The following is a 54672-nucleotide window of genomic DNA, read 5'->3' on the forward strand; positions in this document are numbered from 1 at the left end:
ACGAGAGACCTCCGTTGGCACGAGCCGGGTTCCTAGACAGCTCCCACTCGACACGGAGGTCTCTCGCTACGTCAATAACGCTCCTGGTCAGTACACCTAGCGCGGCAGCCCGCGCAGGCGGCGCCGAGCGACGACGATCGTCACGCCGCCCGCCACGAGCACGATCGCGAGCCCGACGAGCGCGCCGACGTACGACCCGGTCGTGGCGAGCCCGTCCGGCCGGGCCGACGCGGCGCCGTCGGACCCGCCGGTCGCGGCGTCCGTCGCGAGCACCTCGAGCTCCGTCCACAGCACGCGGCCGTCCACCTGGCCGACGAGCGCGAACCGGTGCTCGCCCACCGCCGTGTCGGCGGGGACGGTGACGGTCGCCGTGAGCCGGCCCGACGCGTCGGCCCGGACCATGCCGAGGTCCGCCGGCGTCGAGAAGAGGGTCGCGGAGACCCACTCGCCGGGTGCGAAGCCGTCGGCCGTCGCGGTGACCTGCTCGCCCGCACGCACGTGCGTCGGGGAGAGGCTGACGCCGCCGTGGTTCGCCGCGGTGAGGTCGTCCACCCCCACGGCGTGCCGGGGGGCCGACGGCGGCTGCTCCCCCGCGCCGGGCGTCTCGCCGGGCTCATCGGGGCCCGGCGCCTCCTCGTCGAGGTGGCCGTCGAACACGTCGGACGCCGCGCCGAGGCTCAGCAGCACCGTCTCGCCGGTCGCGTCGGCCAGGCCGTCGTTGTCCGTGATCGCCCAGACCGTGCCGTCGCCGCCGACCGTGAGGCCCTCGAGCTTCTCCTGCGTCCAGCCGTTCGTGGCACGCAGGTCGGGCAGCACGTCGTGCGCGAGCGTCTTCGTCACGGGGACCGGGGTGGTCGACGCCGCGCCGACGGCGACGTCCGGGACGTCGACCGCGTACACGCGCTTCACCGCGGCGGCGGGGCCGTTGAGCTTGTCGCGCTCGATCACGGCGAGCGTGTCGTGGTCGACGACGGTCACCTCGCTCAGCCCCAGCCAGTCGCCGTCCGTCGTGGTGCGCTCGAGCGGGTAGGCGAACCAGTCCCACGTGCGCGTCGCGACGTCGTAGCGCCCGATCCGCGCGGTGCCCGCCGTGCCGCCCGCGTCCGTCGTCAGGCCGCGCTGGAGGGCGACCCACACCTGCTCGCCCGCGGCCTGGGCCCCGGGCCCGCGTGCGCCCGCACCGGCCGGCGCACCGACCGCGACACCCTCGATGCCCTGCTTCCCGAGGCCCGCGACGACGGCGTCGGGAAGCGCGACGGACTCGACGACCGCGCCCGCGGCGTCGACGTGCACGATCGCGTTCTCCGCGCCCTTCGCGCCCTCGACACCGAGCCAGAACCCGCCCCCGGGGCGCGCCGCGACCCCCTCGACGTCGAGACCCACGGGTGCGCCGTCGCGCGTGACCGTGACCGTGCGGTCGATCACCGCGGGCGAGCCCTCGCCGTCGCCGCGCACGTCGAGCGACAGGAGCTGCGTCGGGGAGTACGCGGCGTCGGTCGCCGTCCACAGGCGCTGGGGATCGGTCGGGTCGGCGCTCAGCGCCCCGAGCGCGCCCCAGCCGATCGGCGCACCGGCCTGCGGGCCCGTGGTCGCGTCCGCGGAGACGACGCTCGGGAACCGGGGCGACCCCGCGGCGTCGGCCCACGCGTCCCCGCGCCCGAACACCGTGACGGCCGAGCGCACGCCCGCCGCGGCGTCGTCCTCCTCGCTCGACACCACGAGCAGGTCGCGCTGCGGCACGACGAGCAGCCCCTCGGGACCGTTCGTCGTCGCGAGGACCTGGACGAACCGCGGGGCGGCCGCGTCGGTCACGTCGTAGACGGCGACGAAGTTCGAGCGCTCGGAGCCGACGAACGCGTACCGCGTCCCGCCGAGCGTCGCGACGGCCAGGCCCTCGGGCTCGACGCCCTTCTTGGCCGCGCGGTCCTCGGTGTGCAGGCCGACGCGGACGGCGAGGCGCTCCAGCTCCGCGCCCGCGTCCCACACGACCTCGCCCGTGACGGCGTCGAGCACCGACCAGCCGCGGGAGCCACCCTTCCAGTCGCCCTCGTTGGCGGTCGCGACGTGCGCGTCGTCGACCCAGCCGACGGCGTCCGGCTCGCGGGGCGTCGCGGGGATCGACCCGGTCTGGTCGATCGTGCCGTCCTTCTTCACGTCGATCCCCGAGACGGCGACCGCACCCGCGGAGAAGACGCTCTCGACCTCGCCCGAGGCGACGTCGACGACGGCGACGCCGTTGTTCTCCTGGAGCGTCACCGCGGCCTTGGTGCCCGCGGGGTTGATCGCGACGTACTCCGGCTCCGGGTCCTCGGGCGTGTCGAGGCCAGCGGCCGCGACGACGGGCAGCGGCGCGCCCGCCTCGTCCACGAAGGGGACGGCGCGCGTCGACCAGGCGGCCGGGTCGCGGCCGGGCAGGTCGAGGATCTGCACGAACCCTGCGGGGAGCTGCGGGAGGTCGCCCTCGTCGCCGCCCTCCGGCGTCGCGTCCTCGTCGCGCTGGTTCTCGATCGCGACGACGGCGTGCGCGCCGTCGGGCGTGACGGCGATCGAGTCCGGCTGGCCGCCGAGGTCCAGCGACCGCACGCGCTCACGCGTCGCGAGGTCGACGACGTCGAGGCGGCCGCTCGGCTCGGTGAAGCTCACGGACGTGTCCACGACGACGAGGACGTACCCGCCGACGACCGCGACCGACGTCGGCTCGTCGTGCTCCGACCCGAGCTCGGCGAGGCTCAGCGTGCCGAGACCCTGCGGCGCGCCGGGGTCGGTGAGGTCGAGGAAGCCGATGCGGCGCGCGAGGGCGTCGGTGTGGACGAGGGTCCGCCCGTCCTCGCTGACCGCCGAGATCTCCGCGACCGTCTCCGCGGCGGCGTCCTCGCCGGCCGGGCGGTTGTCGAAGACGGGGTACGTCGCGAGCCGGTGGAACGTCTCGGCCGGCGCCGGGGTCGGCCAGGCGTCGGCGACCGTCGGGGCGGCGGCGGTGCCGCTCGGGGCGTGGGCGGGCACGGCCGCGAGCGCGGGCAGCGCGCCCAGGCCCAGGGTGAGCGTCGTGCCGGTGGCGACGAGCGCGGCGAGGCGCGGACGGCGGGCCAGTGCGGCGCGCTCCGGCGCCCCCGCGGGCGTCCGCTCGGTGATCGGTGGCATGTCTCTCCTTCGACGAGGGTCGAGCAGAGGGTGGTGCGACGCCGTGGCGGGACGACGACGGGTCGCGGGCGGGGGGATGGCCGCTGGGTGAACACTCGGCAGGCGCGTGCGGGCTCGTCTGCGAAGGCCCGGACGGCCGTCCGTTGCTCCGAGCGACGGACTCGCGTGCGGAGTACCTGATACTTCGGGCCCGTGACCGAATCGTGACGGCGAAAGTACCTAGTACTCGCTGTCCGTGGTGTCCGGGGCGTTGCTAGCGTCGCTGGGGATCTACCTGCTACTCCACGTCCCGCCAACGGTGGTGGGCGCACCGGCGCACTCCCGCGCCGAGCAGACCGGTACCCGCCTCTCCCGCACCTCTCCCCTCGTGCCGAACGCCCCGCGACGACGCCGGGCGTGAGGAAGGACGACAGATGACGCAGCACGCTCTCCGACCGTCGCGCACGCACACGGTCCTCACCTCCGTCGCGCTCGCCGTGCTCGCCCTCGCGGTCGCCGGCCTGGTCGCGTTCCTCCTCGTGTACAACGGCAAGGTCGCCGACGGCGCGACCCGCCTCGACGACGGCGCCGCCGAGCTCGACGCCGGCGCCGCGACCCTCGCTGACGGCACGACCGAGGCCCAGGCCGGCGCGCGGCGCCTCGCCGACGGTGCCGGCGACCTCGAGGCTGGTGCGAACGACCTCTCCGCCGGTGCGCGGAAGGCGTCCGACGGCGCCACCCAGCTCGCCACGGGCGGCACCACCGCGCTCGACGGCGCGACCGAGCTCGCCGCCGGTGCCGACGAGCTGAACGCCGGTGCGGCACGCCTCGCCGCCGGGACGGGCGACGCGGCGAGCGGCGCGGCCCGTCTCGCGGCGGGCAGCAAGGACCTCGACTCCGGGGCGGCACGCCTCGCCGCGGGCAACGCCCGGGCGGCCGACGGCGCGTCCCAGATCGCGACGGGCGCGGGCACCCTGAAGGACGGCGCGGCCGAGCTCTCCGCCGGGAACGCGACGGCCGCGCAGGGTGCCGGTCTGCTCGCCGACGGCACCTCGGCGCTGGCCACCGGCGCGTCCGACCTGGCCGACGGCACGGCGCGGCTCGCCGTCGGGGCGAGCACCGTCGCGGACGGCGCGTCGACGGTCACCACGGGCCTCTCCGGCGCCGCGTCCGGCGCGCGCGACCTGGCGACCGGGGCGAGCAGCGTCTCGGCGGGCGCCTCGACCCTGCGCGACGGCGTCGCCGCCACCGCCCGGGGCGCCGGCTCGCTCGCACCGGGCGCGGCGACGGTCGCGGCGGGCGCCGAGCAGCTGTCCGCCGGCGCGAGCTCGCTGCGGGACGGCACGGCGCTCCTGGCGCCGGGCGCGCAGCAGGTCGCGGCGGCGTCCGCCCAGCTCCGGGACGGCGCGTCCGGACTCGCCGCGGGTCTCTCCACGGCCCGCGACGGCGCCGTCCGCCTGGCCGACGGGACGCGTTCGGTGGCCGAAGGCGCGGACCAGGTCCACGCGGGAGCGGACTCCCTCGCGGCACAGCTTGCGGGGCTGGCCGCGGCGACCGACGACCCGGCCCTCAAGGCGAGGCTCGACGCCCTCGCGGGTGCCGCGGGCTCGGTGCGCGACGGCGCGGCGAGGGTCGACGCCGGGGCCGGAGGGCTCGTCACCGGCGCGTCCGCCCTGCGCGACGGGCTCGCGGGCGACTCGGGCGCCGCGGCGGGCGCGGCCCGGCTCGAGGCGGGTCTTCGGGACCTCAGCACCGGAGCCGCACGGGTGTCCACCGGCGCCCAGGAGGCGGACGCGGGCGCGACGCGGCTCGCGGAGGGTGCGGCCGGGCTCGCCTCCGGCGCCGCCGCGGTCTCCGGCGGGGCACAGAGCCTCGCCGCCGGGACGGCGCAGCTCTCCGGAGGGGCCGACGCCCTCGCCGCCGGTGCGAGCACGGTCTCGGCCGGCAACGCCTCGCTCGCCGGGGCGACCCGCGCCCTCGCCGACGGCGCCGCCAAGGTGTCGGGCGGCGCGACGACCCTGGCCGCCGGGAACGCGGCGTCGGCAGACGGCGCCGCCCGTCTCGCCGCCGGGAACACCGACGCGGCCGCCGCCTCGGCAGCGCTCGCCGAGGGCACGGCTCGCCTGGCCGACGGCGCCGCCCGGGTCGCGGGCGGCAACGCCCAGCTCGCCACCAAGACCTCCGAGCTCGCCGCAGGCGCGTCGGAGCTCGCGTCCGGCGCCGCCGACCTCAAGGCGGGGACGGCGAAGGCCGCGACGGGCGCGGGCGACCTCTCTGCCGGCACGGTGCGGCTGCGCACGGGCGCGGGCGACCTGTTCGCCGGGACCACGCGGTTGGAGGACGGGACGCTGCGCCTGCAGAACGGGCTCACGACCCTCTCGACGGGCGCGACGACCCTCGCCGCGGGCAACGCGGCGCTGGCCGAGGGCTCCGCGTCGCTGCACGCCGGCACGACGACCCTCGCCGACGGCGCGTCCGACCTGCACGACGGCAGCACCCGCATCGCCGAGGGCGCGGCCACGCTCGCGGACGGCACGGGCACCCTCTCCGACGGCACGACGGAGCTCAAGGACAGCGTCGAGAACAGCCCCGTCGGACGGGTGTCGCTCGGCATGTCGGCGCTGGTCGGCGGGTCCGTGCTCGCGGGCGTCGCGGGCGTCGGGCTCGGGCTGCGCCGTCGGCTCGCGGCGGTCTGACGGACCGGCGCGCACGGCCGGGCGGCGCTCCCGCCGCCCGGCCCTCGACTCGGGGGCGGCCTCACGTCGACGGTGCCGCCCCCGCGGGCGGCGGTCCCGGTGGACAGGACTCCGGGGCCGCCGCCCTTCTTCGTGCCTCCGGCGCCGCCACTCACCGGGCGGGTCGACCGGCACGCACCGCGGCGGCAGCGGTCACGACGCGACGTCCCGGGCGTGGCTCATCGTGACGTACGCCGAGAACCCTGCCCGCCGGGCGAACCGCAGCGGGCGGCGCCCCGTCTCCGTGAACCCGAGCTTGCGGTAGAGCCCCAGCGCGGGGGCGTTGGTGTCCTTGATGTCGCGCAGCACGAGCTCGTCGTACGGCAGCTCCATCAGGTGACGCATGAGCGCGGTGCCCACCCCCCGGCCCTGGTGCTCCGGCGCCGTCGTGACGAACCCGATCTCCGCGAGGCCGTCCCGCGCACCGTCGTCTGCGCCGAGGAACTGGCTCCGGACGATCCGGTAGCTGATCGCGCCGTGGACACGACCCAACGCGTCCCGGAAGGTGCGCCGCGCGGGGGCGAAGCACTCCTGCTCGCCCTCGGTGACCGAGGCGACGGCGGCGGGCTCGCCGTCGACGACCGCGACGTAGAACCGTTCGAGCACGAGCATGTGCGCGAACGCGTCCGTCAGCACGCGCGGGTCCTTCGAGAAGTACGCGAAGTCCTCCGCGAAGCCGCGCACGAGAACCTCGGTGATCCGCCGCCGACTGCTCTCGCCGAGCTCGTCGCCGCGCCTGATCTCGATCATGGGGTCCCTGCTTCCTGGGTGAGGCGTGACCGCGTCGGCACGAAACTGTTTATTGCATCTACTATTCTTCTGACCGTAGACACCGCCGTGCAGGCGGTCAAGGTCCGCTGGGAGGATGACGAGATGACCGGGACCGACGGCGACGACCGCCCCAGCACCGACCGTCCAGGCGCCCGGGAGGAGCTCCCGCCCGTCGTCGCGCGGTTGTGGGGGCACGGCACCGCCCCGCGGCGCGGCCCCAAGCCCGCACTGTCCGTCGAGCAGGTCGTGCGCGCCGCCGTCGACCTCGCCGACGCCGAAGGCCTGCCCGCGGTGTCCATGGCGCGCGTCGCCGAGGCGCTCGGCTACTCACCGATGGCGCTCTACCGCTACGTCGAGAGCAAGGACGAGCTCCTCGTCCTCATGGCCGACGCGGCCGCGGACCTGCTCGAGCTACCCCCGGACGACGGGGACTGGCGCGCCGGGCTCACGGCCTGGACCCGTGCGCAGATCGAGGGCGTCCTCGCTCGGCCCTGGTTCCTCGACCTGCCGCTGACGACGGCGCAGGTCGGCCCGAACCGGTTGCGCTGGATCGACCGCGCGTTCGCGATCCTCGCTCCGCTCGACCTGACGACGGACGAGAAGCTCCAGATCGTCGGGCTCCTCGCGCAGCACGTGCTCGGCGAGGGGCGCGTCCAGGTCGAGACCCGGCGCGCCGCCGCCGACCCGTACGCGGACTACGAGCTCGTGCTCACCCGGCTCGCCGACCCCGAGACGTACCCCGCGCTCACCGAGGCGCTCGCCGCGTGGACGCCGCCCGAGGCCCGGCCCGACGCCTCGGAGAGCGGCGTCGGCTCCGGGCTCGACATCCTCCTCGACGGGATCGAGGCGTTCGTCGCGCAGCGCGCCGTGGCCCGCGGGGCCGTCGACCGCGGCTGACGGTCGTTCGGTCCGGCCTCCCACCAGGTCAGGAGTTCGGCGAGACCGGGGCGTCGGGAACCTGGACGTCGGGCAGGTCCGGCACGTCGAACGTGGGGACGTCGATCGTGGGGACGTCGAGGTCACCCAGCCGTTCCTGGAGCTCTTCCTGGCGGACGCGGTTGTTCTCCTGGATGCAGGCGAGACGCGTGGCGGGCCGGCCGGTGCACTCCTGCACGGCCGAGTCCGGGTCGCGCGGGGCGCGCTCCTCCTGGACGTAGCGGCCGTCGGCGTCGTGCTCGTCGGGGCCGACGGGCAGCGCGGCGAGCGCTGCCGCCTCGGCGAGCAGCAGCAGGACCGTGGCGAGGAGGAGGACGGCGCCACCCAGCCCCGCGCGGACCGCGGCGGCCGTGCTCACGGGCGGGCGCTCGTCGGACGCCGCGCGCTGCCGGGCCGCGACGCGCCACGCGGCCCACATCCCGACGACGAGCGGCAGCACGTACGCGACCGCGGCGAGCGCCGCGACGGGGCGGGCGTCCTCGCGCGCGAGCGCGCCCGACCCGACGCCCGCGACCACGACCGCGACGACCCCGAGGACGACCACCCGGCGCACGGCGGCGCGGCGCAGGTTCGCGCGCAGCGCCGCGACGCGCGCCGCTCCGGTCACGCCGGGCGGCAGGTAGCCGAGCTCGCGCGCCTGCGTGAACATCGCCGCGTGCAGGACGGCCGAGGTGACGGTCACCAGGGCGAGCACCGCCCCGAGCCCGACGAGGAACCACCGGACGGCGGCGGCGTCGCGCACGAGGTAGAGCAGGGCGAGCCCCGCGAGGACGCCCGCCCACCCGACGGCGATCGCCACGACGGTGCCGCTGCGGAACGGCGTCCGGCGCAGGGTGCGGCGCAGCAGCCCGCGCGGGACCTGGAGGAGGACGGGCACGACGCGCAGCGCGGTCACGCCCGTCCACAGCAGCACGACGATCCCCCAGACCGGCACGCTGCCCACGTGGGCGTCGCTCATCGCGAAGCCGACGACGAGCGCGACGGCCCCGACGAGGAGGACCGGCATCTCGACGAGCCGGAGCACCTGCTGCCACACGCTGAGGTGCAGCAGGTACCCGGCCTCGGCGTGCTCGGGGTTCATCGCGAGGACGCCGCTGTACCCCTGGGCGCTGCGGCTCGCGTCGAGCGCGAGCGCCGCGTCGAGGTAGAGGAGGTCCTCGTGCTCCGGCGCGACGGCGAGGCCCTGCCGCACCAGGGCGCGAGCCCGGTCGTCGTCCCCGAGGCGCGACCAGAGCCGGGCCGCCTGCGCGAGGCGGTCCGGCACCTCGGGGGCGAGCTCGAGCGCCGCGGCGATGCGCTCGCGCGCGAGCCGCCGGTCGGCGCCGCGCACGCGCCCCGAGAGGTGGGCGTCGGCGAGCTGGAGGTGATAGCGCGCGTCGTCGGGGTCCAGCTCGAGGGCGCGCCGCGCGGCGTCGCGCGCACCGGGGACGTCGCCGGTGTTCTGCCGCGCGACCGACAGCAGGTAGAGCGCGCCGTCGGCGGTGGGCTGGGCCGCGACCACCTGCTCCAGGAGGGGCAGCGCGTCGGCGGAGCGCTGGAGGTGCAGCCGCACCCACGCGGCGGCGAGGAGCAGCCGCGCGTCGTCGGGCACGGCGGCGAGCGCCTCGTCGACCTCGTCGAGGGCGCGCTCGGGCCGCCCCATCTGGACGAGCAGCTCGACGCGCGCGCCGACGGCGCGCGGGTCGATGGTCGTGGTCACCGTCGGCAGCCTCGCCGTCTCAGAGCATGCGCCGCGCGCGCAGGTACGCGGCGAGCTCGTCGTAGCGGCCGTCGTCGTTCGCGAACGTCACGACGTTGCGCGCGGACTGGAGCCACGCCGTCGTGGACGGCCGCACGTCCGCGAGCGCCGACTCCATGTCGGCCATCGTGACGGGCCGCACCTGGCCGGACGCGATCGAGTCCATCATCGCCTTCTCGGCTGCCGTGGCCGCCAGGTGCTCCAGGTCCGCGCCGGAGAACCCGTCGGTGCGCTGCACGACGGAGCGCAGGTCGATCCCGGCGACGGGTCGCCCCGCGAGGTGGTGGCGCAGGATGGCCTCGCGCGCGGGCTCGTCGGGCGGCAGGACGAGCACGACGCGGTCGAACCGGCCCGGGCGCAGGAGCGCGGTGTCGACGTCCCACGGGTGGTTGGTCGCGCCGAGCACGAACAGGCCGTCGTTGTCGGAGCCGATGCCGTCCATCTCCTGGAGGAGCTGGTTGACGACCGTCCGCATGCCCGACGACCCGGAGTACTGCGCGCGCTTGCCGCCGATCGCGTCGACCTCGTCGAGGAACAGCACGGCCGGCGCGAGCTGCCGCGCACGCTGGAACAGGGCGTGGAGGTTCTGCTCGCTCTCCCCGATGTACTTGTCGAGGATGTCCGCGAGCGTCACCGTGAGGAACCGCGCGCCGAGCTCGCCCGCGACCGCGCGTGCCATGTACGTCTTGCCGGTGCCGGGCGGCCCGTAGAGCAGCAGGCCGCCGCGCAGCGACTTGCCGAACGCCTGCGCGATGGCCTGGTTGCGCATCGGCTCCAGGAACGCCTCGCGGATGCGCTTCTTCACCGGCTCCAGGCCGCCGACGTCCGCCAGCGTCACCGTCTCGCGCGAGACCTCGAGCAGGCCCGACCCGTCGTCGGGGGCGTCGTCGCGCGCGGGCACGAGGAACGGCTGCCCGCCCCCGGGCGCCGGGTCGGCGTGGGCCTGCCCGGGTGCCGGGCTCGGGTCGGCGGGAGCGGGGCCCGTGGTGCCGACCGCAGGCTCCTCGACGAAGGGCGGCGGGACGCGCACGTCGAGCTCGTCCTCCAGCCGGTCCCAGTCGATGCCCGACGCCGGGCTCCCCGGCCCGGCGGGAGCGGCCTGCCCCGCGTGGTCGGACGGCGCGGCAGGGTCGTGCGGCGCGGCGACGTCGGTTGGCCCGGCAGGGTCGTGGGGCGCGGGGGCGCCCGGCGCCTGCCCGGGAGCGGCGTCCGCCGGTCGCGACGCCGCGGCGGCGGACGCGGCCGCCTCCTGGACGAGCCGCAGCGCCTCGCCGTCCGCGGGGTCGATCCGGAGCCCGGCGCTGGCCTGCTCGAGCGCCTCGACGGGACGCCCCGCGGCGAGCAGGAGGCTCGCGTAGTGCACGCGCAGCGGCGCGCTCGCGGGCGCTGCCGCGACGGCGGCGGCGAGCGCGGCCAGGGCGTCGGACATGGGGCTCCTCAGGGACGGCGGTCGGGACGACGGCGTCGTGCGGCCCAGGACGGGGCACGGCCGGGACCAGTGTGCACGGGACCGCCGACGCGCACGATAGGGAGAGGTCCCCATGGCAAATACTTGCCATGATGGAAAGTAGATGCTTCGATGGCATCCATGAGCACCGACGACACGACCTGCACCGCACCCCTCGACGCGGCAGCCGCGCTCGACCGTGCCGATCGCCTCGCCACCGCCACCCGGGCGCGCGGGTGGCGGTGGGTCCGGCTCTACCTCACGGGGTGGGCCGTCGCGAGCGTCGGGCTGGTGCTCGCGATCGGGCTCGGCGGCCGCGTCGGCTTCGTCGCCGGGATGGCCGCCTGGGTCGCGATCGTCACCGTCGGCGCCACGTGGGCCGCACGGCAGGGCGCCCTGGCCGTCGGCACGCGACGCCGGATCGCCGTCGGTGCGGTGTCCTGGGCCGTGGTCTACGGGGCGGTGCTCGTCACCGGGATGGTGGTGTGGCCCGGCTCCGTCGCGTACTGGGTGCCCGCGGCGCTCGTGAGCGCCGTCCCGCTGCTCGTCGCGGCCTGGCGGCCCGCCCCGCGGGACGCGGCGGTGACGGCGTGACGACGAACCGGCCCCCGGCAGGTGACGGGGCGGCCGTCGACCACCACCCGCGCCACACGCTCGACGAGGTGATCCACTCCCCCGTCCGCCTGTCCGTCGTCGCCGCGCTCTCGGGCGTCGAGAAGGCCGACTTCCGGACCTTGCGCGACACGATCGAGCTGTCCGACTCGACGCTGTCGAAGCAGCTCACGGTGCTCGAGGACGCCGGGTACGTCGACATCAGCAAGGAGCGCGCCGGACGACGCACGCGCACCTGGGTGCGCCTCACGCCCGCCGGTGCCGCCGCCCTGCGCGCGCACCTCGACGCGCTGCGCGCGATCGCGGAGGTCGCGCTGCCCCCGGCCGACGCCTGACCACAGGCGCCTCGGCGCACGCGTCCGGGCGCGCGCCGTCCACAGGGACCTCGTGGGTGTCGGCGGGAGGCGGCAGAGTGGGGCGCATGACGACCGAGACCGACGCGTCCACCCCGCTCGCCGTGCCCGACGACGCGCCGCCCGCGCCGCGCCCCGGCGCCCGCTGCTTCGGCGACGGCGACCAGCTCTACGAGGAGTACCACGACACCGAGTGGGGGGTGCCGGTGCACGGGGACACCGCGCTGTTCGAGCGCCTGGCCCTCGAGGGCTTCCAGTCCGGCCTGTCCTGGATCACGGTGCTGCGCAAGCGCCCGGCGTTCCGCGAGGTGTTCGCCGGGTTCGACCCGGAGGCGGTCGCGGCGTTCGACGAGCCCGACGTCGAGCGGCTCCTCACCGACGCCCGCATCATCCGCAACCGCCAGAAGATCACCGCGACGATCGACAACGCGCGGGCGCTCCTCACGCTGCAGGCAGGTGGCGGCTCGCTCGACGAGCTGGTGTGGTCGTTCGCGCCGCCCCCGCGCTCCCAGCAGCCCGCCACGTGGGGCGACGTCCCCAGCACGAGCCCCGAGTCGGTCGCCCTGTCGAAGGCGCTCAAGAAGCACGGCTTCCGGTTCGTCGGGCCCACGACGGCGTACGCGGCCATGCAGGCGTGCGGCCTCGTGGACGACCACCTCGCGACGTGCCCCGTCGTGCTGGGCAGGTCCGCCTCCGCACCGTCGTGACCGATCCGCTATAGCAAAATCCGCCCGCATCGTGGACGAGGTGCGACCATGGTGGGCATGAGCGCCTACGTCTCGGTCCTCGACCTGTTCTCCGTCGGCGTCGGACCGTCGAGCTCGCACACCGTCGGGCCGATGCGCGCGGCGAAGGCGTTCGTCACGACCCTGGCCGCGGGCGACGCGCTCGACGCCGTGGCGGGGCTGCGGGTCGTGCTGTGCGGCTCGCTCGGCGCGACGGGCGTCGGCCACGGCACGCCGGACGCCGTCGTCGCGGGCCTGCTCGGCCTGGACCCCGAGACGTGCGACCCGGCTCGGGTGCCCGGGTCGTGGGAGAAGCTCGGTGACGGCGCACCCGTCGCGCTCCTCGGCCGCCACCGCATCACCATGACTCGCGACGACGTGCGCCTCGCGCCGCTGACGCGCATGCCCGGTCACCCCAACGGGATGCGCTTCACCGCGCTCGACGCCGACGGCGCGACGCTCGCCGAGGAGGCCTACTACTCCGTCGGCGGCGGGTTCGTCCTCACCGCGGCCGAGCTCGAGGCAGCCGCCGCGAACGAGGCGGCCCAGGTCGGCGCCGAGCTCGCGGGCGAGACGATCGACCCGCGGACCGAGCCGGCCGGCGTGCCGTACCCGTTCGCCAACGCGGCCGAGCTCCTCGCCGTGTGCGAGCGCGAGCGGACGTCGATCGCCGCGGTCGCGTGGGCCAACGAGACCGCCCTGCGCCCGGTGGCCGACGTCGAGGCGGGCGTCGACCGGATCTGGGACACGATGAGCGCGTGCGTCGACGCCGGGCTGGAGCGCGACGGCGTCCTGCCCGGCCGGCTCAAGGTCCGGCGTCGGGCGCGTGCGCAGCGCGAACGCCTCGAGCTGGCCGACGAGCGCGGCGCCGACACGACGATCGAGTGGCTCCAGGCCTTCGCGATGGCCGTCAACGAGGAGAACGCCGACGGGCGGCGCGTCGTGACCGCCCCGACGAACGGCGCGGCCGGGATCATCCCGGCCGTCGGGCGGCACTTCCTGCGCACGCACCCGGACGTCGCCGCCGACCCGGCGCGCCGTCGTCGGGCGATGCGCACGTACCTGCTCACCGCCGCCGCCATCGGCGCGCTGTACAAGCGCAACGCGTCCATCTCCGGCGCGGAGGCCGGGTGCCAGGGCGAGGTCGGGTCGGCGTGCTCCATGGCGGCCGGCGCCATCTGCGCGGTGCTCGGCGGTACGCCCGCCCAGGTCGAGAACGCGGCCGAGATCGCGATGGAGCACAACCTCGGCCTCACGTGCGACCCGGTCGGAGGGCTCGTCCAGGTCCCGTGCATCGAGCGCAACGCCATCGCCGCGTGCACCGCCGTGTCCGCCGCGCGCCTCGCGCTCCAGGGCGACGGCTCGCACGTCGTCTCGCTGGACACCGTCATCGAGACCATGCGCCAGACGGGCGTCGACATGTCGACCAAGTACAAGGAGACCTCGACGGGCGGCCTCGCGGTCAACGTCGTCGAGTGCTGAGCCGGAGCGCAGCGGAGCAAGCGCAGGCTCCAGCACGACCGAGGGCGCCGGGCATCCCCCGATCCTCCTCCCCCGTCAGCGTGCGGCACGGGGAGCGGCGCGCCGGGCGACGACCTCCTCCACGACCGCGACGACGCCGTCCTCCCCCGGCGCGGCGGCGATGCGCTCGCCGAGGAGCGCGGCGGCCCGGGTGTGCGACGGGTCGTCGAGCAGGCGGCGCACCGCACGTCGCACCTGGGCGGGCCGCGGCGTGCTGGTCCGCAGCCGCACGCCCGTCCCGGTCCACGCGACGCGGGCCGCGACCTCCGCCTTGTCCTCCGTCTTCCCGGCGACGACGACGGGCACGCCGTGTCGCAGCGCGTGGTGCACGCCGCCGTAGCCGCCGTTCGTCACGAGGACCGACGTGCGCGGGAGCAGCGCGTCGTACGGGAGATACTCGGCCGCGCGCGCGTTCGGGGGCAGCGTGCCGAGCGTCTCGACGGGCCGCCCGCCGGTCGCGGCGACGACGAGCACGTCCTCGTCCGCGAGCGCGCGCAGGGTCGGGACGAGGAGCTGGTGCGGGTCCTCGTTCGCGACGGTGCCCTGGGTGACGTGGACGACAGGACGACGCGTGCCGAGGTCGTCCCACCAGGCGGGGAGATCGCCGTGCGCGGCGACGGGCCGCGGCGGGCCGACGAACCGGACGGGCGTGACGACGTCGGGCCGCGGGTACTCGAGCTCGGGGACGGTGAGCTGCACGACGGCGTCCGCGTCGGCGGGCCAGCCCAGGAAGAACGTGTCGCTCGGGGTGGCGCCGGTCGCGCGCACCATGTCCTGCGCGGCGCGCTGCGGCGCGGCGAACGCGACGCCCTCGACGAACCGGTGCAGCGCCCGGTTGCGCAGCACCCCGAGCGGCCCGCGCGCGGGAAGCACGCCGAGGCCGAACGGTGCGGTGAGGTCGCTCTTCAGCCCGAGCGGGAAGATGCCCAGCGCGAGCACGGGAGGGCGCCGGTCGGCCGGGGTGGCGACGAGCGCCATCGCGCCGAGGAACAGGGGCTCGACGAGCACGACGTCGGCCGGGCGCGCGGCGAGGGCGTCGACGACGGCGCGGTGCTGCGCGGCGCCCGGCCGGACGAAGATCTCGAGCATGTCGTGGCGGATCGCGTCGAGACCGGTGCGCCCCGCGCGGCCCGGGAACGCGGCCGCGAGGTCGCGGTCGTCGAAGTCGGCGGCGGCGGGCAGCGGCACGTGCTCGGCACCGGCTGCCTCCGCGGCCGCGGCGAAGCGCGCGCCGGTGAGGAACCGGACCTCGTGGCCGTGGGCGACGAGCGCGCGCGTGACCGCGAGCAGCGGGGTGACGTGGGCGTGCACGGGGGTGGAGCAGAGCAGGACGGTGGCCATCGGTGTGCCTCTCTCGGGCGGCGCGGGACGCGCCGGTCGGACGGGAAGGGCGCGGGACCGGGCCGTCCGCGCGAGGACGCCGAGGGGGAGGCGGCGTGTGAGAAGATCGGTAACCGTCAGGAGTATTCATCACCCTAGAGGGGTAGTCAATAGTGGTCCCCCGCGCCTACACGTCCGACCTCCGCGCCGAGCAGGCCGCGCGCACCCGCGAGCGCGTCGTGCGCGCAGCGGCCGAGGAGCTCACCGAGCGTGGCTACGAGCGCACGACCCTCGCGCGCGTCGCCGAACGGGCGGGCGTGTCGCTCGAGACCGTCAAGGTGCACGGGCCCAAGCGCGCCCTGCTCCTCGCGGCCTTCGAGGTGACGTTCGCAGGGTCCGAGGGCCAGGAGTCGCTCGCCGCCCGGCCCGAGGGCCGCGCCGTCGCCGGGACCACCGACCCCGAGGCCTTCCTCGACGGGCTCGTCGCGCTCGTGGCGGCGGCGAACGAACGCGTCGCGGCCCTGTGGTCGGCGTTCACGTCGGCGGCCCGCTCCGACGAGGCCGTCGCCGCCGAGCTCGCGGCGCTCCTCGACCGCCGTCGCGCGGACCTGCGCGCGAGCGTCGACGTGCTCGCGGACCACGGGTTCCGGCTGCGCGCACCGCGGGACGAGTCCGCCGAGACCCTGTCCTACCTCCTCGCGCCGGAGGGCTGGACGCACTTCGCGGCCGGTGCGGGCTGGTCGCGCGAGCGGTACCGCGCGTGGCTGCGCGACGCCGTCGTGCGCCTCGTCGCCGCACCGCCCCGGGGTGACGCGGACGCCTGACCCCTGGCGCGGCCTGGCGGGCCGCGCCTACCGTGAGCCATGAGCACCCTCACCCCCGGCTTCCAGGGCCGGCCCCGCCCGCAGGGCGTGGCGCTCCCGCCGGGCCAGTACGTCGAGACCGGGTTCCCCGTGCTCTCGGCAGGGCCCACACCGCGCGTCGACACCGCGACCTGGCGCTTCGACGTCACCACCGAGACCGGCGCGACCCGATCCTGGTCGTGGGCCGAGCTCCTGGCGCTCCCCCAGGACGAGCCGACCGTCGACATCCACTGCGTCACCCGCTGGTCGAAGTTCGGCACGTCCTGGCGCGGCGTCTCGCTCGACACGCTCCTCGGCGAGGTCGAGTCCACGGCCGACTTCGCGATGATCGGCTGCTACGGCGGCTACACGACGAACCTCCCGGTCGCCGAGCTGCTCGGTGGCAAGGCGTGGGTCGTGCACACCTTCGACGGCGCCCCGCTGCACCCCGTGCACGGCGGCCCCGCGCGGCTCCTCGTGCCGCACCTGTACTTCTGGAAGTCGGCGAAGTGGGTCAACAGCATCACCCTCATGCCCATGGACCGGCAGGGCTTCTGGGAGCGGCTCGGCTACCACGACCTCGGCGACCCGTGGCGCGAGCAGAGGTACCAGGGTGACTGAGGCGCCCGTCCGCCTCGGCGCGCGGTACGCGACGCCGTCGCGCTGGCAGGTCGCGACGCTCGTCGGCGCGTGGGCGGAGAGCCCGTCCGCGCGGACGCTCGTCCTCGAGGTCCCCGCGTGGCCCGGCCACCTCGCCGGCCAGCACGTCGACCTGCGCCTCACCGCGCCCGACGGCTACACCGCCGAGCGCAGCTACTCGATCGGCAGCGCCGCGACGCGCACCCCCCTGCCCGACGACGCCCCCTCCCCGGGCAGCCCGCCCGCCGTCCGGCAGGACGGCGCGGTGCCCGACGGCGTCGCCCCCGCGCGCGTCGAGGTCACGGTCCAGCGGGTCCCCGGCGGCGAGGTCTCGACCTACCTCACCGACGTGTTCGCCGTGGGTGACGCGATCGAGCTGCGCGGGCCCGTCGGCGGGTGGTTCGTCTGGTCGCCGGAGCGCGACGCCGGGACGTCCGTGCTGCTCGCGGCGGGCGGCTCGGGCCTCGTCCCGCTCATGGCGATGCTCCGCACCCGGCGCGACGCCGGCGACCGCACGCCGTTCCGGCTCGTGTACTCGGTGCGGCGCCCCGAGGACATGCTGTACGTCGACGACCTCGACCGCCTCGCGGCCGCGCACGACGGGCTCGACGTCCACGTCGTCCACACCCGTTCGACCCCGCTCGGCTCGATGCGCGGGCCCGGCCGCGTCGAGCGGCGCGAGCTCGCCGCGTGGGGCTGGCCGCCCGAGATCGAGCCCGCGTGCTTCGTGTGCGGGCCGACGGGCTTCGTCGAGGCCGTCGCGCGACAGCTCGTGGCGCTCGGCCACGACCCGGCGCGCATCAAGACCGAGCGCTTCGGGCCCGCGGTCGACTGACCGCGGCGCAGGAGTCAGACCGGAGGCGCCGGCGGCCCGCCCGCGGGTCCGCGCCCGCGCGCTCCGCGGAGCAAGGATCGCGCTCCCGCCGACACAGTCGGAGAGAGGGCGGCGAGCGCGCCGGCCCCGACCGCCGGGGGGATCGATGACGACGACCGCAGCACCGCACCAGGAGCCGAGTCTGCGTCGGCGCGGGCTGGCCACCCTGACGACGACGGCTGCGCTGGCCGCGCTCACGGCGTGCGCCACCGGCGTGACCTCCAGTCCGGACCTGCCCCTCGCCACCGCGGACGCCGCGCGGGACGTCGTGAGCGTGGCCGACGCCGGCGCGACGCCCGGCGTCGTCGACGCGACCGAGCGGCTCGGCCTGACGATGCTCGCCGCGGCACCCCGTGAGGGCAACGTCGTGGTCTCGCCGGCGAGCGCCGTCGTCGCGCTCTCGATGCTGGCCGAGGGCGCGCGGGGAGACACGGCGCTGGCCCTCGACGACGCGCTCGGCGCGTCCGGCCAGGACCGGACGGACGCGGTCAACGCCCTCCTCGCGTCGCTCGCCGCCTACGATGGCGACCCGGCGCAGGTCCGGGCGGAGGAGCTCCCGGAGAAGCCGCTCGTGCACGTCGCGAACCAGGTCGTGCTCGACGACGAGGCCGAGGTCCACGAGCCCTACCTCGAGACGCTCGCGACCGGGTACGGCGCCGGGGTGCTGCACACGGACCTCGGGACGTCGTCGGGCATCGCGCCGCTCAGCGAGTGGGTCCGGTTCCACACCGGCGGGCTGGTCGAGGAGAGCGCCGTCGAGCCCGACGCCGACCTGCGCCTCGTGCTCCAGAACGCGGTCCTGTTCGCCGCCCGGTGGGAGGCGCCGTTCGACGAGGGCGACACGGCGCCCTCGCCCTTCACCCTCGCGGGCGGCGAGGTGGCGGACGTGGAGTCGCTGCGGCTCACGGAGTCGTGGGCGTACGCCGAGGACGACGGGTGGCGCGCGGTCCGGCTGCCGTACGTCGAGGGGTTCCACGCCGACGTCGTGCTGCCGCCCGAGGGAGCCGACCCGGCGTCCGTCGCGCCGGGTCGGCTCGCCGCGCTGCGGGAGGCGCTGGACACGGCACCCCGGCAGACGGTCGCGCTGACCCTGCCGACGCTCGACGTCCCCGCCGAGGACCCGCTGGAACTCCGGCCCGCCCTCTCCGCGGCCGGGCTCGGCGGACTCCTCGACCCGGTCGAGCCGCCCGACCTCGGCGGCATCAGCGACCAGGACCTCTACGTCTCGCAGGCCTGGCAGCAGGCGCTCCTCCAGGTCGACGCCGAGGGCACCGTCGCGGCGGCCGTCACCGAGATCGTCGAGGTCGAAACTGCGGCGGAGATCGCGGCCGAGAGCATCACCTTCCGCGTGGACCGGCCCTACGTCTTCTCGGTGTCCTCCGACGACACCGGCTGGCCGCTCTTCACTGCCGCGATCAGAGACCCACGGCACTGAGGGCGCGCGGGCCCGGACCGAACCGCCACCGCATCGCCGCGTGCTCGGCCGTGCGCTCGTACGCGAACACGACCTCGGGCCGCACGGAGAAGACGAGCGCCGGGTCGCCGTCGTGCACGAACGCGCCGTCCTGGACGTCGAACGTCCAGTCGTCGCCGTACTTGCAGCGCCACCGCTCGGCGAGGCGGCGGAGCGCCGCGTCCTCGGTGACGCGCGCGGCGGTGCCCTCGACGACGACGTCGAGCGCGTCCTCGTAGTCGTTCTTCCCGGTCGTGAGCACGACGTGCGCGTTCTCGGCCAGGTTGCGGGCCTTGCGCTCGTCCGGCCCGGTGGTCACGTGGAGGCAGCCGTCGGCGACGACCGTCATGAGCGGCGTGACGTGCGGGCGCCCGTCGGGGCGCACGGTCGAGATCCACGAGATCTCGGCCCGTTCGAGCGCGTCGCGCACCGTCTCCCACGGGACGGGACGCGCGCCGGGAGAGCTGAACCCGGGGACGAGCGTCCCCTCCGGTGCGTCGGGGGCGGCGGGTCGGGCGGCAGGCTGCTCGGCCGTGGTCATGGAGGTTCCTCTCGTCGGTCCTGCCCCTGGGACCGGCGAGCGCGCCCGGACTCATCGGTCGCGGCGCCATCGACGAGTCACCCGAGACCTGGGCGCGATCATCACCGCCGCGAGGGCAAGGATCACCACCCCCGCGTTGGCAGCGAGGGTGCCTGCCCAGGTCGTCGGCGGGATGCCGAGAGTGAAGCTGGCGGCGTTGAACACCGTGTGGCTGAGGATGCACAGGAGCACCCCGTTCGGGCCGGCCATCCTGAAGATCGCGCCGTAGAGGAAGCGGAACGCCATGATCTGGACCGCGAACATCCAGAAGTCGATCAGACCGGACTCGTGGTTCGTGCCAGGGATGAAGAAGAGCGGCACGTGCCAGAGCAGCCAGATGATCCCGACCACCAGCGACGAGGTGACGAACCCCCACCGCCGATCGAGCCCGGGCTGCAGCGCGGTCATCCAGCCGGCCTCCTCCATGCCGCCGATGACGAGGTTGCCCGGCAACGACAGGAAGAACATGAACCACGGGACCGCGTGCGCGGAGGGGCCGGAGACCAGCAGGTGGAGCGCGAAGTACGCGGCGAGCGCGACGAGGGCGAGCAGCCACCCCGCAGGACGGCCCCGGATGACGAAGACGAGGCGCAGCCATTCCCGGAGACCCGAGACCCTGCGGTTCGCTCGCAGGACGACGTAGGAGGCGATCGCGGGCGAGAGGATGTAGAGCGCGAACGGCACGTTCGCCAGGAGCTCGGGAACCGTGGTGACGACGTTGTGCACCTCGTAGCCGGAGCGGGCCGCCACGATCAGCCCACCGGAGAGCCCGTAGGCGATCAGGAAGGTGAGCGCCACGAACTGGCGGGCGATCCGGGCGTCCGTCACCCCGCAACGATACGGCCCGGCCCGGCGGTGGCTGGGCACGATGGACGGGGTCGGTTGCCTCTCGACACACCGACCAGACGTCACCGCACGTCGTCGGGCCCGGCCTCGTGTCCGGGACGCCCCGCCGTGCGCCGGTCCTGCTTCATCCGGGCCTCGAACAGGTGCCGGGCGCCGCCTGCGAGCTCGTCGCGCACGGTGCGCTCATGCTCGCGGAACGCCGACCAGTAGCCGTCGTCGTACTCCTCGACGAGCTGGAACGTCCAGCGGCCGGGGACGACGTTGCGTCCCACGAGCTCCGCCTCGATCCGGTCCGCGACCTCCGCGTGCCCCGCGGCGCGCAGCTTCTCGACCGCCTCGCCGAGCGCGAGGTCCGCCTCCCCGGTGAGCTGGTGGAACGTGTACAGGTGCCCGCGCGCGCGTTCCGTCGTCTCCAGCGCCTCGCTCAGGGCCCCGAGCGCGTCGACGGTCGCGTCGCTCACGCCCTCGGGCACGGGGCGGCCGGGCAGGTCGGCAGGGTTCCGGGAGGTCTCGTCGCTCACGCGGCCACGCTAGGCACGGCCCGCCGGGCCCGCACGCGCTCGTCGGCGACCTACGCCCCCGCGCGACACCCCGCGCTCGTGGGCAGGCTGTGACAGGGTTGACCCGCCACCCCCGACCGAGGACAGCGCCCCGAGCCATGCCGCAGACCGCACCCGTACCGACCGTCACGAGCGAGCCCACCCCGAGCCAGCGCCCCCACCGGGCCGCGCGGCTCGAGGACCGGTGGCGCGCCGTCGTCTCCCGCTTCCAGAAGGCCCGCGGGTGGCGCCCGCGCGTCGAGCCGTTCGCCGGCTACGGGAGCCCGCGCCGGGTGCGCGTGCTGGGCCGGGTGCTCCTCGCGAGCCCCGCGTTCGACCCCGCGCTGCACGAGCGCGAGTCCGCCGACAGGCGCGGCTGGCGGTACTTCTTCACCGCGCCGGCCCCGCGCGAGGAGGTCCGCGTGCGGGTGGGCAGCACGACGGTCGACCTGGTGTCCGACCGCGGCGGCTACCTCGACCGGGTGATCGACGTCGACCTCGCGCCGGGCTGGCACGACGTCTCGTTCCGCACCTCGGCGGGCGCGACGGCGACCGGCCGGGTGTTCGTCGTGGCCGACGGGCGCCGGCTCGGCGTCGTCTCGGACATCGACGACACCGCGATGGTGACGGCCGTCCCGCGCCCGTTCATCGCGGCGTGGAACACGTTCGTGCGGCACTCGAGCGCCCGCGTGCCGGTGCCGGGCATGGCGGCGCTGTACCGCGGCATCGCGACGTCGCGGCCCGGCACCCCGTTCGTCTACGTGTCGACGGGCGCGTGGAACACCGCCGCCAACCTGCGACGCTTCCTCCAGCGCCACGGCTTCCCGCCCGGCCCGCTGCTGCTCACCGACTGGGGACCCACCAACACGGGCTGGTTCCGCAGCGGCCCGGAGCACAAGGACACGTCGCTCGACCGGCTGTTCCGCGAGCTGCCCGACGTCGACTGGCTGCTGATCGGCGACGACGGCCAGCACGACCCCGACATCTACGCGCGCGCCGCACGCCGCCACCCGGGCCACGTCGCGGCCGTCGCGATCCGCGAGCTGACGCCCGCGCAGCAGGTCCTCGCGCACGGCTCGCCGCTGCCCGCGCCCGGCAGCCTGCCGGGCGACGTCGGGGGCGTCCCGACGGCGCACGGCCCCGACGGCGACGCGCTCACCCGCTCGCTCGCCCGGGTGCTGCGTCGCTGAGACCCTGGGTGCCACGGGTCCCCCGCGGCTCCGGATGCCACGCCCCGGCGGCAGTGGTTGCCTGAGGACATGACCACGCCCGGAGACCCCTTCCCCACGCCCGACCCCGAGCCCGCGCCGACGCGCCGCACGTGGCCGTGGATCGTCGTCACGGTCGTGGCGGTGCCGGTGATCGCGCTCGTCGTGTGGCTGGTCAACCGCCCGACCGACGACGGCCCCGCCGCCGAGACGCCCGCGCCGTCGACCAGCGCTCCCGCGAGCCCGTCCCCCACCGACGCGGCGTCACCCACCGACGGCGCCTCGACGCCCGCCGCCGAGGGGTGCCCCGCCACCGGCGACGGCGTCCCCGCAGGGGCGGGCACGCACGAGATCGTCGACGTCGACGGCGACGGCCGCCCCGACACCGCGTGGCTCACCGGCGGCGCGGACCGCACGTTCGGCATCACGACGGCGTCGGGCGCCACGTTCTCCGCGCCCGTCGAGTCGGCGAGCCCGCAGCCCGCGAGCGCGATCGTCCAGCTCGTCGCGGCGGGCGACGGGACCGCGCCGATCGCGCTCGTCGACACCGGCCGTGAGGTCCTGCTGCTCTCGGCCGCCGACTGCGCCCTGACGCCGACGCAGAACGCGCAGGCCGAGCCCTACACGTTCGACAAGGGCTTCACGGGCTTCGGCACGGGCGTCGGCTGCACCGAGGTCGACGGCACGCTCCGCCTCGCGGGCCTGGACGCCGTGTCCGACGACGGCTCCTCCTTCACGGTGTCGCGCACCTTCGTCGACCTCGGCACGGGTGCGAAGGTCGCGACGAACGGCGAGGAGGAGACGGTCGCGCAGGACGCCGCCGCGGACGACCCGGTCGTCACGACGGCGCAGGAGACGAGCTGCGGCGACCTCGTGGCCGGCCAGGACGGCCCGGTCGAGCCGCAGTAGCCCCGCCGAGCCGCAGCAGCCCCGCCGAGCACGACCTTGCTGTCGTCATCAGGACGATGCCGACAACAAGGTCGTGCTCGGCGGGAAGCAGGCGGCACTCGGGGGTCAGCGGGCGTCGGCGAAGCGGTCCAGCTGGCTCGGCGACAGCGTGACGTCGCGCGCGGCCATCGCCTCGTCGACCTGCTCGATCCTGCTCGCCCCGACGATGGGCGAGATCCCCTGGCTCATCAGCCAGGCCAGGACGACCTGGTTCGGCGTCGCCCCGGTCTCCCGGGCGGCCTCGTCGAGCACGCGGAGCACCCGCTCGGTCCCCGGGTGGGCGTAGCCCGCGGAGAACGGGCGGTCCGCACGGGTGTACCCGCCCATCATCAGGGGCGTGTAGCACCACAGGTCGAGCCCTTCCGTGCGGGCGTGGTCGAGGTCGTCCGGGGTCAGGAGCTTGTGGCCCGCCTCCGGGACGGTCGTGCCCGGGCGGGGCTGCACGAGGGAGTGCCGGAGCTGCAGCGCCGACCACTCGGCCACGCCCTGCCGACGCGCGAGGTCGCGTGCCTGCTGCACCCGCCACGACGCGTGGTTGGCCGCGCCGATACGGCTCGCGCGCCCCTCGGCCACGGCCTCCCCGAAGGCGGCGACCGTCTCGCCGAGGTCGACCGTCCGGTCCTCCGCGTGCGCCCACAGCAGGTCGACGTGGTCGACGCCGAGGCGGTCGAGGCTCCCGTCGAGGCCCGCCCGGACGGCGGACGCGGAGAGGCCCTCCGCGCTCTCGGGCCACGCGTGCGCGACCAGCGGGTCCTGACGGACCTTGGTGGCGAGCCCGACGGCGGAGCGCACCCCCGGGTTCGCCCGCAGCCAGGCGCCGAGCACGCGCTCGCTGGCGCCGCCCAGCCCGCTCGGGTCGGTCCAGAAGGCGTAGCAGTTCGCGGTGTCGAGCCAGTGGCCGCCCGCCTCGACGAAGCGGTCGAGCAGCCGGAACGCGGTGGACTGCTCCACGCGCGTGCCGTGGTCCATGGTCCCGAGGACGATCTGGGGAGCGTTCATCTGTGCGGTCATGCCCCGATGCTCGATGCTGGAGCGCGCTCCAGGTCAAGAGGGCTCCTCGGCGGACCCGGCTACCCGTCGACCCGTGGGCGCGGACCCGGACCCGAGGCCTCCCGCGACTGCTCCTCGTAGTACGCGATCTTGTCGTCCAGCACGCCGAGCGCGAGATCGATCCGCGCCCTGCGCTCGCGCAGCTCCCGCCGATGGCCCTGGAGGAAGGCGACGCGGTCGGCGGGGCTCCCCTCGCGGCGCAGGAGCGAGGTGAACTCGCGCAGCTCGGCGATCCCCAGCCCGGCGTCCCGCAGGCACGTCACCAGCCCGATCCAGAACAGGTCGTCGCCGTCGTAGGCCCGGTGCCCGCCGGCCGTCCGGGCGATCGGCCCGATGAGCCCCTCCCGCTCGTAGTAGCGGAGCGTGTCGAGGCTGACGCCGGCTCGGGCGGCGGCCGCCTGCGGCGTGAGCGTGTCGGACATGAGGAGCCTCTCTCTGCGCATCTGGTACCCGACCCTGATTCTGGGTCCTGGTGTGCACCCCAGGTCAATGCCGGGCCCGGGCTCCCCCGCGCCCGCACACCCGGCACGTGCCACGGCGACGGAGCCAGTAGGCGTAGGTCGCGGCGCCGAGGGCGAGCGACCACACCGGCCACAGGAGCGTCGGCCCGACGGCGCCCCACGAGTCCGCGGTGAGGGCCAGCCGGCTCTCGCCGAACCCGAGGACGATGAGCGAGAGCCCCGCGGGGAGCACCGCGACCGCGACGACCGTCGCGGGGACGACCGCGAGCGCGACGGGCACGCGGCGGCCCGCGAGCCCGACCGTCCAGCGCGGGAAGACCTCGCCCCAGCGCTGGAACAGGCCGAGCGTGAGCACGGCGCCGACGAGCGCGAAGCCGCCCAGCCCGAGCGCCGCGACCCAGCCGTCGTCGCCGGCGAGCTGCGCGACGTCGTCGGGCGAGAAGCCGAGCGGGATGCCGAGCACCCAGGCGATGCGCGCCACCGCGTAGAAGGTGGGGATCGCGGCGGCGACGAGCGCGGCGGCCCGCCCCCAGCGCGCCGCGGCGGCGGGCGTGGTCCACGCCGGGTCGTGCCCGTCGTGACGGCGCCCGCAGGACGCGCACGCCCCGGACCCGCGGCGCACGAACCGCCACGTCGAGGCGACGAGCAGGGCGCCGCCGCCGAGGAGCGCGAGCTGCGTGAGCGGTCCGGCGCCGAGGAAGTCCTCGAACGCCGCGCGGATCACGGGGTCGAACGGCGCCATGACGAGCGTGACCGGCAGGTACCCGAGCCGCGCCAGGATCGACGCGTCGGTGAGGGCGAGGACCCCGGCCGCGACGACGGCGGTCGCCGCGACGGTCAGCGCGCGGTCGGCCCGGGCGACGGGACCGCGCCGGGCTCCGAGCCACGCGCGCAGCGCGGTGGCCGCGCCGACGAGCGCGAGGACGGCGACCCACGGCGTGAGGGTCGCGCCCGGGACGCCGCTCAGGGCACCGAACGACAGGTCGTTCGCGGCGCCGACCGCGAGCGTGCCGCCGGTCAGCGTGACGACGAGCGTGGCGACGCCGCCGAGGGTCCACCACGCGGCCGCGGCGGGGGCGACCCAGCGGCCTCGGGACGGGCGCTCGGGACGGGCGGGTGGTCCGCCGCGGGTGGACGGTCGGTGGTCGCCGGCCGACGGCGTGGGTGCAGGGGTGGGGTCGGACAGGGGCGGGTGCGGTGTCGAGGTGCTCATGCCTCGACGCTCCCGGACCCCGCCCGGCCGCGGATCCCCCGGCGCGGCGACCCCGCTCCCCCGCGCGGGTGACCGTCACGCCCGGATGACCGGGCCGCGCCGAGCGAGGGCGCGGCGGGCGGAGGTCAGTCGCGCGGGCGCGCGCGACGCAGCGCCCGGAGGGCGCCCGTGGACCACAGCGCCCACGCCACGAGCACGGGCTGGAAGAACAGGCGCCCGAACCGCTTGGCGTCGGTGTCGAGGCCGAACCCGTCCTGGTGCTCGAGCCACTGCCCGACGTTGCCCGGGAAGATCACGACGAAGAACGCGGCGGCGACGAGCCCGACGGCGACGCGCCACCGGGACAGCACGACGAGCGACCCACCGAGCGCGATCTCGACGGCGCCCGACGCGAGCACCGTCACGTCGTCGTCCACGGGGAACCAGGACGGGACCTGCGCCTGGAACTCCTCGCGCGCGACCGTGAGGTGGCTGATCCCGGCCCCGACCAGGGCGAGACCCAGCGCGACGCGCGCGACCGTCGCGACGGGCGGCACGGGCGGGGCGGGGCGGGTGAGCACGGAGAGGTCCATGGCGCGATCGTCGCACCGGGGCGGTCGGCGCGCGCGTCAGCCCGCCCGCACGAACCCCGACTCGTAGGCTCGCACCACGGCCTGCGTGCGGTCCCGGACGCCGAGCTTGGCGAGGACGTTGCCCACGTGCGTGCGCACGGTCTCGACGCCGAGGTAGAGCCGGGCCGCGATCTCCGCGTTCGACAGCCCCTGCGCGACGAGCCGCAGCACCTCCCCCTCCCGCTCGGTCAGGCGCGCGCCGCGCAGCGCGTCGCCCGTGGGCGGGTGCGCGGTCGCGAGGCGCCGCACGGCGTCGGGGAAGAGCAGCGACTCGCCGCGCGCGACGACGCGCACCGCCTGCGCGACCTCCTCCGGACGCGCGCGCTTGAGCAGGAACCCGTGCGCCCCGGCCCGGAGCGCGTCGAGCACGTGGTCGTCGTTCTCGAAGGTCGTGAGCACGAGGACGCGCGGGGCGCCGCCCCGCGCGAGCAGCGCCCGCGTCGCCGAGATCCCGTCGACGCGCGGCATCCGCACGTCCATGAGCACGACGTCGGGCCGCGCCCGCGCGACGACGCCCGGCGCCTCCGCGCCGTCCCCCGCCTCGCCGACGACCGCCAGGTCGGGCTCCGCGTCGAGGATGACGCGCAGCCCCGCGCGCACGAGCGGCTCGTCGTCGACGAGCACCACGCGGACCGTCTCCGTCATGGGACCGATCCTGTCAGGGCCCGGGCTCACCGCGACGACCCCGCGCGCGGGAACGTCGCGCGCACGACCCAGGCGCCGCCGTCGGGCGCGGGACCGGCCGCGACCTCCCCGCGCAGCAGGTGGGCCCGCTCGCGCATGCCCGCGAGGCCGCGGTGCTCGCGCGCGTCACCGTCGGGTGCCCGACGCCGTGTGCCCGCCCCGAGCGGGTTGCGCACCTCCACGACCAGCGCGCCGCCGGGCCCGGGGGCCACCGCGACGGCGACGGGCTCGCCGGGCGCGTGCCGCAGCGCGTTGGTCAGCGCCTCCTGCACGACGCGGTACGCCTCCTGCGACACGGCGCGCGGGACGTCGGGCGGCGCCGCACCGTCCCGCGCGAGCCGCACGTCGGCGCCCGTGCCGCGCGCGTCGTCGAGCAGCGCGTCGAGGTCGGCGAGCGTGCGGGCCGGGGCGCGGGGCGGCGCGCCCGGCACCTCCGCGCGCAAGAGGCCGAGCACGTGGTCGAGGTCCGCCATCGCGCTGCGACCCGTCTCCTCGATCGCGGCGAGCGCGCGGCGGGCCGCGGGCGGGTCGGTGTCGAGCAGGCGCGCGGCCGCCGCGGCCTGGAGCGTCGTGACGGTCAGCGCATGGCCCACCGAGTCGTGCAGCTCGCGCGCGAGCCGGCCCCGCTCGGCCGCACGGTCCGCGGCCGCCTCGAGCTCCGCGATCTGCTCCGTCTGGTCCGGGCCGAGCAGCGGCAGGGCCGCCTGGCGCAGCACGGCGCGCGCGAGCGCCACGACGTACGGGACGGCGAGCAGCACGAGCACCGCGGTGAGCAGCCACGTCCACGCGGGCAGCGCCTCCCACGGTCGCCAGTCCGCGAGCAGCACCGGCTCGACGCCCGTCGCGGACAGCGCGAGCTGCGTCGCGACCGGGACACCGAACAGCACCACGACCACCACCGCCGCACCCAGGGCCAGGTGCAGCGCGTACCAGGCCGCGGCACGCCAGCGCGTCGCCGCCCCCGGCGGGGCGGCGCCGGTCGCAGGGAGCGGCACGTCGACGTCGAGGAACGTCCGCGCCGCCGCGATCTCGAGCGTGCGCACGGGCGCGAGGAACGGGGGCGTGCTCGCGAGGACCGCCGTCACCAGCGCCAGGACGACGGTCGCGACCCGCGGCGTCTGGAGGGACGCGAACATCTGCGCGAACCCCGCGACGAGTGCCGCATACGCCCCGGCGACGACGCCACCGACGACGAGGAGCACCCCGGCGCGCACGGTGGCCGTGCTGCGCAGCGGGGCGAGCACCCGTCCCCACCCTCGCGGCGGGCGCGCGTCGGTCGTCATGGCCCCCAGTCTCACCGCGCCGCACGCCCAGCACATCCCCTCGACGGGGGAACCGCGGCGCCCGACCGCCGCGCGCACCGGCACCCCCGCTGGTCCAATGAGAGCGTGATCGGGTTCTGGTGGGGCCTCGTCGGGGCGTCGTCGCTGCTCCTCGGGGCCGCGCTCGTCTTCTGGCGCCCGCCCGGCCAGCGGCTCGTCGGGCTCGTCATGGCCTTCGGCTCGGGCGTGCTCATCAGCGCGGTCGCCTACGACCTCGTGGAGGACGCGTCGACCCGCGCGAGCGGGCTCGTCCTGCTCGCGGGCCTCGCCGGCGGGGCGCTGACGTTCTTCGTCGGCGACCGGATCATCGACCGGATGGGCGGCGAGGGCCGCAAGCGCTCCACCGGCGTGCAGAAGGAGGCCGTCCAGGCCGCCGGCGGGACCGGCGGCGCGGCGATCGCGCTCGGCACCGTGCTCGACGGCATCCCCGAGTCCGTCGTCCTCGGCGCGACGCTCATCGGGGGCGGCGGGGTGAGCGTCGCGATGCTCGCCGCCGTCTTCGTGTCCAACCTGCCGGAGGCGATGTCGGCGACGGCGGGGCTGCTCAAGGCCGGCACGAAGCCGTCGCGGCTGTGGGTGCTGTGGGGGTCGACGACGCTCGTCTCGGCGCTCGCGGCCGGGATCGGCTACCTCGCGCTCGACGGCGCGTCGCCCGCCGTCGTGGCGGTCACGCAGGCGTTCGCCGCGGGGGCGCTGCTCACCATGCTCGTCGACACGATGATCCCCGAGGCGACGGAGTTCGGCGGCCCGGTCACCGGGCTCGTCACCGTGCTGGGGTTCGCGACGGCGTTCGGGCTGAGCTCGATCGGCGGGTGACCCGGGCGGCTGTCAGGCCGCGAGGTCCTGGCCGCTCATGCGGTGGATCGACGCCATGACCTCGTCCGTGAGCTCGCGCCGCGCCTGCGCCGGCTTGGTCCCGGCCGTGATCTGGCGCTGCGGGTCGATCGGCTTGCCGAAGTGCACCTCGACGCGGTGCAGGCGCGGGATCCGCTTGCCGACCGGCTGGACCTTGTCCGTGCCGCGCACGGCGACGGGGACGACGGGCGCGTGCCCCGCGAGCGCGAGCCACGCGACGCCCGTGCGGCCCGGGTGCAGCTTGCCGTCGCGCGAGCGCGTGCCCTCGGGATAGATCCCGAACGCGCCGCCGCGCTGGAGCACCTCGAGCGCGTCCTCGAGCGAGCGCTGTCCCGCGCGCGGGTCGTCCCGCTGGACGGGGATCATGCCGATCGTCGTGAAGAACCACCGCGACAGGCGGCCCTTGATCCCGCGGCCCGTGAAGTACTCGGCCTTGGCGAGGAACGTCACGTGCCGCGGCGCGACGATCGGGATGAGCAGCGAGTCGATGAACGACAGGTGGTTGCTCGCGAGGATCACCGCGCCGTGGCGCGGGATGTTGTTGCGTCCTGTCACCTGGGGTCGCAGCAGCACGTAGGCGAGCAGCGACAGGATGAGCCTCAGGACGCGATAGGTCATCCGTTCATTGTGCACCGTCCGGGGCGCACGTCCGTGCACGCCGTGGACGAGCGCTCACCCGTCGGCGCGCGCCCCCACCGCCGCACCGCGCCGTGCCCGGCCCCGCCGTGTGACGAGGTACACGGCGAGGATCACGGCCACGAGCCCCACGGTGGACACGAGCTGGGCGCGCGCGGCGGCGTCGGTCAGCATGAGGACGGCGAGCGCCGCGAGACCCACGAGCACGGCCCACGTGAGCCACGGGAAGCCCCACATGCGGAGCGTCATCGGCTCGCCCGATGCGCGCGCCTGCGCCTCGATCCGTCGGCGGAGCCGCAGCTGCGAGACGGCGACGAGCACCCACACGACGAGCAGCGCGGCGCCCACGGCGTTGAGCAGGATGCCCAGCAGCGCCTCCGGCAGGAGCCAGTTCAGCCCGACCGCGACGAGCGCGAAGAACACGGAGACGAGCACCGACACCCAGGGGACGTCGCGGCGCGACACGCGCCGCAGCGCGCGCGGACCGTCGCCCCGCCCGGCCAGCGAGTACGCCATGCGCGACGTGCCGTAGACGTTCGCGTTGAACGCCGAGAGCAGCGCGACCACGACGACGACCTCCATGACGCGGGCCGCGCCCGGGAGCCCCGCGAGACCGAGCACCGCGACGAACGGGCTCTCGGCGAGCAGCGGCGAGTCCCACGGGAGCACGAGCACCATGATCGCGACCGAGCCCAGGTAGAACACGAGGATCCGCCACACGATGCTGCGCGTCGCGCGCGCGACGGCCGTGCGCGGCTCGCGTGCCTCGGCCGCGGCGATCGTGACGATCTCGATGCCGCCGAACGCGAAGACGACGACGAGCAGGCCCGCCGCGATGCCGCCCCACCCCTCGGGGGCGAAGCCGCCCTGGCCCAGCAGGTTCGACGTGCCGACCGGCTCCGTCCCGGGCAGCAGCCCGAGCACGAGCAGCACGCCCACCACGAGGAACCCGACGATCGCCGCGACCTTGACGAACGCGAACCAGAACTCGAGCTCGCCGAACTGCCGCACGCCCCAGAGGTTGATCACCGCGAACACGACGACCACGGCGAGCGCGACGCCCCACTGCGGCACGTCGGGGTACCAGCCGGTGACGATGCGCGCGGCCCCGGTGATCTCGGCGCCGAGCACCATGACGAGCATGAACCAGTACAGCCAGCCGAGCAGGAACCCGGCCCACGGCCCGAGCGCCTCCTCCGCGTAGACGGAGAACGACCCGCTCGCAGGGCGCACGCTCGCCATCTCGGCGAGCATCCGCATCACGAGGATGACGACGACGCCCGCGATCGCGTACGACACGAGCACGGCCGGGCCGGCGGTGGCGATCCCGACGCCGGAGCCGAGGAACAGCCCGGCACCGATCGCGGAGCCGAGGCCCATCATCGTGAGGTGCCGTGTGCGCAGCCCGCTGCCCAGGTGGTCGGCGCCGGTGTCGGCGCCCGGGTCGGCGCCGCTGTCGGCGGTCGGGTCGCCGGTGAGGTCGGTCGTCGACGGCCGGGTCTCGGCCGGTGCCCCGCTCGCGGACGGTGCCGGGCGTTCGGGCGTGGGGGTGCTCATGGTGCGGTCCTGCGGTCGGGGTCGGGACGCCGTGCTCGACGCCGACCCACGACGCTACACGGCCCGGGCGCGACGGCGCCCCGCACCCGGCTCGAGGGGACGCGCGGGGTGCGGGGCGGCGTCGGGCACGACGCTGTGCCGCGCTACGGGGTCGCGGTCCGCGGGAGCGGGGCGACGGCGTGCTGGCGCGGCGCGGCGGTGCCGTCGCCCGGCGCGGCCGGGTCGTCGGCGCGGTCGCCCGTTCCGGCGGCGGTCCCGTCCTGCCGGCCGTCGCCGTCCGGCGCCGGGGCCTCGGGGGACGGCGCGGCGGCCTCGACGGCGACCGGGCGGCGCGTCGAGCCGTTGAGGACGCCGTCGTCCTGGAGGTCCTCCAGGTCCTCGTCGTCCACGGCGTTCGCGCCGTGCTCCGCCCCGGCCGCGAACACGGACGGGTCGGGCGGCGTGCCGAACTTCAGGTGGTTGAAGAGCAGGTTGAGCAGGATCGCCATGACCGCGGCCGAGCTGATGCCCGAGTGGAAGATGATCCCGAACCACGTGGGGAACTGGTCATAGAAGTCGGGCTTGGCGATGGGGATCATCCCGAACGAGATCGACGCCGCGACGATGATGAGGTTCATCGGGCGCGAGTAGTCGACCTTGGCGAGCGTGCGGATGCCCGACGCCGCGACCGAGCCGAAGAGGACGACGCCCGCACCGCCGAGGACCGGCGTCGGCACCGCGGCGACGACGCGGCCGAGGACGGGCAGCAGGCCGAGGATCACGAGGATCGCTCCGCCCGCCCCCACGACGAACCGCGACTTCACGCCCGTGATGGCCACGAGACCGACGTTCTGCGCGAACGCCGACTGCGTGAAGGACCCGAAGAACGGCGACACGATGGACGACGCCATGTCGGCACGGAGGCCGTCGGCGATGCGCTTGCGGTTCACCTTGGTGCCGACGATCTCGCCGACGGCGATGATGTCGGCCGTCGTCTCGGTGAGGGTCACGAGGATGACGATGAGCATGGAGATGATCGCGGCGATCTCGAACGTCGGCGCCCCGAAGCCGAGGAACGACGGGAACGCTGCGACGGGGCCGTCGCCCACGCCGGAGAAGTCGGCCTTGCCCAGCGCGAGGGCGATGAGCGTCCCGACGACGATCGCGATGAGGATCGACAGGCGCGAGATCGTGCCGCTGCCGACCTTGGACAGCAGGATGACGATCGCGAACGTCAGCGCGGCGAGGCCGATGTTGCTCACCGAGCCGTAGTCGGGCGCGCTCGCGTTGCCGCCCATCGCCCAGTTGGCCGCGACGGGCATGAGCGTGAGCCCGATCGTCGTGATGACGACGCCCGTGACCACGGGTGGGAAGAACCGGATGATCTGCGCGAAGAACGGCGTGATGAGCAGGCCGATCACGGAGGCGACGAGCACCGCGCCCAGGACGCCCGGGATCCCTCCCCCGCCGTTGACGATCGCGACCATCGTGGAGACGCCCGCGAAGGACACGCCCTGGACCAGCGGCAGCTGGGACCCGAAGAAGGGGATGCCCACCGTCTGCAGGATCGTCGCGAGCCCGCCGATAAAGAGGGACGCCGCGACGAGCGTCCCGATCTCGGCACCGGTCAGGCCCGTGGCGCTCCCCACGATGAGCGGTGGGGCGATGATGCCGCCGTACATCGTGAGCACGTGCTGGAACCCGTACCCGAACGTCGACCCGATGGGCAGCCGCTCGTCCTCAGGGCGTACCGGACGCCGTTCGGCGCCGTCCGTGGCCCTCGTGGCTCGCGCGTTCATAGCGGACCTCCTCGTCAGCTATCGTTCCGCTTGGCGGAAAACTACTTCCACTATTCGAACGCCAAGTGTGACCTGTGTCAAGTCCCCGACGACAACTCGTCCGCGGCCGGCGGGGCCGGCTCAGCCCGCGACGAGGCGGCGCGCCGCCGCCGAGTGCTCCGCCGCCAGGGCACCGAGGTCGAGCCCGGGGATCGTGCCGTCGACGACGCGCCACGCGCCGCCCACCATGACCCGGTCCGCGCGGTCGGCGCCGCACAGCAGGAGCGCGGCGACCGGGTCGTGGGCGCCGGAGAAGCGCAGCTCGTCGAGCCGCCACAGCGCCAGGTCGGCCTGCTTGCCGACCGCGAGGACGCCGACGTCGTCCCTGCCCAGCACGCGCGCCGACCCGCGCGTGCCCCAGCCGAGCGCGCGCGTCACGGGGATGTCCGCGCCGTACCTGAGACGTTGCAGATAGAGCGCCTGGCGCGCCTCCAGGATCATCGTCGAGGCGTCGTTCGACGCGGAGCCGTCGACCCCGAGCCCGACGGGCGCGCCCGCGTCCTCCAGCTCCACGGCCCGGGCGATGCCGGACGCGAGGCGCATGTTCGACGTCGGGCAGTGCGCGACGCCGGTCCCCGCCGCCCCGAGGCGGCGCACCTCGTCGTCGTCGAGGTGGATGCCGTGACCGAGCCAGGCGCGGTCCGTGAGCCAGCCGACGGACTCGAGGTAGTCGACCGTGCGCATCCCGAAGCGCTCGCGGCAGAAGTCCTCCTCGTCGACGGTCTCGGCGAGGTGCGTGTGCAGGCGGACGTCGAGCTCCTCCGCGAGCGCCGCGCTCTCGCGCATCGCGTCGGTGGTCACGGAGAACGGCGAGCAGGGCGCGAGCGCGATCTGCACCTGCGCCCCGGCGCCGCGCTCGTGGTAGGTCTCCACGAGCCGCCGCGAGTCCGCGAGGATCGTGTCGAGGTCCTGCACGACCGACTGCGGCGGCAGGCCGCCGTCGTCCTCACCGAGCGTCATGGACCCGCGCGTGAGCGTGGCGCGCATCCCGAGCCGTCGGACCGCCGCGACCTGGAGGTCGATCGCGTCGTCGAGACCGGCCGGGAAGACGTAGTGGTGGTCGGCCGCCGTCGTGCAGCCGGAGAGCAGCAGCTCGGCGAGCGCGACGGTCGTCGCGAGCTCGTGGTCGCGCGGGGTGAGCCGCGCCCAGACCGGGTAGAGGCGCTGCAGCCAGGGGAAGAGCGGGGCGTCGGCGACCGGCCCCCAGGCCCGCGTGAGCGTCTGGTAGAAGTGGTGGTGCGTGTTGATCAGACCCGGCGTGAGCACGTGCTGCGACGCGTCGAACGTCTCGTCGACGGGAGCGGACGGCTGCGCGCCGGCCGCGACGAGCTCGACGATCACCCCGCCCTCGACGACGAGGCCGCCGCGCGCGTCCGGGGCGCCCAGGGAGTCGTCGGCGGTGAACACGCCGAGCGGGTCGCGGACCCACGTCCTGGTCGCTGCGTCGGTGCTGGTCATGGTGCCTCCTGGTGGCTCGTCGCTCACCGGGGCGCGGCTCCGGCGCCACGGTGCGCCGGCTCAGTGATCCTGTCTGCCGATCCAGGTGCCGCGCGTCACGCGGCCCGGCCGACGCTAGGCCGGGCCGCGACCGTCGTCAAGGGCGTGCCCCGCCCGTCGGGGCTTCCCGCGCGCGACCTCAGCCGCTGCGCCATCCTGGTGCTCGCCGCCGCCGCCGAACCCGGGAGCCGACCGTGAACGTCTACGCCCCGCTCGTGCCGGTGTTCGTCGTCGCGCTGCTGGCACCGCTGCTCACGGGCCTCATGCCCGTGCGGTCGCGCGTGCCGCAGGTCGTCGTGCTGCTGCTGGGCGGCATCCTCGTCGGGCCCGCCGCTCTCGATCTCGCGGCGCCCGACGACGTCACGCTCCTCTCGGACCTCGGCATGGGCTTCCTCTTCCTGCTGGCCGGGTACGAGCTCGAGCCGAGCCTCCTGCGCGAGCGCGTCGGGCGGCGGGCCGGAGCCGCGTGGCTGACGTCGCTCGTGGTCGGGGCGGTGCTCGTCCTCGTGGTCGTGCGTCACGACTCGCCGCACGCCGTCGCGGCCGGGGCGATCGCGCTCACGACGACGGCGCTCGGCGTGGTGCTCCCGATCCTGCGCGACGGCGGTCAGCTCGGCTCGCGGCTCGGCCGCGCCGTGCTCGTGGTCGGGGCGGTGGGCGAGCTCGGCCCGATCGTCGCCATGGCCGTGCTGCTCGGGACGCGCGAGAGCGGGGTCGCGGCGATCCTGCTCGTCCTGTTCGCGGTCGTCGCGGTCGCGCTGTCCGCGCTGCCGGGCCGGCTGGGGCGCCTCAAGGCCCTCGGCGGCGACCGCCTCTTCAGCGCGGCGGAGCACGGGACCGGCCAGAGCACGCTGCGCCTCACGGTGCTGCTGCTCGTCGTGCTGCTCGCGCTCGCCGCGGGGCTCGGGTTCGACGCGGTGCTGGGCGCGTTCGTCGGCGGCATGGTGCTGCGGCGCTGGGCGCCCGGCGACATCGAGGCGCTGGAGAAGAAGCTCGACGCGGTCGCGTGGGGCGTGTTCGTGCCGGTGTTCTTCGTGAGCTCCGGCATGGGCCTGGACATCGACTCCATCGTCGCGTCCCCGCTGCTGCCGCTGACGTTCTTCGCGCTCATGGTGGTCGTGCGGGGCGGGCCGGTGCTCCTGTGGTTCCGGCGCGAGCTGCCGTCGGACGAGCGGGTCCAGACGGCGCTCTACGCGGCGACCGCGCTGCCGCTGCTCGTCGCGCTCACCGAGATCGCCGTCGAGCAGGGCGCCATGACGTCCCAGGTCGGGGCGGCGCTCGTCGGCGCGGGCGTGCTGTCGGTGATCGTGCTGCCGATGGTCGCGAGCCGGCTCGGGCCGCGCGAGCCGGGCGGCCTCCCGCCCGGACCGGGCGAGCAGGGCGAGCCGGGCCCGCGCCTCGACCCGCCCGACGACGCGGCGACCGCGCGCGGGTGACGCACCCCGGGGTGCCCCGCCCGCGCGGCCGGTCGCCGCGGTCGCCGGATCAGCCGGCTGTCACAGCGTCCACTGCTGGGCCGCGGTGCCGTTGCACGTCCAGGTCTGGAGCCGCTGGCCGTCGTGCAGGGGCGCGCCGCCCGTGGCGTCGAGGCAGAGCCCGGACTGCGGGTTGCGCAGCGCCTTGCTCCCCGCGTCGTACGCCCACTTCTGCGCGCCCGTCCCGTTGCACGTCCAGACCTGCACGGCGGCGCCGCGCGTCGTCGAGCCGTCGCGCACGTCGAGGCACTTGCCGAGCGCACGGACGGTCCCGTCGGAGCCGCGCGTCCAGGTCTGTGCGGCGTTGCCGCTGCACGTGACGATCTGCACCTGGTTGCCGTCGGTCGGGTCCGCCCACGGGACGTCGACGCACATGCCGTTCGCGGCGCGCACCGGGCCGGTGCCCGTCGGCAGGCCGGTCCCGGGGTTCCCGGGGTTCCCCGGGTTCGACGAGCCCGAGCCGTTGTCGTAGACGCGCACGTAGTCGACCTTCATCTGCTGCGGGAGCTGGGTCGTGCCGTCGGGGTAGCCGGGCCACTGCCCGCCGACCGCGACGTTGAGGATGAGGAAGAACGGCTGGTCGAACACCCAGGCGTTCGCGCCGACGCTCGCGCGCGTCACCCGGTGGAACTGCTGGCCGTCGACGAACCACGTGATCTCCCCCGGCTTCCAGTCGACCGCGAACGTGTGGAACGTGTCCGCGAACGACCAGCCCTGCGGGTGCTGGTACATGCCCGTGATGCCGGAGCCGCCGGAGTACCCCGGGCCGTGCACCGTGCCGTGCACGCGGTGCGGCTCGAAGCCGACGTTCTCCATGATGTCGATCTCGCCCGACGACGGCCACGGCGTGCCGGGGAAGCTCCCGCCGAGCATCCAGAACGCCGGCCAGATCCCCTGGCCGCGCGGGATCTGGATCCGCGCCTCGATGCGCCCGTACTGCGGCTGGTACTTCCCCTGGGTCGTCATGCGCGCCGACGTGTACGACCCGTCGCCCTCCCGGCGCGCGGTGATGACGAGGTTGCCCTGGCCGTCGAGCGCGGAGTTGGCGCGCGAGGCCGTGTAGTTCTGGAGCTCGGCGTTGCCCCACCCGTGCGCACCGGTCTCGTGGTTCCAGACGGCGGGGTTCGGCGCGGAGCCCGCCGCGCCGTCGAACTCGTCGGACCACAGGAGGTCGCCAGGCGCCGCGGCGGCCGACGTCGCGGGCACGGTGACGGCGAGCGCCGCCGCGGCAGCCGTGAGCGCCGCGACGAGCGCGCCCGCGAGGCGCCGCCGGGCGCGTGGTCGGCGCCCGGCCGGGGTGCGGGGCGGGGTCAGGGAGCGGTGACGTGCGAGGTCCATCGTTCCTCCAGGTCCGGCGGCGGTGCCGCCTGCGTCTCGCCACGGTGCGGGACATGCTCTCGGCGCGACTCTGCACCGGGCGGGGGCCGTTCCTCGGCCCTCCGTCCGCGACCCTACGGTGGCGAGAACACGCCGAGCAAGCGCTCTCTCGGCGTGTCGTGGGACCGCTCCCATCTTCTCTCCCCCCGACCTCGCGCACGGGGCCCGGCGCCCGCCGCCGGTGGAGGCGCGCGGGGCGTCAGGCGGTCGCGGGGACCGCCGCGTCGAGGATCGCCTCGGCCGCCCGGCGCGCCTGGCGCGCGACGTCGAGGTCCTGCGTGATGGCCGCCGTCGTCTGCGCCCCCTCGGCGAGCAGCACGACCTGGAGCGCGACGTCGTCGGGCAGGCCCGCCTCGCGCACGACGTCGCGCGCGTACTGCTGGAACGACTCCTTGTGCTCGCGCACCGCGGCGGCGACCCCGGGCGACGTCGCACCGAGCTCGCCGAACGAGTTGATGAACGCGCAGCCGCGGAAGCCGTCCTCGCGGAACCACGCGTCGAGGAAGTCGAACACGGCGAGCAGCCGCTCCCGCGGCGTGGCGGCTCCGGCGGCAGCCTGGGCGATCCCGTCGTCCCACCGGCGGGTGCGCTGGCGCAGGACGGCCACGACGAGCTCGTCCTTGGACGGGAAGAGCGAGTAGATGCGCTTGAGCGACACCCCGGCCTCGGTACGGACGGCGTCCATACCGACGGCCTGCACGCCCTGGGCGTAGAACAGCCGGTCGGCCGCGGCCACCACGGCCGCGCGGGCGCTCGCGTCGTCGAGCATCGCTCATCTCCTGTTCACGTCGTACCGCTTGCGCGGAGAACCATCGTTCTCTAGTGTAGCGACCAACGGGAGAACGACCGTTCTCCCGTCCTCGCGAAAGGGGCACGACCATGGGGTACATCACCGTCGGGCAGGAGAACTCCACCGACATCGAGCTCTACTACGAGGACCAGGGCGCCGGGCAGCCGGTCGTCCTCATCCACGGCTACCCCCTCGACGGCCACAGCTGGGAGCTGCAGAAGCGCGAGCTGCTCGATGCCGGCCACCGCGTCATCACGTACGACCGCCGCGGGTTCGGCGCGTCGAGCAAGGTCGGCAGCGGCTACGACTACGACACGTTCGCGGCCGACCTCGACACCGTCCTGGAGACCCTCGACCTGCGCGACGTGATCCTCGTCGGCTTCTCCATGGGCACCGGCGAGCTCGCCCGCTACGTGAAGAACCACGGCCACGAGCGCGTCGCCAAGCTCGCGTTCCTCGCCTCGCTCGAGCCCTTCCTCGTCCAGCGCGACGACAACCCGGAGGGCGTCCCGCAGTCCGTGTTCGACGGCATCGTCGAGGCCGCGCGCTCCGACCGCTACGCCTGGTACACGCAGTTCTACAAGGACTTCTACAACCTCGACGAGAACCTCGGGACCCGCATCAGCGAGGACGCCGTGCACGCGAGCTGGATCACCGCGATCGGCTCCGCGCCCGTCGCCGCGTACGCGGTCGTGCCGACCTGGATCGAGGACTTCCGGGCCGACGTCGAGGCCGTCCGCGCCGCCGGCAAGCCGACCCTGATCCTGCACGGCACGAAGGACAACATCCTGCCGATCGACGCGACCGGGCGCCGTTTCCGCCAGCTCGTGCCGGACGCCGAGTACGTCGAGGTCGAGGGCGCCCCCCACGGCCTGCTCGTCACGCACGCGGCCGAGGTCAACGAGGCGCTGCTCGCCTTCGTCGGCCGCTGACCGCAGCGCCGGACAGCAGGTCCGGGCGCCGGGGTGATCCCCGGCGCCCGGCACCCCGGCCGGACGGGAGCCTCAGGCGACCGTCACGCGGTAGTCGTCGGCGTCGTCGTCCCACGCGAGGTCGACGGCGCCGGCGGCCTGCGCCGCCTTGCAGAACTGCAGGAACCCGCGGTACCCGAGCGCCTTCTCGCTGAAGTCGGGGCGCTTCTTGCGGATCGCGTTCTTCAGCCCGGACAGGACCGTCGAGCCGCCCTCCTCGCGGACCACGTCGCGCACCAGCGCGAACGCCTGGTCCGTGTCGCCCTGCGCGGGCAGCGACACCTCCGGGTCGCCCGTCGCGGGGCCGGGCGCGAGCTCGATGAAGCTCCGGTCGGCGAGGAACCGCAGGAACTCGCCGAAGTTGCGGAACCCGTAGTCCGCCTCGCTGAACGTCGGGTCCTTGCGCAGCAGCGTGCGCTTGAGCACCGACGCCGTGACCGGGCCGCTCGTGGACGCCTCGAGGTCGGCCAGCGTCTGCGCGACGCGCACCTCCATCGGCAGGTCCTCGCCCGACGGCGCCTCGTCGTCGGCCTCGGCGGTCGTCGCGACGAGCGCGGGCTCGTCGGCCGGCTGCTCGACGGGCGTCGTCTCGCCGTCGACCTCGGCGTTCTCCGTCACGACGGGCTCGCCCCGCCGCGACGAGCGCCCGACGGCCTCGCCCAGCTCCGCGAGCGCCGCCGCCGCGGGCGTCTCGACCTCCGGCTCGGCGATCTCGGTCGCCTTGCGGCGCCCGGACGTGCGGCCGCCGGTGCGCTTCGCCTTCGCGCCGCCCGACGTCGCCCCGGCGCGCGCGCCGCGGACCGAGCGGGGCTCCGGCTCGTCGGGCACGTCGACGCCCTCGAGCCGGTCGTAGAAGAGGAACTCGTCGCACGCGGGCGGCAGGAGGCGTGACGTCGACTTCTCGACGCCCACGCCGATCACGCGCTTGTTCAGCTCGCGCAGCTTGTGGACGAGCGGGGAGAAGTCGCTGTCCCCCGTGCACATGACGAACGTCGAGATGTAGTCGCGCTCGAACGCCATCTCGATCGCGTCGACGACCATCTTGATGTCGGCGGCGTTCTTGCGGGACGCCCCCATGCGCTGGGGCATCTCGATGAGCTCGACCTGGTGCCGCGTGAGCGAGCGACGGTCCTCGTCGAAGTACGACCAGTCCGCGTACGCCCGCCGCACGACGACGCGCCCGCGCACGGCGAGCGCGTCGGCGATCGGGCCGAAGTCGAACGTCATGCCGCCCAGGTGCTCGCGCGCGCCGAGCGCGAGGTTCTCGTAGTCGATGAAGACGGCCAGGCGTTCCTCGGTGTCCATGCTCGCCAGCCTAGGCGCAGACCACGACGCCGCGCCGCCGCACCCGGGCGGTGTCGCCCCGGTCGATGAGTCCCGGGTCCCGCGCCGGTCCTCCTCGGTGGCGGCCGGACGTCGGCCGCCGCCGAGCCGAGGGAGCAGCCATGACCGACCGCCTCACGACGAGCCGCGTGACCACCGCGCGGGGGGACGCCGTCACCTACGACCTGCGCGGCGAGGGCCCGGGTCTCGTGTTCGTCGCGGGTGCGGGACCGTTCCGCGCGATCGACCCGATCACCACCGAGACCGCGGAACGCGTGTCCCGGCAGGGCGTGACGACGGTCGTCCACGACCGCCTCGGACGCGGCGACAGCCCGGCCGACGGCGTGCTCGACCTCGAGCGCGAGCTGGCCGCCCTCGCGGCGGTGATCGCCGTCGCCGACCGCGGCACGGGCCGCGGGGCGGTGCTGTGCGGGCACTCGTCCGGCTGCACGATCGCGCTCGCGGCGGCGCGCGTCGGACTGCCCGTGACCGGCCTGGTGCTGTGGGAGGCGCCGCTGGGCGACGACGCGGCGGCGACGAAGGAGTGGATCGACGAGTTCGAGCGGCGGCTCGACGCCGAGGACTACGTCGGCGCGACCGAGCAGTACATGAAGGACATGCCGCCGGAGTGGCTCGAGGGCATGCGCCGCTCCCCCGACTTCGCGGAGCTCGCGCGGGGCTCGCGCAGCCAGCGCGCCGACGGCGAGTCCCTCGTCCGCGCGTCGGCCGCGCTCGAGGACGGGACGCTCGCGAGCGTGGGCGTCCCGGTGCTCGCGACGTACGGGACGTCGACGTTCCCCGAGATGCCGCTCTCCGCACGGAAGATCGTGGACGCGGTGCCGCACGGCGAGGTCCGCGAGGTCGCCGGCGCGTTCCACTCCTGGGAGCCCGTGGCGATGGCGGACGTGCTGGCGCGCTTCGTCCGAGACGCCGTCGGCCGGTAGATATGTACGACCGTACACACGGTGTGTACGATCGTCCGCATGTCCTCCCCCACCCTCGCGCGCCCGGCGCCGGACGTCCGGCGCGCGCGGGTCGCCGTCGCCGCGCTGTTCCTCACGAACGGCGCGCTGTTCGCGAACCTCGTGCCGCGCTACCCCGAGATCAAGGCCGGGCTCGACCTGGGCAACGCGACGTACGGGCTCGCCGTCGCGGCGTTCCCCGCGGGAGCCATCACCGCCGGGCTCGCGGCCGCGGCGCTCGTCCGCCGGTTCGGCTCGGCGCGCGTCGCGGTCGCGGGCACCGTGCTCACCGCGGCCGGGCTGCTGCTCGCGGGCCTGGCGCCCGCCCTGCCGCTGCTCGTCGTCGCGCTGTTCGCGGCGGGAGCGATGGACGCGTTCACGGACGTCGCGCAGAACGCGCACGGGCTGCGCGTCCAGCGCCGCTACGGCCGTTCGATCATCAACGGCTTCCACGCGCTGTGGTCGGTCGGCGCCGTCGTCGGCGGGGGCATGGCGGCCGCCGCCATCGCGCTCGGCCTGCCCCTCGGCGTCCACCTCGCGATCACGGGCGCCCTCTTCGCGGTGGTCGCGCTCGTCGCGCTGCGCTGGTGCCTGCCCGGGCTCGACGGCGAGGCGCCCGACGCCGTCCCGGCCGAGGCCGAGGCGGGTGCGGCGGCCGGCGCCCCGGCGAGCGCGGAGCCCGCAGGGCCGGAGCGGCCCTCGCGCGCGCGTCCCGGGGCCGCACGGCCGCCGTCCTCGCCGCGCTCGTGCTCGTCGCCGTCGCGGGCACCCTCGTCGAGGACGCGGGCAGCACGTGGGCCGCGGTCTACCTGTCCGGGTCGCTCGGCGCCCCCGCGACGATCGCTGCCGCCGGCTTCGTCGCGCTCGTCGGCGCCCAGTTCGTCGGGCGCCTCGTCGGGGACCGCCTCGTGGACCGCTTCGGCCAGCGCGCCGTCGCGCGGACCGGGGGTGCGCTCGTCGCGCTCGGTACGGGCCTCGCGCTCGCGATCCCCTCCGTGCCCGGCACCATCGCCGGGTTCGCCGCCGCCGGGTTCGGCGTCGCGACCCTCGTCCCGGCCGCGATGCAGCAGGCGGACGAGCTCCCCGGGCTGCGCGCCGGCACCGGCCTCACGCTCGTCTCGTGGCTCATGCGGCTCGGCTTCCTCCTGTCGCCGCCGATCGTCGGGCTCGTCGCCGACGCCACGAGCCTGCGGACCGGCCTGCTCGTGCTCCCGCTCGCGGGCGTCGTCGTCGTGCTGCTCGCCGGCGTCCTCGCCCCACGCCGCACCACCACTCCGTCCCACCACCCCGTCCCGCACGACCGCACCCCCGAGACCCAGGAGACCCGCGCATGACCACCGACTACTTCGCCGGCGACGACCGCACCAGCTACGAGCGCATGGCCGCGGGCGACCTGTACGTCGCCGACGACCCGGAGATCGCGCGCGGCGTCCACCGCGGCCTGCGCCTCGTCGACGCCTACCACCGGGCGGTGCTCGACGGCGACGACGACGGCGCCCGCGAGATCCTCACCGACCTGCTCGGCTCGCTCGGCGATGGCGCGTCGGTGAAGCCCCCGCTCGCGGTCGACTTCGGCAGCAACGTGCACCTCGGCGACCGGACCTTCGTCAACTCCGGGCTCACCGCGCTCGACGTCGCGGCGATCACCGTCGGCGACGACTGCCTCATCGGCCCCAACGTCCAGCTCCTCACCCCCACGCACCCCGTCGACCCCCAGCCGCGGCGCGACAAGCTCGAGGCCGCCGAGCCCATCACGCTCGGCGACAACGTGTGGCTCGGCGGCGGCGTCATCGTGTGCCCGGGCGTGACGATCGGCGACAACACCGTCGTGGGTGCGGGCTCCGTCGTCACGCGCGACCTGCCCGCGAACGTCGTGGCCGTCGGCAACCCGGCGCGCGTGATCCGCGAGAACATCTGAGCCGTGACCGAGACCCCCGTGCCTCCCGGCCCGACGGGCCGCGCGCGCCGCCACGACCCGGAGCGCCGCGACCGCATCATCGACGCGTGCCTCGACGTGATCGCGGAGCACGGGGTCGAAGGGACCTCGCACCGGCGCGTCGCGGCGGCGGCCGACGTCCCGCTGGGCTCCATGACGTACCACTTCGCCGGGAGGGACGACCTGCTGCGCGAGGCGTTCGACCGCTTCACGCACGAGGCCGCCGCTCAGTTCGAGCGCCGCATGGGTGACGCGCGCACGCCCGAGGAGGCCGTCCAGGCCGTCACGACCCTCATCACGCACGACGTCTTCGCGACGCAGCGCGACCTCGTCCTGTCGCACGAGCTCTACACGCTGGCGGCGCGGGACCCGGCCTACCGGACGCTCACCAACGACTGGATGCGCCGCAGCCGCGCCGCGCTGGGCCGCCACTTCGACCCCGCGACGTGCCGCGTGCTCGACGCGTTCATCGAGGGCATGACGATCCACCGCGCCCTCGACACCGAGCCGCACGACGACGTCGACGTCCTCGGCGCGGTCCGCCGCCTCACGCAGGTCGGGCCGCCCGCGCCCCCTCCGTCGCGGTGACGTCGAACAGCTCGCACGTCACGCCGTAGTACGCGTCCGTCCTGCCGCGGGGGGTCATGCCGATCCGCCGGCAGACCGCCTGGGACGCCGCGTTGTCGGGGTGCGTCACCGCGACGACCCGGTCGAGACCCCGCGCGAACGCGTGCGCGAGGACGGCCGAGGCCGCCTCCGACGCGTACCCGCGGCCCCACGCGTCGGGGTGGAAGTGCCACCCGATCTCCGTGTCGCCGGAGGGCTGCAACGGGTCCCCCGTGCCCGACGCCGGGATCGACTTGAGCAGGATCGTCCCCACCGGCACGCCGTCGGGCAGACCGGCGCCGTCGTCCTCGCGCGGGACGACCGCCCAGACGCCGTACGTGCCGTCGTCGACCTCGGCCCACGCGGCGACCCGCGCGAGCGCCTCGTCCCGGCGCTCCAGGACGCGCGGCGTCGTCCCGACGTACCGCATCACGTCCCAGCGGGAGTAGATGTCGAGGACGGCGTCGGCGTCGTCGGGCTGCCAGGGGCGGAGGGTCAGTCGGGGCGTCGTCAGCGTCTGCACCGCCCCAGGCTACGAGCCGCGCGCAACCTTCTTCCTGCGCCGCTCGTCGCACACCGACCACCGTTCGTCGCACACCTCGACCGCCTGCCGTCGTGACGTGGATCACGGTCCGCCGCGGTTCCTAGCCTTCCGTGGTCGGACCGCAACGACGCGACCCTGGAGAGGCTCGATGACGACAGACACCCGCGCGGCGCGGAACGCCGCGGACGACGACCCGGAGATCGTGCCGGACCCGTCCCTGCCCCCCACCGCGGTGCCCGAGGAGCTTCCCGGAGCACAGGCGCGCACCCGCTGGACGCCGCAGAAGATCGCCCTCTGGGCCGCGATCTCGCTGCTCGGCGGCATCGCGTGGGTCATGCTCGCGGTCGTCCGCGGCGAGACCGTGAACGCGATCTGGTTCGTGTTCGCCGCCGTGTGCACGTACCTCATCGGGTACCGCTTCTACTCCAAGGTCATCGAGCGCTACATCACGCGCCCCGACGACCGCCGCGCCACGCCCGCCGAGGCGCGCGAGGACGGCAAGGACTACGTCCCGACCGACCGGCACGTGCTGTTCGGCCACCACTTCGCCGCGATCGCCGGGGCGGGCCCGCTCGTCGGCCCGGTGCTCGCCGCCCAGATGGGCTACCTGCCCGGCACGATCTGGATCATCGTCGGCGTCGTGCTCGCCGGCGCGGTGCAGGACTACCTCGTCCTGTTCTTCTCCATGCGCCGCGGCGGGCGGACCATCGGCCAGATGGCGCGCCAGGAGCTCGGCCGCGTGGGCGGCACCGCCGCGATCGTCGCGTCGCTGCTCATCATGATCATCATCGTCGCGATCCTCGCGCTCGTGGTCGTCAACGCGCTCGGCGAGAGCCCGTGGGGCGTGTTCTCCGTGTCGATGACGATCCCCATCGCGCTGTTCATGGGCGTGTACCTGCGGTACGTCCGGCCCGGGAAGATCACCGAGGTCTCGGTCATCGGCTTCGTCCTGCTGCTCGCCGCGATCGTCGGCGGCGGCTGGATCGCGGACACCGCCTGGGGCGCCGAGCTCTTCCACCTCGACCGCACGACCATCGCGGTCGGCGTCATCGTGTACGGCTTCGTCGCCGCCGTCCTGCCCGTGTGGCTCCTGCTCGCGCCCCGCGACTACCTCTCGACGTTCATGAAGGTCGGCGTCATCGTCGTCCTCGCGGTCGCGGTGATCGTCGTGCGGCCCGAGATCACGGTGCCCGCGATCAGCGAGTTCGCGAGCGGCGAGACGGGCCCGGTCGTGTCCGGGGCGTTGTTCCCGTTCCTCTTCGTCACCATCGCGTGCGGCGCGCTGTCCGGCTTCCACGCGCTCATCGCGTCGGGCACGACGCCGAAGCTCGTCGAGAAGGAGCGCCAGACGCGCTTCATCGGCTACGGCGGCATGCTCATGGAGTCGTTCGTCGCGATCATGGCGCTCGTCGCCGCGATCTCCATCGACCGCGGCATCTACTTCGCGATGAACTCGTCCGCCGCCGCCACGGGCGGCACGGTCGAGGGCGCGGTCGCGTTCGTCAACGGGCTCGGCCTCATGGGCGTCCACCTCACGCCGGACATGCTCACGTCCACCGCGGAGGCCGTCGGCGAGCCGTCGATCGTGTCCCGGACGGGCGGCGCCCCGACGCTCGCGCTCGGCCTCGCGCACATCATGCAGCAGCTCGTGGGCGGCACCGCGATGATGGGCTTCTGGTACCACTTCGCCATCATGTTCGAGGCGCTGTTCATCCTCACCGCCGTCGACGCCGGCACGCGCGTCGCGCGCTTCATGCTCCAGGACACGCTCGGCAACGTGTCGCCGAGGTTCCGCGACGTGACGTGGCGGCCGGGCGTGTGGTTGTGCACCGCGATCATGGTCGCCGGGTGGGGCAGCATCCTCTACCTCGGCGTCACCGACCCGCTCGGCGGGATCAACACGTTCTTCCCGCTGTTCGGCATCGCGAACCAGCTCCTCGCGGCCATCGCGCTCGCCGTCGTGCTGGCGATCGTCGCCAAGCGCGGGCGCAGCTACCAGCGCTGGCTGTGGATCGTCGCGGCGCCGCTCGCGTTCACCGCGGTCATCACCATCTGGGCGTCGATCGAGAAGATCTTCTCCCCCGTCCCCGCGGTCGGGTACTGGGCCAACCACAACGCGTTCAAGGACGCGCTCGCCGCCGGCGAGACGTCGTTCGGCACCGCCGGCTCGGTCGAGGCCATGGAGGCGGTCGTCCGCAACACGTTCGTCCAGGGCACGCTCTCGATCGTGTTCGTCGTCCTCGCGATCGTCGTCATCGTCGCCTCGGTCCTCGTGACCGCGAAGGCGCTGCGCGACGGCGGCGGTGCCAACCACGAGGACCCGCCCGTCGCGTCCCGCCGGTTCGCCCCGGCCGACCTGTTCGCGACGAAGGCCGAGAAGGCGATCCAGAAGGAGTGGGCGGCGCTGCCGCCCGAGAAGCGCCCTGCCGCGACGGGGCACCGGTGACGGTGCGGCAGGGGACGCAGGGTCCCGCCACGACGGTCCGCGCGACCGTCGTGGCGGGGCTCCGCTCCGCCGGGGCCCGCGTGCACGACGGCGCGGCCCGCGTCCGCTGGTACGTGCGGCAGGTGATGGGCGACGACGCGTACGCGACCTACGTCGCGCACCAGCGCGCGGTGCACCCGGGCGGCGTCGTCATGACCGAGCGCGAGTTCTGGCGCATGCGGCACGCCGAGCAGGACGCCAACCCGGGGTCGCGCTGCTGCTGACGGCCTAGGCTCGGCGCCGTGCTCCGCGTCCCCGTCGACCTGCTCCTGCCGCGGGTCTCGACCACCGACGTCCGGCAGCGCGCCGCGGAGCTCCCCCGGCGCGGGCAGGAGGTCCGGGTCCGCGTGCGCGACGACGTGCTCGTCGCGCGCCGCTGGGCCCCCGGCACGCACGCGAGCGGGCACAGCGTGCTGCGCGCCCGTCTCACCGAGGAGCCCGACGGCGTCCGCGTGCGCGGGACGGTCGCCCCGAGCGGGCTGGACCTCGTGCTGGTGGCGATCTGGCTCGCCGCGGCCGCCGGGATCGCGACGCTCGGCGCCGTCTACCAGAACGGGGTCGCGTGGCTCGTCGCGCTCCTCCCGCTCGCGTTCGGCGCGGTCTTCGCCGCCTGGCTGCCCGGGGCCGCCCGGTCCGGTCACGACGTCCTGCTGCGGGCGCTCGCCGACCTCGGCGAGGGGCCCGACCCCCACGGGCTACGGTGACGGGCGTGGCCCGCCCTCCCGTCCGCATCACGTCCGACCCGCCGCGGGGGACCTTCTCCGCGTGCACCCTCGTGCTCGCCACCGACCCCGAGACGGCGGCCGGGTGGGCCGCCGCCGCGTTCGGCGCGCTGCGCTGGAAGCGCCGGGCGTCCGACGTCGCGCACCGCGAGGGCGCGTCGCTGTGGGAGGTCGGCGGCGCGGCCCGCGCGTTCTTCCTCGACGACCTCGACGTGCTCCGCCTCGTCACCCCGCGTGCGGCGGCGTTCTTCTCCCACGGGCGGGCCGTCGCGACGGTCCAGCCCGACGCCGCCGCGCACCGCACCGTCGTCACGCTCTCCCTCGTCGAGGGCCAGCTCTCGTGCCGCGAGAGCTTCGGCGCCGTCGCGCGGCACCTGCACGAGGCCGCGGTCCGCGCCGGGGCGCTCCCGCCCGACGACGTCCCGGTGTGGACGAGCGCCTACGACCTGCCGGCCGGCACCCCCGGCGACCCGCGGTCGCGCAAGCGCCTCTTCCGCGGCTCCTGAGCACCCGTACCGACCAGATGGACACCGAGAAGGCGCCTCATCTTCAGACTAGAATTCGAGTCTGAATAGAGACTAGAATCATGGGGTGCAGACCTATCCCATGAGCGAAGCGAAGACCAACCTGTCCGCCCTGGTCGACGAGGTGGAGAGCACCCACCAACCGGTGACGATCACCCGTCACGGGAAGGCAGCGGCGGTGCTGATCGCGCCGGAAGACCTGGCGACGCTCATGGAGACGCTGGCATGGCTGTCCGACCCTGACCACGCGGCCGAGATGGCCGAGGCCGAGGAGGCGGTGGCGCAGGGCCGCACCCTGAGCCTCGCTGAGGTGCGCGAGCAGCTGGCCTCGCGACGGTGACCGACGTCGACGGTGGGTGGGAGGTGCGCCTGAGCCCACCGGCCGCGCGCATGCTCTACCAGCTCCCACCACGCCTGGCCGACGCCGTGATCCGCTTCTGCGACGAACCACTCGCGTCGAACCCCTACCGGGTGACGAAAGCGCTCGGGGCCGAGCTCGCCGGCCAGCGCGCCGGGTACGTCGGGATCGGGTTCCGCGTCCTGGTCCGCATCGACGACGACCAGCGACTGGTCACCGTGATGCGGATGGCCTACCGCGCCGACGCCTACCGGTAGCCCAGGACGGGCGGCACGAGAGTCAGCCCCGTTCCAGCCGCGCGAGCTCGACGCCGTCGTGGTCGACGAGCACGAGCACGTCACCGTCGAGCCCGGCGCGGGAGGAGAGGGCCAGGAGGTACGGCACCGGCTCGCCCTCGCAGCCGATCTCGGTGTGCCCGCCCGAGGTGACGACCAGGCGCCCCTCGGCGCCGACGCGCCAGGTGCCGTCCGCGACGTTGCACCCGTCGGTCCCGGTCCACGTGCCTTCCTCCGCGAGCACGACGTGCGGGTCCGTCGCGTAGTCGGTCTCGGGCTGCCAGCGGCCGACCAGGGCCCCCGCGGTGGCGGGCACTGCGCCGTCGGGCAGAGGGACGGGCTCGGCGGCCGTCGTGTGCACGGGCCCGGACGCCTCCCCGGGGCGGGCGGGCGCGTCGGCGCCCGGCCCGGCGCACGAGGCGAGGAGCGCCACGGCGAGCACCGGGAGGGCCGTCGTCCTGCACGGGGGACGTCGTCGGGTCATGTCTCGATCGTGTCGCCCGGCGGTCGAACCTTGCAGCGACCGTCCGGGCGGGCCGCCCGGCGCGGGGGTGGGGTGCCGTGGGACGATGCCGCCCGTGACGGAGCTGACCCTGGACGACGACGCCAAGCGCCGTGTGCTGCGCGCCAACCTCACGTACGTCGCGATCCTCGTGCCGATCCTCGGGCTGACGGCGGTCTCCCTGGGGATCAGCACGCGCAACGTCGCCCTCGCGGTCGGGTACGCGTGCGTCGTGCTCGCGATGATCCCGCTGACGTACGTGCTCGCGCGCCACTTCACCGACCGCTCCCGCGTCACGTTCGGCGACGGGTCCGTGACGGTCCAGGGGTGGGGCCGGCCGCGGCGGTTCACGGTCGCCGAGATCGAGCGCGTCGTCACGGTCGACAGCATGGGGTTCGGGGGCACGACGCCGACGCACCACCTCATCGTCGTGGGGCCGACGAAGCGCCTGGCCCTGCTCGTCGGGCAGATGTGGGACCGCGACCAGCTCTCGGCCCTCGCGCTCGACCTCGCGCACCGCGGCGTCCCGCTCAACCCGATCCACCAGCCGATCACGCCCGTGCAGCTGCGGGCGATGGACCCCCGGCTCGTGCCGTGGCGTCAGGCGCACCCGGTCGCGCTGGGCCTGTTCGTCGGGCTCGGGGTGCTGCTGTTCTTCCTGGTCGCGTTCGTCGTCATGGTCGCGCTCATCGTCTGACCGCCGCGTCCGGCCGAGCGCGGTCGTGCCAGTAGCCCTGCGCGTGCACGCGCGACCGCGCCACGCCCGCCGCCACGAGCTCGGCCCGCACGCGCGCGACCGTGGCGCTCTCCGTCGCGCACCACGCGTAGAACCCGTCGCCCGCAGAGGCCGCGGACCGGCCGCGCTCCGCGACCCAGTCGCGGACGGCGCCCAGCACCGCCCGCTCGGCGCCGCGGCGTCGCGCGCGGGGCACGTGCTCGACGCGCACGGTGGCGGGCACGTCCCCGAGCGGGGCGTCCGCGGGGTCGTCGGCCTCGACGAGCACGTGCGCCCGGACGTCGGGGCCGAGGCTCGCGAGGATCCCGCGCACCGCGGGCGCGGAGGTCTCGTCGGCGACGAGGAGCACGTGCCCGACGGCGGGGCCCGGATCCCACTGCGTGCCGTGGTCGGTCACGCCGAACCGCGCGTGCGGCGCGGACAGCAGGACGCGGTCCCCGCCCGCCGCCCGCCGCGCCCAGGCGCTCGCCGGGCCCGCGGGCTCGTGCAGGTACAGGTCGAGGTCGACCTCGGCGGCCTCCGGACGCACGGCCACGGGCGTGTACGAGCGCATGACGGGGCGCACGTCGTCGTCGAGCGCGGACCACTCGCGGCGCCACGTGCTCTCGTCCGCGAGGCGCGCCCGGCGCGCGAGGCGGTCCGCTCCCGGCCCCGGGAGCAGGATCTTCACGCGCTGGTCGAGCCCGACGTCGGCGCACCCGGCCAGGTCCCGCCCGGCGAGCGTCACGCGCACGAGGCGCGGGCCGACCTCGTGCACGCGGGCGACCGTCGTCGGGAAGAGCACGTTGGGCGACCGGTGGAACCGGCACCCGGCCGGGCCCCCGGCCGTCGCCGGGGGCGCGGCCGCCCCGTCAGGAGCCGGCACGGTCCTGCAGGAAGCGCTCGACGTCGTCGAGCACGGCCTGCCCGCCGAGCGGCCCCACGCCGCTGATCCAGTACGACTGGTCCACGACGCGCACGTCGGGGAACGACGCGGCGTTGAGCGGGATCTCCGCGGGGATCGCGGACGCGTCGTCGGGGTCGGCGGCCGAGACGAGCACGAGGTCGGCGGCGGCCTCGGTCACGCGCTCCGGGGACAGGTCGACGGAGATGTCCTCGCCCCACTCCTGCGCCGGCGTCGTGAACCCGACGCACTCGAGCGTGCTGCCCGCGAACGACCGCGGCCCGTACGCGGACACGATGCCGTCGCGCGGGCGCAGGAGCTGCGCCGTCCCGGAGACGTCGTGGTCCTCCTGGAGCTGGGCGCACCGCGCGTCGTAGGCGTCGAGCAGGGCCTGGGCGTCCGCCTCGCGGCCGAGCGCGCGGCCGACGAGCAGCACGTTCTCCTGCCACGGGTCGGTCTGGGTCGCCATGAAGACGGTCGGCGCGACGCTCGCGAGCTGGTCGTACAGGTCGGAGTGGCGCGACTCCGTGCCGAGGATGAGGTCCGGCTCGAGCGCCGCGATGGCCTCGAGGTTCGGCTCGGGGACGGTCCCGACGACCTCGATCGCCTGCGCCTCCTCGCCGAGGTACGCGGGCACGCCCGCCTCGACGCTCAGCACGGCGGCACCCACGGGGACGACGCCGAGCGCGACGGCGGTGTCCGTCTCGACGGGCTCGAGCGTCACGACGCGCTGCGGCGCCGCGTCGAGCTCGACGGTCCCCCGCGCGTGCTCGACGGCGTACCCCGCCGCGGTGTCGGCCGGCGCCGGCGCACCGGTCGCCGCGGGCTCGGGGTCGGACGAGCACGCCGTGAGGAGGGTAGCGGCGAGCACGAGGGCGGTGGTGGTGACGCTGCGGCGCACGCGCGGGCTCGACGTGGTCCGGGAGATCGGCACAGGAGGTTCCTTCGTTGTGGGATAGGACTGCCTTACCTTACCCGGCTGACCGGGGTGGGTGACGCCGCGCTGGATACGATCACTGCATGTCCGGGCCCGTGTTCGCCGGCGCCGCCGCCGGTCTCGTCGTGGGCGTCCTGCTCACCCTCGGGCTCGTGCTCGCCTGGCGGCTCGCGCGCGGATCGCGCGAGCTCGGGAGCGACTCCGACCGGGCGACGTTCCGCACCCTCCACCTCGCGTCGCGCGCCGCGACGCACCTGCGCGACGGCCTCGACGGCGACGACGTCGGCCGCGCGGCCCGCTCCCTGCGCCAGCTCCTCGGCGCGGACGCGCTCGCCCTCGTCACGGCGGACGGCGCGGTCGCCCTCGACGGGAGCTCGACGCTCGAGCCCGACGCGCGGCGCGTCGCCGGGCGCGTCCTCGCGACGGGGCGGCGGCACGTCGAGAGCGGCGACGTCGAGGACGCCGTCGGGGCGCCCGTCGTCGCAGGCGGGCGCGTCGCCGGGGTCGTCGTCGCGTTCGCCGACACCGTGCGGCCGCCGCTCGTGCGCGCGACGGGCGAGGTGGCGCAGTGGTGCGCGGCGCAGCTCGAGCTCGCCGAGCTGGAGGCGTCGCGCACGGCGCTCGCCCAGGCCGAGCTCCGCGCGCTGCGCGCCCAGATCAGCCCGCACTTCGTCTACAACGCGCTCGGCGCCATCGCGTCGTTCATCAGCACCGACCCCGAGCGGGCGCGCGACCTCGTGCTCGACTTCGCCGACTTCACGCGCTACTCGTTCCGCGGGCGCGGCGACTTCACGACCCTCGCCGACGAGCTGCGCTCGATCCACTCCTACGTCGAGCTCGAGCGCGCCCGGTTCGGCGAGCGCCTCGCCGTCACCCTGCAGATCGCGCCGGAGTCGTTGACGGCCGTCATCCCCTTCCTCTCCGTGCAGCCCCTCGTCGAGAACGCGGTGCGCCACGGCCTGGAGCCGCGCGAGCACGGCGGGACGATCGTCATCACCGCGCGCGACGAGGGCACCCAGACGGAGATCACGGTCGAGGACGACGGCGTCGGCATGGACCCGGCCGTCGTGCGCGAGCTCCTCACGTCGCGCGACACGACGCACGTGGGCCTGCGCAACGTCGACACCCGCGTGCGCCAGCTCTACGGCGACGACCACGCGCTCGACATCGAGACCGCGCCCGGCTCGGGCACGCTCGTGCGCCTGCGCGTCCCGCGGTCGCAGCCGCTGCACGAGACGGAGGTGAGCGTGCCGTGACCGCCCCGGACCCGGCCGGCGGCGTCCCGGACGGGGCGAGGGACGCCGTCGGGCTGGACGTGCTCGTCGCCGACGACGAGCGGCCCGTGCTCGACGAGCTCGTGGGCCTGCTCCGCCGCGACCCGCGCGTGCGCACCGTGCGCGGGGTCGCGAGCGGCTCGGAGGCGCTGCGCGAGCTCTCGTCGCGCACGGTGGACGCGGCGTTCCTCGACATCCACATGCCGGGGCTGACCGGCCTCGACCTCGCCCGCGCGCTCTCCCGGTTCGCCGACCGCCCGGCGGTCGTGTTCGTCACCGCCGACGAGGCGCGCGCGCTGGAGGCGTTCGACGTCGAGGCCGTCGACTACGTCCTCAAGCCCGTGCGGCGCGAGCGGCTCGCGCGGGCCGTCGACCGCGTCGTCGAGCGGGTCGCGGAGCGCACCGCGGCGGGGCGCGCCCCCGCGACCGACGCGGCAGCGCCCGCCAGCGCCGCCGCTCCCTCGCCCGCGGCCGGTGGCCCGGCGGGAGGCGCCGCACCGGCCGACGAGACGCTCGTCGTGACGGTCGGCACGACGACGCGGCTCGTCCGGCGCAGCGCGGTGCGGTGGGTGCAGGCGCAGGGCGACTACTCCCGGCTCGTGACGGACACCGAGCAGTTCCTCGTGCGCGAGCCGCTCTCCGACCTCGAGGAGCGGTGGGCGCCCGCGGGGTTCCTGCGCGTGCACCGGTCGTACCTCGTGGACCGCGCGGCCGTGACCGCGGCGCGGTTCGGCGGGGCGCAGCCCGCGCTCGTCGTCGCCGGGCACGAGGTCCCGGTGAGCCGCCGCATGGTGCCCGCGGTCCGCGAGGCGCTCCTCGGGCCGCACCGGGGTGCGCCGTGACGGGCACCGACCCGCGCCGCGACGCGCGCGTGCGCGTCCGGTCCACGGACGTCCCCGCCGCGAGCCCCGGCCCTCGCCCCGGCCCCGGTGAGGGCTCCGCCCCGCGGGGCGGCGCGGCGTCGGCCACGGCGCGGACCGGCGAACCGGACGACGCCGCGACCGCGTACACGCGCGGGCTCGTCCGGGCCCAGCTCCGGCTCGGGCTGGCGTGCGTGGCGTCGTTCCTCGCCGTCGTCACGC

54 protein-coding genes and 1 pseudogene (1 of these 55 only partly in view) are annotated in these 54672 nt (G+C 75.5%); 30 read left to right on the plus strand and 25 right to left on the minus strand.

Features of this window, described 5'->3' with window-relative positions; all coding sequences use genetic code 11:
* Nucleotides 1–96 precede the first annotated feature (96 nt).
* Nucleotides 97–3141: an esterase-like activity of phytase family protein gene (locus tag ACZ4MO_RS17450; RefSeq protein WP_175009930.1), complete on the minus strand. Its 3045-nt coding sequence runs from the start codon at nucleotides 3139–3141 to the stop codon at nucleotides 97–99.
* Between the two features lie 413 nt (nucleotides 3142–3554).
* On the opposite strand from ACZ4MO_RS17450, the gene ACZ4MO_RS17455 reads away from it, so the two are divergent.
* Complete coding sequence (locus ACZ4MO_RS17455) at nucleotides 3555–5816, plus strand: hypothetical protein (protein ID WP_175009929.1); 2262 nt, start codon at nucleotides 3555–3557, stop codon at nucleotides 5814–5816.
* Nucleotides 5817–6008: 192 nt separating this feature from the next.
* On the opposite strand, the gene ACZ4MO_RS17460 is transcribed toward ACZ4MO_RS17455, so the two are convergent.
* Nucleotides 6009–6605: a GNAT family N-acetyltransferase gene (locus tag ACZ4MO_RS17460; protein ID WP_175009928.1), complete on the minus strand. Its 597-nt coding sequence runs from the start codon at nucleotides 6603–6605 to the stop codon at nucleotides 6009–6011.
* A 123-nt stretch (nucleotides 6606–6728) separates the two neighbouring features.
* On the opposite strand from ACZ4MO_RS17460, the gene ACZ4MO_RS17465 reads away from it, so the two are divergent.
* Entirely contained in the window at nucleotides 6729–7523 is a 795-nt protein-coding gene (locus tag ACZ4MO_RS17465; RefSeq protein WP_175009940.1) for a TetR/AcrR family transcriptional regulator, read from the plus strand.
* Nucleotides 7524–7551: 28 nt separating this feature from the next.
* Here the strand turns inward: ACZ4MO_RS17465 and ACZ4MO_RS17470 are convergent, their stop codons facing one another.
* The gene (locus ACZ4MO_RS17470) at nucleotides 7552–9261 is read right to left on the minus strand and encodes a tetratricopeptide repeat protein (RefSeq protein WP_175009927.1); all 1710 of its coding nucleotides are present in this window, start codon (nucleotides 9259–9261) and stop codon (nucleotides 7552–7554) included.
* A 19-nt stretch (nucleotides 9262–9280) separates the two neighbouring features.
* Nucleotides 9281–10729, minus strand: a complete 1449-nt coding sequence (locus ACZ4MO_RS17475; RefSeq protein ID WP_175009926.1) for an AAA family ATPase — start codon at nucleotides 10727–10729, stop codon at nucleotides 9281–9283.
* A gap of 159 nt (nucleotides 10730–10888) precedes the next feature.
* Here ACZ4MO_RS17475 and ACZ4MO_RS17480 point away from each other — a divergent pair, with 159 nt between their 5' ends.
* The 4 genes from ACZ4MO_RS17480 to ACZ4MO_RS17495 all read left to right on the plus strand — a co-directional run bounded on the left by ACZ4MO_RS17480 (nucleotide 10889) and on the right by ACZ4MO_RS17495 (nucleotide 13919).
* Entirely contained in the window at nucleotides 10889–11341 is a 453-nt protein-coding gene (locus ACZ4MO_RS17480; protein WP_255179911.1) for a hypothetical protein, read from the plus strand.
* On the plus strand, nucleotides 11338–11694 hold the full coding sequence (locus tag ACZ4MO_RS17485) for a winged helix-turn-helix domain-containing protein (protein ID WP_255437376.1): 357 nt from the start codon (nucleotides 11338–11340) through the stop codon (nucleotides 11692–11694). The genes ACZ4MO_RS17480 and ACZ4MO_RS17485 overlap by 4 nt, the downstream gene beginning before the upstream one ends.
* Nucleotides 11695–11780: 86 nt before the next feature.
* The gene (locus ACZ4MO_RS17490; RefSeq protein WP_175009925.1) at nucleotides 11781–12419 is read left to right on the plus strand and encodes a DNA-3-methyladenine glycosylase I; all 639 of its coding nucleotides are present in this window, start codon (nucleotides 11781–11783) and stop codon (nucleotides 12417–12419) included.
* 57 nt (nucleotides 12420–12476) lie between these two features.
* On the plus strand, nucleotides 12477–13919 hold the full coding sequence (locus tag ACZ4MO_RS17495; RefSeq protein WP_114553090.1) for an L-serine ammonia-lyase: 1443 nt from the start codon (nucleotides 12477–12479) through the stop codon (nucleotides 13917–13919).
* A 75-nt stretch (nucleotides 13920–13994) separates the two neighbouring features.
* On the opposite strand, the gene ACZ4MO_RS17500 is transcribed toward ACZ4MO_RS17495, so the two are convergent.
* A complete protein-coding gene (locus ACZ4MO_RS17500) occupies nucleotides 13995–15299 on the minus strand; it encodes a nucleotide disphospho-sugar-binding domain-containing protein (protein ID WP_175009924.1) in 1305 nt (434 codons plus the stop codon).
* Between the two features lie 152 nt (nucleotides 15300–15451).
* Between ACZ4MO_RS17500 and ACZ4MO_RS17505 the strand changes: the two genes are divergently transcribed.
* From ACZ4MO_RS17505 to ACZ4MO_RS17520, 4 genes are all read left to right on the plus strand, one after another.
* Nucleotides 15452–16102, plus strand: a complete 651-nt coding sequence (locus ACZ4MO_RS17505; RefSeq protein WP_255437375.1) for a TetR/AcrR family transcriptional regulator — start codon at nucleotides 15452–15454, stop codon at nucleotides 16100–16102.
* Between the two features lie 39 nt (nucleotides 16103–16141).
* Nucleotides 16142–16741: a sulfite oxidase-like oxidoreductase gene (locus tag ACZ4MO_RS17510; RefSeq protein ID WP_163185129.1), complete on the plus strand. Its 600-nt coding sequence runs from the start codon at nucleotides 16142–16144 to the stop codon at nucleotides 16739–16741.
* Entirely contained in the window at nucleotides 16734–17594 is an 861-nt protein-coding gene (locus ACZ4MO_RS17515; protein ID WP_175009922.1) for an FAD-binding oxidoreductase, read from the plus strand. Before ACZ4MO_RS17510 ends, ACZ4MO_RS17515 begins: the two co-directional genes overlap by 8 nt.
* 145 nt (nucleotides 17595–17739) lie before the next feature.
* Nucleotides 17740–19068: a serpin family protein gene (locus ACZ4MO_RS17520; RefSeq protein WP_175009921.1), complete on the plus strand. Its 1329-nt coding sequence runs from the start codon at nucleotides 17740–17742 to the stop codon at nucleotides 19066–19068.
* On the opposite strand, the gene ACZ4MO_RS17525 is transcribed toward ACZ4MO_RS17520, so the two are convergent.
* The 3 genes from ACZ4MO_RS17525 to ACZ4MO_RS17535 all read right to left on the minus strand — a co-directional run bounded on the left by ACZ4MO_RS17525 (nucleotide 19049) and on the right by ACZ4MO_RS17535 (nucleotide 21033).
* Nucleotides 19049–19627, minus strand: coding sequence for a pyridoxamine 5'-phosphate oxidase family protein (locus ACZ4MO_RS17525; RefSeq protein WP_175009920.1), 579 nt, complete (start codon nucleotides 19625–19627; stop codon nucleotides 19049–19051). The two genes, ACZ4MO_RS17520 and ACZ4MO_RS17525, sit on opposite strands and share 20 nt — an antisense overlap.
* A gap of 51 nt (nucleotides 19628–19678) precedes the next feature.
* On the minus strand, nucleotides 19679–20494 hold the full coding sequence (locus ACZ4MO_RS17530) for a CPBP family glutamic-type intramembrane protease (RefSeq protein WP_175009919.1): 816 nt from the start codon (nucleotides 20492–20494) through the stop codon (nucleotides 19679–19681).
* Between the two features lie 80 nt (nucleotides 20495–20574).
* On the minus strand, nucleotides 20575–21033 hold the full coding sequence (locus ACZ4MO_RS17535; protein WP_255437374.1) for a hypothetical protein: 459 nt from the start codon (nucleotides 21031–21033) through the stop codon (nucleotides 20575–20577).
* Nucleotides 21034–21170: 137 nt separating this feature from the next.
* Here ACZ4MO_RS17535 and ACZ4MO_RS17540 point away from each other — a divergent pair, with 137 nt between their 5' ends.
* Nucleotides 21171–22241 (plus strand): App1 family protein phosphatidate phosphatase, encoded by a 1071-nt coding sequence (locus tag ACZ4MO_RS17540; RefSeq protein WP_175009918.1) that lies wholly within the window; start codon nucleotides 21171–21173, stop codon nucleotides 22239–22241.
* 69 nt (nucleotides 22242–22310) lie between these two features.
* Nucleotides 22311–23168, plus strand: coding sequence for a hypothetical protein (locus tag ACZ4MO_RS17545; protein WP_175009917.1), 858 nt, complete (start codon nucleotides 22311–22313; stop codon nucleotides 23166–23168).
* Nucleotides 23169–23273: 105 nt separating this feature from the next.
* Here the strand turns inward: ACZ4MO_RS17545 and ACZ4MO_RS17550 are convergent, their stop codons facing one another.
* The 6 genes from ACZ4MO_RS17550 to ACZ4MO_RS17575 form a co-directional block, all read right to left on the minus strand.
* On the minus strand, nucleotides 23274–24218 hold the full coding sequence (locus ACZ4MO_RS17550) for an aldo/keto reductase (RefSeq protein WP_255437373.1): 945 nt from the start codon (nucleotides 24216–24218) through the stop codon (nucleotides 23274–23276).
* Between the two features lie 59 nt (nucleotides 24219–24277).
* A complete protein-coding gene (locus tag ACZ4MO_RS17555; RefSeq protein WP_175009916.1) occupies nucleotides 24278–24679 on the minus strand; it encodes a MerR family transcriptional regulator in 402 nt (133 codons plus the stop codon).
* Between the two features lie 64 nt (nucleotides 24680–24743).
* Nucleotides 24744–25931 carry a hypothetical protein gene (locus tag ACZ4MO_RS17560; RefSeq protein ID WP_186810501.1) on the minus strand — a complete coding sequence of 396 codons (1188 nt, stop codon included), beginning with the start codon at nucleotides 25929–25931 and terminating at the stop codon, nucleotides 24744–24746.
* A gap of 125 nt (nucleotides 25932–26056) precedes the next feature.
* Complete coding sequence (locus tag ACZ4MO_RS17565; protein WP_009864071.1) at nucleotides 26057–26503, minus strand: DoxX family protein; 447 nt, start codon at nucleotides 26501–26503, stop codon at nucleotides 26057–26059.
* Nucleotides 26504–26539: 36 nt separating this feature from the next.
* Entirely contained in the window at nucleotides 26540–27187 is a 648-nt protein-coding gene (locus ACZ4MO_RS17570) for a response regulator (protein ID WP_175009915.1), read from the minus strand.
* Nucleotides 27188–27213: 26 nt separating this feature from the next.
* Nucleotides 27214–28509, minus strand: a complete 1296-nt coding sequence (locus ACZ4MO_RS17575) for a histidine kinase (protein WP_175009914.1) — start codon at nucleotides 28507–28509, stop codon at nucleotides 27214–27216.
* Nucleotides 28510–28614: 105 nt separating this feature from the next.
* Between ACZ4MO_RS17575 and ACZ4MO_RS17580 the strand changes: the two genes are divergently transcribed.
* Nucleotides 28615–29364: a ZIP family metal transporter gene (locus tag ACZ4MO_RS17580; RefSeq protein WP_108047733.1), complete on the plus strand. Its 750-nt coding sequence runs from the start codon at nucleotides 28615–28617 to the stop codon at nucleotides 29362–29364.
* A 12-nt stretch (nucleotides 29365–29376) separates the two neighbouring features.
* Here the strand turns inward: ACZ4MO_RS17580 and ACZ4MO_RS17585 are convergent, their stop codons facing one another.
* The 4 genes from ACZ4MO_RS17585 to ACZ4MO_RS17600 all read right to left on the minus strand — a co-directional run bounded on the left by ACZ4MO_RS17585 (nucleotide 29377) and on the right by ACZ4MO_RS17600 (nucleotide 34871).
* The gene (locus tag ACZ4MO_RS17585; RefSeq protein ID WP_061268954.1) at nucleotides 29377–30021 is read right to left on the minus strand and encodes a lysophospholipid acyltransferase family protein; all 645 of its coding nucleotides are present in this window, start codon (nucleotides 30019–30021) and stop codon (nucleotides 29377–29379) included.
* A gap of 54 nt (nucleotides 30022–30075) precedes the next feature.
* Complete coding sequence (locus ACZ4MO_RS17590; protein WP_175009913.1) at nucleotides 30076–31596, minus strand: amino acid permease; 1521 nt, start codon at nucleotides 31594–31596, stop codon at nucleotides 30076–30078.
* Nucleotides 31597–31739: 143 nt separating this feature from the next.
* Entirely contained in the window at nucleotides 31740–33374 is a 1635-nt protein-coding gene (locus tag ACZ4MO_RS17595; RefSeq protein WP_255437372.1) for a nucleobase:cation symporter-2 family protein, read from the minus strand.
* Between the two features lie 120 nt (nucleotides 33375–33494).
* Nucleotides 33495–34871: an 8-oxoguanine deaminase gene (locus tag ACZ4MO_RS17600; protein ID WP_175009912.1), complete on the minus strand. Its 1377-nt coding sequence runs from the start codon at nucleotides 34869–34871 to the stop codon at nucleotides 33495–33497.
* Between the two features lie 233 nt (nucleotides 34872–35104).
* On the opposite strand from ACZ4MO_RS17600, the gene ACZ4MO_RS17605 reads away from it, so the two are divergent.
* The gene (locus ACZ4MO_RS17605; protein WP_222592431.1) at nucleotides 35105–36346 is read left to right on the plus strand and encodes a cation:proton antiporter; all 1242 of its coding nucleotides are present in this window, start codon (nucleotides 35105–35107) and stop codon (nucleotides 36344–36346) included.
* Between the two features lie 60 nt (nucleotides 36347–36406).
* Here the strand turns inward: ACZ4MO_RS17605 and ACZ4MO_RS17610 are convergent, their stop codons facing one another.
* Both ACZ4MO_RS17610 and ACZ4MO_RS17615 read right to left on the minus strand, forming a co-directional pair.
* The gene (locus tag ACZ4MO_RS17610; RefSeq protein WP_175009911.1) at nucleotides 36407–37723 is read right to left on the minus strand and encodes a family 16 glycosylhydrolase; all 1317 of its coding nucleotides are present in this window, start codon (nucleotides 37721–37723) and stop codon (nucleotides 36407–36409) included.
* A gap of 238 nt (nucleotides 37724–37961) precedes the next feature.
* The gene (locus tag ACZ4MO_RS17615) at nucleotides 37962–38531 is read right to left on the minus strand and encodes a TetR family transcriptional regulator (protein WP_175009910.1); all 570 of its coding nucleotides are present in this window, start codon (nucleotides 38529–38531) and stop codon (nucleotides 37962–37964) included.
* 110 nt (nucleotides 38532–38641) lie between these two features.
* Between ACZ4MO_RS17615 and ACZ4MO_RS17620 the strand changes: the two genes are divergently transcribed.
* Complete coding sequence (locus tag ACZ4MO_RS17620) at nucleotides 38642–39484, plus strand: alpha/beta fold hydrolase (RefSeq protein ID WP_043654451.1); 843 nt, start codon at nucleotides 38642–38644, stop codon at nucleotides 39482–39484.
* A gap of 72 nt (nucleotides 39485–39556) precedes the next feature.
* On the opposite strand, the gene ACZ4MO_RS17625 is transcribed toward ACZ4MO_RS17620, so the two are convergent.
* Nucleotides 39557–40828 carry an NYN domain-containing protein gene (locus ACZ4MO_RS17625; RefSeq protein ID WP_175009909.1) on the minus strand — a complete coding sequence of 424 codons (1272 nt, stop codon included), beginning with the start codon at nucleotides 40826–40828 and terminating at the stop codon, nucleotides 39557–39559.
* 140 nt (nucleotides 40829–40968) lie between these two features.
* Between ACZ4MO_RS17625 and ACZ4MO_RS17630 the strand changes: the two genes are divergently transcribed.
* The 5 genes and pseudogenes from ACZ4MO_RS17630 (at nucleotide 40969) to ACZ4MO_RS17650 (ending at nucleotide 44332) form a co-directional block, all read left to right on the plus strand.
* Nucleotides 40969–41790: an alpha/beta fold hydrolase gene (locus tag ACZ4MO_RS17630; protein WP_186810500.1), complete on the plus strand. Its 822-nt coding sequence runs from the start codon at nucleotides 40969–40971 to the stop codon at nucleotides 41788–41790.
* 39 nt (nucleotides 41791–41829) lie between these two features.
* Nucleotides 41830–42372: pseudogene (locus tag ACZ4MO_RS17635) on the plus strand (MFS transporter); the annotation flags it as partial.
* A 182-nt stretch (nucleotides 42373–42554) separates the two neighbouring features.
* Complete coding sequence (locus ACZ4MO_RS17640; RefSeq protein ID WP_499279301.1) at nucleotides 42555–43142, plus strand: MFS transporter; 588 nt, start codon at nucleotides 42555–42557, stop codon at nucleotides 43140–43142.
* The gene (locus ACZ4MO_RS17645) at nucleotides 43139–43726 is read left to right on the plus strand and encodes a DapH/DapD/GlmU-related protein (protein WP_175009906.1); all 588 of its coding nucleotides are present in this window, start codon (nucleotides 43139–43141) and stop codon (nucleotides 43724–43726) included. Before ACZ4MO_RS17640 ends, ACZ4MO_RS17645 begins: the two co-directional genes overlap by 4 nt.
* Before the next feature lie 3 nt (nucleotides 43727–43729).
* Nucleotides 43730–44332: a TetR/AcrR family transcriptional regulator gene (locus ACZ4MO_RS17650; protein ID WP_255437371.1), complete on the plus strand. Its 603-nt coding sequence runs from the start codon at nucleotides 43730–43732 to the stop codon at nucleotides 44330–44332.
* Here ACZ4MO_RS17650 and ACZ4MO_RS17655 read toward each other — a convergent pair.
* Nucleotides 44292–44873, minus strand: a complete 582-nt coding sequence (locus ACZ4MO_RS17655; RefSeq protein ID WP_175009905.1) for a GNAT family N-acetyltransferase — start codon at nucleotides 44871–44873, stop codon at nucleotides 44292–44294. The two genes, ACZ4MO_RS17650 and ACZ4MO_RS17655, sit on opposite strands and share 41 nt — an antisense overlap.
* Nucleotides 44874–45042: 169 nt before the next feature.
* On the opposite strand from ACZ4MO_RS17655, the gene ACZ4MO_RS17660 reads away from it, so the two are divergent.
* The 6 genes from ACZ4MO_RS17660 to ACZ4MO_RS17685 all read left to right on the plus strand — a co-directional run bounded on the left by ACZ4MO_RS17660 (nucleotide 45043) and on the right by ACZ4MO_RS17685 (nucleotide 49240).
* Nucleotides 45043–47340 carry a carbon starvation CstA family protein gene (locus ACZ4MO_RS17660; protein WP_175009904.1) on the plus strand — a complete coding sequence of 766 codons (2298 nt, stop codon included), beginning with the start codon at nucleotides 45043–45045 and terminating at the stop codon, nucleotides 47338–47340.
* Nucleotides 47337–47603, plus strand: coding sequence for a YbdD/YjiX family protein (locus ACZ4MO_RS17665; protein ID WP_342779613.1), 267 nt, complete (start codon nucleotides 47337–47339; stop codon nucleotides 47601–47603). The genes ACZ4MO_RS17660 and ACZ4MO_RS17665 overlap by 4 nt, the downstream gene beginning before the upstream one ends.
* Before the next feature lie 18 nt (nucleotides 47604–47621).
* On the plus strand, nucleotides 47622–48083 hold the full coding sequence (locus tag ACZ4MO_RS17670) for a hypothetical protein (RefSeq protein ID WP_175009903.1): 462 nt from the start codon (nucleotides 47622–47624) through the stop codon (nucleotides 48081–48083).
* Nucleotides 48084–48088: 5 nt separating this feature from the next.
* A complete protein-coding gene (locus ACZ4MO_RS17675; protein ID WP_175009902.1) occupies nucleotides 48089–48607 on the plus strand; it encodes a hypothetical protein in 519 nt (172 codons plus the stop codon).
* An 85-nt stretch (nucleotides 48608–48692) separates the two neighbouring features.
* Nucleotides 48693–48965 (plus strand): type II toxin-antitoxin system Phd/YefM family antitoxin, encoded by a 273-nt coding sequence (locus ACZ4MO_RS17680; protein WP_034653834.1) that lies wholly within the window; start codon nucleotides 48693–48695, stop codon nucleotides 48963–48965.
* On the plus strand, nucleotides 48962–49240 hold the full coding sequence (locus ACZ4MO_RS17685) for a type II toxin-antitoxin system RelE family toxin (RefSeq protein WP_034653831.1): 279 nt from the start codon (nucleotides 48962–48964) through the stop codon (nucleotides 49238–49240). Before ACZ4MO_RS17680 ends, ACZ4MO_RS17685 begins: the two co-directional genes overlap by 4 nt.
* Before the next feature lie 22 nt (nucleotides 49241–49262).
* Here the strand turns inward: ACZ4MO_RS17685 and ACZ4MO_RS17690 are convergent, their stop codons facing one another.
* Nucleotides 49263–49742, minus strand: coding sequence for an META domain-containing protein (locus tag ACZ4MO_RS17690; protein ID WP_175009901.1), 480 nt, complete (start codon nucleotides 49740–49742; stop codon nucleotides 49263–49265).
* 94 nt (nucleotides 49743–49836) lie between these two features.
* Here ACZ4MO_RS17690 and ACZ4MO_RS17695 point away from each other — a divergent pair, with 94 nt between their 5' ends.
* A complete protein-coding gene (locus ACZ4MO_RS17695) occupies nucleotides 49837–50457 on the plus strand; it encodes a hypothetical protein (protein WP_137281297.1) in 621 nt (206 codons plus the stop codon).
* Here the strand turns inward: ACZ4MO_RS17695 and ACZ4MO_RS17700 are convergent.
* Both ACZ4MO_RS17700 and ACZ4MO_RS17705 read right to left on the minus strand, forming a co-directional pair.
* Nucleotides 50447–51361 (minus strand): siderophore-interacting protein, encoded by a 915-nt coding sequence (locus tag ACZ4MO_RS17700; protein WP_175009900.1) that lies wholly within the window; start codon nucleotides 51359–51361, stop codon nucleotides 50447–50449. The two genes, ACZ4MO_RS17695 and ACZ4MO_RS17700, sit on opposite strands and share 11 nt — an antisense overlap.
* Nucleotides 51348–52313, minus strand: a complete 966-nt coding sequence (locus ACZ4MO_RS17705) for an ABC transporter substrate-binding protein (RefSeq protein WP_255437370.1) — start codon at nucleotides 52311–52313, stop codon at nucleotides 51348–51350. The genes ACZ4MO_RS17700 and ACZ4MO_RS17705 overlap by 14 nt, the downstream gene beginning before the upstream one ends.
* 86 nt (nucleotides 52314–52399) lie before the next feature.
* Between ACZ4MO_RS17705 and ACZ4MO_RS17710 the strand changes: the two genes are divergently transcribed.
* The 3 genes in view from ACZ4MO_RS17710 to ACZ4MO_RS17720 are tightly spaced (each overlapping or abutting the next) and all read left to right on the plus strand, a layout consistent with a single transcriptional unit that may run on beyond the window.
* Nucleotides 52400–53572, plus strand: coding sequence for a histidine kinase (locus ACZ4MO_RS17710; RefSeq protein WP_175009899.1), 1173 nt, complete (start codon nucleotides 52400–52402; stop codon nucleotides 53570–53572).
* A complete protein-coding gene (locus ACZ4MO_RS17715) occupies nucleotides 53569–54432 on the plus strand; it encodes a LytR/AlgR family response regulator transcription factor (protein WP_255437369.1) in 864 nt (287 codons plus the stop codon). The genes ACZ4MO_RS17710 and ACZ4MO_RS17715 overlap by 4 nt, the downstream gene beginning before the upstream one ends.
* On the plus strand, nucleotides 54429–54672 hold the 5' portion of the coding sequence (locus ACZ4MO_RS17720) for a heavy metal transporter (protein ID WP_175009898.1). Its footprint extends 221 nt past the window's final position; the window shows 244 of its 465 coding nt (coding positions 1–244); the start codon lies at nucleotides 54429–54431; the stop codon falls past the right edge of the window. The genes ACZ4MO_RS17715 and ACZ4MO_RS17720 overlap by 4 nt, the downstream gene beginning before the upstream one ends.

The organism is Sphaerisporangium cinnabarinum, from assembly GCF_055567015.1.

What these genes read in the sequence shown, in the direction of transcription:
- ACZ4MO_RS17645 (WP_175009906.1), top strand. Translation starts at nt 43,139, where the DNA reads ATGACCACCGACTACTTCGCCGGCGACGACCGCACCAGCTACGAGCGC.
- ACZ4MO_RS17590 (WP_175009913.1), bottom strand. Translation starts at nt 31,596, where the DNA reads ATGAGCACCCCCACGCCCGAACGCCCGGCACCGTCCGCGAGCGGGGCA.
- ACZ4MO_RS17690 (WP_175009901.1), bottom strand. Translation starts at nt 49,742, where the DNA reads ATGACCCGACGACGTCCCCCGTGCAGGACGACGGCCCTCCCGGTGCTC.
- ACZ4MO_RS17460 (WP_175009928.1), bottom strand. Translation starts at nt 6,605, where the DNA reads ATGATCGAGATCAGGCGCGGCGACGAGCTCGGCGAGAGCAGTCGGCGG.
- ACZ4MO_RS17615 (WP_175009910.1), bottom strand. Translation starts at nt 38,531, where the DNA reads ATGCTCGACGACGCGAGCGCCCGCGCGGCCGTGGTGGCCGCGGCCGAC.
- ACZ4MO_RS17595 (WP_255437372.1), bottom strand. Translation starts at nt 33,374, where the DNA reads ATGAACGCGCGAGCCACGAGGGCCACGGACGGCGCCGAACGGCGTCCG.
- ACZ4MO_RS17560 (WP_186810501.1), bottom strand. Translation starts at nt 25,931, where the DNA reads ATGAGCACCTCGACACCGCACCCGCCCCTGTCCGACCCCACCCCTGCA.
- ACZ4MO_RS17455 (WP_175009929.1), top strand. Translation starts at nt 3,555, where the DNA reads ATGACGCAGCACGCTCTCCGACCGTCGCGCACGCACACGGTCCTCACC.
- ACZ4MO_RS17510 (WP_163185129.1), top strand. Translation starts at nt 16,142, where the DNA reads ATGAGCACCCTCACCCCCGGCTTCCAGGGCCGGCCCCGCCCGCAGGGC.
- ACZ4MO_RS17710 (WP_175009899.1), top strand. Translation starts at nt 52,400, where the DNA reads ATGTCCGGGCCCGTGTTCGCCGGCGCCGCCGCCGGTCTCGTCGTGGGC.
- ACZ4MO_RS17625 (WP_175009909.1), bottom strand. Translation starts at nt 40,828, where the DNA reads ATGGACACCGAGGAACGCCTGGCCGTCTTCATCGACTACGAGAACCTC.
- ACZ4MO_RS17570 (WP_175009915.1), bottom strand. Translation starts at nt 27,187, where the DNA reads ATGACGGAGACGGTCCGCGTGGTGCTCGTCGACGACGAGCCGCTCGTG.
- ACZ4MO_RS17450 (WP_175009930.1), bottom strand. Translation starts at nt 3,141, where the DNA reads ATGCCACCGATCACCGAGCGGACGCCCGCGGGGGCGCCGGAGCGCGCC.
- ACZ4MO_RS17465 (WP_175009940.1), top strand. Translation starts at nt 6,729, where the DNA reads ATGACCGGGACCGACGGCGACGACCGCCCCAGCACCGACCGTCCAGGC.
- ACZ4MO_RS17555 (WP_175009916.1), bottom strand. Translation starts at nt 24,679, where the DNA reads ATGTCCGACACGCTCACGCCGCAGGCGGCCGCCGCCCGAGCCGGCGTC.
- ACZ4MO_RS17585 (WP_061268954.1), bottom strand. Translation starts at nt 30,021, where the DNA reads ATGACCTATCGCGTCCTGAGGCTCATCCTGTCGCTGCTCGCCTACGTG.
- ACZ4MO_RS17610 (WP_175009911.1), bottom strand. Translation starts at nt 37,723, where the DNA reads ATGGACCTCGCACGTCACCGCTCCCTGACCCCGCCCCGCACCCCGGCC.
- ACZ4MO_RS17500 (WP_175009924.1), bottom strand. Translation starts at nt 15,299, where the DNA reads ATGGCCACCGTCCTGCTCTGCTCCACCCCCGTGCACGCCCACGTCACC.
- ACZ4MO_RS17475 (WP_175009926.1), bottom strand. Translation starts at nt 10,729, where the DNA reads ATGTCCGACGCCCTGGCCGCGCTCGCCGCCGCCGTCGCGGCAGCGCCC.
- ACZ4MO_RS17490 (WP_175009925.1), top strand. Translation starts at nt 11,781, where the DNA reads ATGACGACCGAGACCGACGCGTCCACCCCGCTCGCCGTGCCCGACGAC.
- ACZ4MO_RS17480 (WP_255179911.1), top strand. Translation starts at nt 10,889, where the DNA reads ATGAGCACCGACGACACGACCTGCACCGCACCCCTCGACGCGGCAGCC.
- ACZ4MO_RS17540 (WP_175009918.1), top strand. Translation starts at nt 21,171, where the DNA reads ATGCCGCAGACCGCACCCGTACCGACCGTCACGAGCGAGCCCACCCCG.
- ACZ4MO_RS17565 (WP_009864071.1), bottom strand. Translation starts at nt 26,503, where the DNA reads ATGGACCTCTCCGTGCTCACCCGCCCCGCCCCGCCCGTGCCGCCCGTC.
- ACZ4MO_RS17545 (WP_175009917.1), top strand. Translation starts at nt 22,311, where the DNA reads ATGACCACGCCCGGAGACCCCTTCCCCACGCCCGACCCCGAGCCCGCG.
- ACZ4MO_RS17550 (WP_255437373.1), bottom strand. Translation starts at nt 24,218, where the DNA reads ATGACCGCACAGATGAACGCTCCCCAGATCGTCCTCGGGACCATGGAC.
- ACZ4MO_RS17525 (WP_175009920.1), bottom strand. Translation starts at nt 19,627, where the DNA reads ATGACCACGGCCGAGCAGCCTGCCGCCCGACCCGCCGCCCCCGACGCA.
- ACZ4MO_RS17495 (WP_114553090.1), top strand. Translation starts at nt 12,477, where the DNA reads ATGAGCGCCTACGTCTCGGTCCTCGACCTGTTCTCCGTCGGCGTCGGA.
- ACZ4MO_RS17660 (WP_175009904.1), top strand. Translation starts at nt 45,043, where the DNA reads ATGACGACAGACACCCGCGCGGCGCGGAACGCCGCGGACGACGACCCG.
- ACZ4MO_RS17630 (WP_186810500.1), top strand. Translation starts at nt 40,969, where the DNA reads ATGACCGACCGCCTCACGACGAGCCGCGTGACCACCGCGCGGGGGGAC.
- ACZ4MO_RS17575 (WP_175009914.1), bottom strand. Translation starts at nt 28,509, where the DNA reads ATGACGACCGACGCGCGCCCGCCGCGAGGGTGGGGACGGGTGCTCGCC.
- ACZ4MO_RS17520 (WP_175009921.1), top strand. Translation starts at nt 17,740, where the DNA reads ATGACGACGACCGCAGCACCGCACCAGGAGCCGAGTCTGCGTCGGCGC.
- ACZ4MO_RS17600 (WP_175009912.1), bottom strand. Translation starts at nt 34,871, where the DNA reads ATGACCAGCACCGACGCAGCGACCAGGACGTGGGTCCGCGACCCGCTC.
- ACZ4MO_RS17620 (WP_043654451.1), top strand. Translation starts at nt 38,642, where the DNA reads ATGGGGTACATCACCGTCGGGCAGGAGAACTCCACCGACATCGAGCTC.